Here is a 57,671-nt window from a genome sequence, read left to right on the forward strand (position 1 = left end):
GCTCCAGGCTTCGGAACAGCGTGAAGGTCGGCAGCACCAGCGCCACGGGCGGCAACATCTGCGTCGCCAGAACGGCAAAACGCGCCCAACGACCGCCCGTGCGGAAGCGGGCGAAGGCATAGCCGGTGGTGGCGGCAAAAGGCAATGCGAGCAGAACCGAGCCGAGCGCGACGATCAGGCTGTTGAGGTAGGATTGACCGAAGCGGCTCGACAGCAGCGCCGAATAATTGTCCGTCGTAAAGGCCGGCATCAGCTCGTTGCTGTAGGACAACTGCTCGGGGACGAAGCTTGTCCGCAGCACCCAGAGCGGCGGCAGCAGCACGATGGCGCAGACGACAATCAGCCCGAAATGCAAGCCGAAGCGGCGACGAAAGGCCGGCCGTTCGTTTCTGTCCATGCTGGTCATCGCGTGGCCCCCATGAGGCTCGGCCGCGCGATGACCAGTTCGGTTTCGGGATCAAAGAGGTGCATCGGCAGCGGGTCGATGTAGAGTTCGACCATCGAGCCGACGGGCGCCGTGAAATAACGGCTGAGGCGGGCGGCGATCTCCAACGGCTTGTCGCCCCCCGCGGGGTGAGCATCATCCCTGCCGGTGGCCTGACCGGCAATCTGGCCGATCAGGACGTTCTCGGCGCCGAGAGCCTCGACGGCCACAACCCGTACGGCAATCTTCTGCCAGTCCGGCTTGTCGGGGCTTTCGTGGAAATCCTCGGCCCGCACGCCCAGAATGACGCGGCGCCCGGCACGCTCGCCATAAGCGTTGCGGTGGCGGGCGGGGACGGCAAGCACGGCACCACTGTCGGTCAGGACGGAGAGCCCTTCGCCAGGTGCGGCCTGAAGCGTGGCCGGAATGAGGTTCATCGGCGGCGTCGCCAGGAAGCGTGCGACGAAGGTGTTGACCGGGTCGGCATAGACTTCAAGCGGCCGGCCGGCCTGGATCAGGCGACCATCGCGCATGATGCATATGCGATCGCCCATGGTCATCGCCTCGACCTGGTCGTGGGTGACATGGACGATGGTGCGGCCGAGGCGCCGGTGCAGCTTCACGAGTTCGAGCCGCATCTCGGCACGCAGTTGCGCATCGAGATTGGACAGCGGTTCGTCAAGCAGGAAGGCCGCCGGTTCGCGAACGATCGCCCGGCCGAGCGCGACACGCTGCCGCTGGCCACCCGAAAGCGCTGCCGGCTTGCGGCCGAGAAGATTCTGCAGACCGAGCAGGTTAGCGGCGTCTGCAATCTTGGCATCGATAACCGCCGCGTCGGTGCCGCGCATCTTCAACCCGAAGGCCATATTCTGCCGCACCGACATATGCGGATAGAGCGCGTAGCTCTGGAACACCACGGCGACGTTTCGGTCGCGCGGCGCGACATTGGCGACGCTCTTGCCACCGATGCGAAGATCGCCGGAGGAGATACTCTCCAGGCCGGCAATCATCCGCAGCGTCGTCGACTTGCCGCATCCCGACGGACCGAGAAAGATCACGAATTCACCATCGGGAATGGTGAGATCGACCTCATGCACCCCGTAATTGCCATTGCCGTAGAGCTTGGAAACGCGATCGAGCTCGATAGACGCCATAGACTTTCCTCATGAACCCGTCTGACCCGGCTGACGCCGAAGGCCGAAGTCGAGCGAACGGTCATCTTAGAGAACAAAATATAACATTAAAAGCCTAACTTCTGATCATATGTGTTCACTTTTTTGGATAGGCGCGTGCCCGCATCAGGATCCGGCTACAGCCGCCGAAAGCCGTCAGGTCATGTAGACGCCGCCGGTCACGTTGACGCCCTGGCCGGTCATGAAGCGGGCTTGATCCGAGCAGAGGAACACGACGACGTCGGCGACATCCTCCGGCAGCTCGAGCCGGCCGAGCGGCGTCTGCGCAATATAGTCGGCGACCACCCGTTCGGGCGTGACTTGCCGCAGATGCGCCTCCCATTCGACTTCGCGCGACTGCATGCCGGTCTTGACGAACCCCGGACAGACGGCATTGACGCGTATCCCCTTGGGCGCGAGCTCGCGGGCAAAGGCCTGCGTCCAGCCGAGCACGGCGAACTTGGATGCCGAATAATGCGCCAGGAGCGGCGCACCGACCTTCGCGGCAAGCGAGGCGGTGTTGACGATGCAGCCCGTGCCCTGCTTGACAAAGTGCCGTCCAGCGATCTGATTTGCCAGGAATACACCGCGGGAATTGACCGAAAAGTTGAAGTCCCACTCCTCATCGGTCAGATCGAGCGCGTGCTGCATGGTGGACACGCCGGCATTGGCGATCAGGATGTCGCAGCCGCCAAGCGCTTCCAGTACGGTGGCAAAGGCCGCCTCGACGGAATCGCGGCGGCGGACATCGACCGTGACGGCGGCGGCACCGCCACCAATTTCCTCAGCCGCCTGACGTGCCGCCTTGGGATCCAGATCGCCGATCGCCACGGCGACGCCCTGCCGCGTCAGGGCGGTCGCGATCGCCCGGCCGATCCCCGCGCCACCGCCCGTCACGAAGGCTCGCTTGCCCGCGAGTTCGGCAAGCACGGGAGGCGTGACGGAGACAGCCGGCATGGTCGTATTCTCTCTGCTTGATGGCGGAACGCATTTTGTTGATATCGAGATGCATACCAATAAAATCGAACACTGCAAACATATTTTTGTTTGAAAATGTTTGATCATGCGGTAGTGTGAAGATCAGCAGACCGCTTCGTCGGCGGCTTACCCACCGGATACATCGATGGCAGACGACACCACCCTTCCTGAGACATCGCCGCATGGCGCACCGCGCGACGCCGATCGTCAGCGCCTTCTCGCGCACGACCGGCAGGCACGCATCCTGGCTTTGCTGCGCCGGACGGGGTCGCTCACCGTCGCCGCGGCAGCGGCCGAACTTGCCGTTTCCGACATGACGATCCGCCGCGATCTCGTCGAACTGGAACGCGAGGGTAGGCTGGTCCGAATCCATGGCGGCGCGATCGAGGCCGACAACCCGCCGCTGGTCGCCATGGACAGCGAAGAGCCGAGTTTCGATTCGCGCTTGCGCCAGCGCCGCGACCCGAAGGCCGCGATTGCCGCGGCCGCGGCCGCGCTGGTTTCGGGATACCGCACGATCGCTTTGGATGTCGGCACCACCACCTATCTGATGGCCGAGCACCTCAGGGACCTTCCGCACGCCAAGGTGTTCACCAACAGCCTCAGGATCGCGGCGGCGCTGAATGGCGGTGTGCCCGAAGTCTATGTTGCCGGCGGCCGCGTACGGGCCGACGAGATGTCGACCGGCGGGCCTGCGGCCATCGCCCAGTTCGAGGCGCTGTGGTTCGATGTCGCCGTGATCGGCGTCTCCGGTATCACAGCGGACGGCCTCTTCGATTATTCCTTCGATGATACCGATATGAAGCGCGCCTATCTGAGGCGGTCAGGCACCAAGATCGTCCTGTGCGATTCCGCCAAATTCCTGCGCATGTCGCTGGTGCGGATAGCGCCACTGTCGGACTTCGACATCCTCATCACCGATGCCGAGCCGCCGGCCAAGATCGTCGCGGCGCTCGCCGCGGCCAAGGTCGACCTGCGCATCGCGCCGCCACTGACGCGCGACTGAGGCGCGCCATTTCACTTTATCCCCAAGGAGAAGACTCGATGGTATTTGAATTTTTCGGCGACAAGAAGAAGGCTGTCATCTCGATGGCACATATCGGTGCCCTGCCGGGAACGCCCCTCTATGATGCCGATGGCGGCCTCGACAAGCTGATCGATGGCGTACTCTCCGACATCCGCAAGCTGCAGAACGGCGGCGTCGATGCCATCATGTTCGGCAACGAGAACGACCGCCCCTATGTCTTCAAGGCGCCGCCCGAGGGCATTGCCGCCATGACTGCCATCGTCCAGGCGGTGAAGCCCGAGCTGAAAGTGCCGTTTGGCGTCAACTATCTCTGGGATCCGACTGCCAGCGTCGCGATCGGAGCCGCCACCGGAGCCCGTTTCGTGCGCGAGATCTTCACCGGCCTGTTCGCTTCCGATATGGGCTTGTGGGAGCCCGATTGCGCCGCCGCCTCGCGCCTGCGGCACAACCTTGGTCGCGACGACATGAAGCTTCTCTTCAACATCAATGCCGAGTTCGCACACTCGCTCGACCAGCGCCCGATTGAATTGCGTGCCAAGAGCGCGGTGTTCTCGTCGATGGCAGACGCGATCCTCGTCTCCGGTCCGATCACCGGCCAGCCGGCCGACCAGTCCCACCTGCGCAGCGTCTGCGAGACGATCAAGGACGTGCCGGTCTTCGCCAACACCGGCGTGAACATCGACAATGTCCGCGACGTCCTTTCGCTGGCGAGCGGCGTCGTGATCGGGACCCATTTCAAGATCGATGGCAATACCTGGAACGCCGTCGACGGCGATCGGGTCAAGCGCTTCATGGATGTTGTCGCCACTTTGCGCTGAGGACGGCTTCCACGGCGATGCCGGCCATCGCGCCGGCTCGCGGTGATCATATCGATCGTTGCAGGCCGGCGGCCGGAATGATCGACTGGCATCGAGCAGTGCGACACAACGAGGCAGACAGGTTTCGCCCGCCTGCCCTTCCCAGCATTTCAATGGATTCGACATGGCGTTCGTTCTCGGTCTCGATATCGGCACCACCTCGACGATCGGCATCCTGATCCGGCTTCCCGATCAGGTGCTGGGCCTCGCCTCGCGCCCCGTCACGCTGCACTCCGAGCATGCGGGCTGGGCCGAGGAAGATCCCGCGCAATGGTGGACCAATGTCCGCGGCATCGTGCAGGAGTTGCTCAGGACCAGCGGCATCAAGGCCGAGGAAATCGTGGCGGTCGGCACCACCGGCATGCTGCCGGCGGTCGTTCTTCTGAACGAGAAGGGCGAAGTGCTGCGGCCGAGCATCCAGCAGAGCGACGGCCGCTGTGGCGCCGAAGTGGCCGAACTGCGGACCGAATGCGATGAGACGGCTTTCATCACCAAGGCCGGCAACGGCATCAACCAACAGCTCGTCACCGCAAAGCTGCGCTGGATTGAGCGTCACGAGCCGGAGGTGTTCGGCCGCATCGCCACCGTTTTCGGCTCCTACGATTATATCAACTGGCGCCTCACCGGCGAACGTGCGGTCGAGCAGAACTGGGCGCTGGAGGCCGGCTTCGTCGATGTTTCGACGCACCGGATCGACGATGATCTGGTGGCGCTCGCGCACATACCGCGCTCGGCCGTGCCACGAAAGATCGCCTCGCATGAGATCCTCGGTTCCGTCTCGGCGAAGGCCGCCGATGAGACCGGCCTGATGGCGGGGACACCGGTCGTCGGCGGTGCAGCCGACATGATCGCCTCCGCGCTTGGCGCCGGCGTCGCCAAGCCGGGCGATGTCCTCCTGAAATTCGGCGGCTCGGTCGATATCCTGATCGCTACCGATCAGATCAAGCCCGATCCGCGCATGTATCTCGATTATCACCTGGTGCCGGGCCTGTTCATGCCCAATGGCTGCATGTCGACAGGCGGCTCCGCCCTCAACTGGTTCGTACGCAATTTCGCCGGCGGCGAGATGGCCGCGGCACAGGCCGAGGGTATTTCCGTACACCAGCGGCTCGATGCGCTGGCGGCAGAGCGTCCCGCCGGTGCCGACGGCCTCATCATCCTGCCCTATTTCCTTGGCGAGAAGACGCCGATCCATGATCCAGCGGCCCGCGGCGTGATCGACGGCCTGACGCTTTCGCACGATATCGGCCATGTCTGGCGCGCTTTGCTCGAGGCCTATGCCTTTGCCATCGCGCATCATGTCGAGGTGCTCAACGACATGGGCCATCGGACCGAGCGCTATCTCGCCTCCGACGGCGGCTCAAGCAGCAAGGTCTGGATGCAGATTGTCGCGGATGTCTTGCAAAAGCCGGTCCAACGCCTGACCGGGCACCCCGGCTCCTGCATCGGCGCTGCCTGGACGGCGGCGATAGGCACCGGCCTGACCGACGACTGGTCGGGCGTTTCCGGTTTCGTCAGCTTCGCCGACCGGCTCCATCCCGACCCGCGAAAGGCCGACATCTACCGCGACGGTTACCGCCGCTATCGCGATCTCTATACACGCCTATCGGCTCCTGGCGCGACCAAAGCTGGATCGCCATCGTGATGTATCGCGCCGTCGCCTGGGACATCGACGGAACGCTGATCGACAGCGAGCCGTTGCATCATCAATCTCTCCTCGCCGGCTGCCGCAACTGGAACGTCGATCTTGACGACCTGCCCGACCAAGCCTTTCGCGGCATCCATATGGGCGACGTCTGGACAATGCTGCGTCCGCGCCTCCCAGTCGGGCTTGACCAGGCGGAGTGGCTCGCCGCCATCAATGCCCACTACGTCGCCAACCGGGCGGACGCCATCCCGATCCCCGAGGCGGTCGAGACGATCCGGACCCTGGCTGACCGCGGCATCCCGCAGGTCTGCGTGTCAAATTCCGGCCGGCAAGTCGTCAATGCCAATCTCGATGCGCTCGGCGTGCTCGACCATATGAGCCTCACAATCAGCCTCGACGACGTTACGGTCGGCAAACCCGACCCAACGCCCTATCGCGAGGCCTGCCGGCAGCTCGCCATAGCTCCGGGATCCGTCGTCGCTGTGGAAGACAGCCGCACCGGCACCAAGGCCGCACGGGCCGCCGGTCTGTTCGTGGTTGGCTATCTCCCCAGCGGCGGCCCGCTCAGCGACATCGATCTCAGTGCCAACCGTCTGTCGTCGATCCTGGACCTGTTTCCCGGCTGAGGGTTTTCGCGTCGCCGCGTCCGGGTGCGCGCTTGGGCAAGCCGGAGGATCGGGCGTCCGCCGGCTGGTCCCAAGCGAATGCCTTGGCAGGAACTGACGAACGTTGGACCGGGTTCTGCTCGTTCCGCATTCGCCTTGCATCTCGCCGAGCGACGGTCCATGCCGCTCGGTCTGCGCAAGTGATGGGATATTTGTTGTCAAAAGCTGCATATCCCGTTTCTCGCATGGGTCAGAGAAAATTTTCTCGCACCTCCATGATGCCCCTCAACTGTCTGTTTTTCCGCATTTTTTTAATCCAGCATGATTGGCTCGCGCCGACCAATGCCACAACTCCTCTTGCGCTGGAGCTGAATTTTAGGCATTCAGGGATCAAGTTTGTATCTTTAACATGCAAACCTAATTATCGGAGGATCTGAATGCGGCGTCTTGGTATCCATTCATTTGTCTGGACAAACGGCCTGACCCAGGAGGGCCTGGAAATGGCACTCGCCAAGTCGGCGGATCATGGTTACCGGCTGATCGAGTTCGCTTATCTGCGGCCCGAGAAATTCGACCTCGACCGCCTGGCGAAGCAAGCCAAGGAACTGGACATCGAGATCGTGGTCACGATGGGCCTGTCGGCGGATGCGGACGTCTCGAGCGAGGACAAGGCCGTGGTCACCAAGGGAAAGGCGCTCTTGTCCGACGCGGTCAAGGCGGTCCGCGACATCGGCGGCATCCGATTGGGCGGCATTCTCTATTCGATGCACGGCAAGTATGACGGGCTGCCCACACGAACCGGCTGGATGAACAGCGCCGACGCCATCGCCGCGACCGCCGAGGTGGCCAGGGATAGCGGCGTGCAGATCGTTCTGGAAGTGGTGAACCGCTTCGAGTCCAACCTCTTGAACACGACCGCGCAAGGCCTGAAGTTCATCAAGGACACCGGCCGCGACGACGTCTTCCTGCATCTCGACACGTTCCACATGAACATCGAAGAGGCGAGCCAGGCCGAAGCGATCCGTCTGGCTGGGGACAAGCTCGGTTATTTCCACTTCAACGAGAACTACCGCGGCTATCTCGGCACCGGTACGATCGATTTCGCGAGCATCTTTTCCGCGCTGGTGGACATTGGCTTCCACAATCGCGACGTCACCTTCGAGAGCTTCTCCAGCGCCATCGTCGATGAAGCCCTGTCGCGTGTGTGCGGCATCTGGCGCGACACCTGGACCGACAACAATCCGCTCGCCGCGCATGCCAAGGCTTTCATCGAAAGCCGTTGGGAAGAAGCCGTGCGCCGGGCCGAGATCAACAAGGCTGCCTGAAGACGAAAGGGCTGCGGGCCGACAAGCGCCCGCACCATCTCATCCCGAGGAGGACGGGAAGATGACGCAGAACGAAGCTATCACCAACGAGAACGGCGCCACCGCGCCGCTTCTCCTCAGCGCCGAAAATGTCGCGAAGAGCTTTGCAGGCGTTCCCGCCCTGGTCGACGGGCGGATTCGGTTGCGCGCCGGGACGGTCAATGCCTTGTGCGGTGGCAACGGTGCCGGCAAGTCGACTTTCCTCGGCGTGTTGATGGGGATGCTGCGGCGCGACGCCGGATCCGTCACGGTGAAAGGCCGGGAGGTGAATTTCTCCTCCCCCGCCGAGGCGCTCGATGCGGGTATCGCCATCATCACCCAGGAGCTTAGCCCGTTCCTGGACATGACCGTCGCCGAGAACCTCTATCTCGGCCGCGAACAGCGGCGCGGCCGCTTCTTCGTCGACGACAAGTGCATGCTAAGCGACGCGGAGGCGATCCTGGCGCGGTTGAAATTCAACATCCCCGCTGGTGCGCGGCTGCGCGATCTTTCGATCGCGCAGGCCCAACTCGTCGAGATCACCAAGGCAATCAGCCGCCGCAGCGACATCCTGATCATGGACGAGCCTACCTCGGCCATTGGCGAGCGCGAGGCGCAGATGCTGTTCGACGCGATCCGCACTCTGACCGCGGAGGGCGTGGGCATCATTTATGTCTCGCACCGCCTGACCGAGATCTTCGAGATCGCCGACGATTATACGGTCTTCCGCGACGGCCGTTTCGTAGGCGGCGGATCGATTTCCGAAATCGACCGCAAGGGCCTGATCCGGTCGATCGTCGGCCGCGACCTGTTGGACCATCATCGCGAACCGAAGGATACCGGCCCGCAGAAACCCTTGCTCGAAGCCCGCGGCTTTGCATCGAAGGGAAAGTTCGCCGACATCGACATGACCGTTCATGCGGGAGAGATCGTCGGTATATACGGGCTTCTCGGCTCCGGTCGCAGCGAGTTCGTGAATGCGCTCTACGGAAACGAGCCGCGGGATTCCGGCCAGGTGCTGATCGAGGGCAAGCCCATCGATCTCAAGACGCCCGCCGATTCCATCGGCGCCGGCATTTCGCTGGTCACGGAGGACCGCAAGCAGACGGGCCTGTCACTGACCGCGTCGGTCGCCCACAACATCACCGTGGCCAACCTGCCGCATTATGCGCGCAAGGGCTTCATGAACGGATCGGCGGAAGGCAGGAGCGTGGTCGAGCACATCAAGCGCTTCTCCATCAAGACGGCGTCGCCGGACCTGCCCGTCCAATCCCTGAGCGGCGGCAACCAGCAGAAGGTTGTCCTTGCGCGCTGTGTCGACACCAACCCCAGGATCCTGATCTGCGACGAGCCGACACGCGGCGTCGACGAAGGCGCCAAGCGCGAGATCTATGCCTTCCTCGGCAATTTCGTGAAGGCGGGAAACGCCGTGCTGATGATCTCGTCCGAGGTGCCCGAAATCCTCGCCAATGCGGATCGCATCGTCGTTTTTCGCCGGGGCCGCATCGCAGGCGAGGTCGCCGGACCCGAGGCCACCCAGGAAACCCTCGTTCATCTGGCTTCCTAGCCAGACGATCCATTTCGTGGAGAAGAATCCAATGGTATCCGCCAGTCAAAGCATGAGCGGCATGAGCCTGGGAAAGTTCATCGCCCGTTATGGCATCGTCATCTCGTTTATCCTCCTGTTCGTCGTGTTGTCGCTGGCGTCGCCGAACTTCCTGTCCACCAACAATCTGCTGAACGTTCTGCGGCAGGTCTCCATGAACGGTGTGCTGGCTGTCGGCATGACCTTCGTGATCCTGACGGCCGGCATCGATCTCTCCATCGGTTCGCTCCTGGCGCTGGCCGGCGCCGTGGCGGCCAGCCTGGTCACCGGCGCGGATGCGTTCAATCCGCTCCTAGCAGTCGCGGCCGGCGTCGCCGTGGGCGCGCTTTGCGGCGCCGTCAATGGCGGGCTGATCGCCTACTTCAAGGTGCCGGCCTTCGTCGCCACGCTCGGAATGCTGAGCGTGGCGCGCGGCGCGACGCTGCTTTACAGCGGCGGCCGCCCGATTCCCAATCTCAGCCTCGAATTCCGCTGGCTCGGCCAGGGTCTCGTGCTCGGCATACCGGTACCGGTGATCATTTTCGCCGTCGTCTTCGCTGTCGCGGCAATCGTCCTGCGCTACTCCATTTACGGAAGACGGGTCTATGCGGTGGGCGGAAACCCGCGCAGCGCGAAGACGAGCGGCATCAACACCACCGGCATCATCTTTTCGGTTTACGTCATCATGGGCGCGCTGGCCGGTCTCGCGGGTGTCATGCTGACGGCCCGCACCACGTCCGCCCTGCCACAGGCGGGCATCGGCTACGAACTCGATGCCATCGCGGCGGTGGTCATCGGCGGAACAAGCCTCACCGGAGGTATCGGCCGCATCGGCTATACGCTGGTGGGCGTGCTGATCATCGGCATGATCAGCAACGGTCTCGATCTGATGGGGGTGTCCTCATACTACCAGCAGATCATCAAGGGTTCGATCATCGTCCTCGCGGTGCTGATCGACCGCTCCCGAGCCGGGAGAGAGTAACAGGCGCAAGCGGCGCGGCCGCACGCAACATGGAGGAAATGCACATGAAAACGACAAGACGCTTCCTGATGGGAGCAGCGGCCGGCCTTGCCCTTGCAGGCATGGTGTTCGGGGGGAATTCGGCCGACGCCAAGACGCTGAAGATCGCGGCGATCGTCCAGAGCCTCAACACAGAGTACAATGTTCTGTGGGCCGATGCCGCCAAGGCGCACCCCGCGCTTGCGGACGGTACCGCCACGCTGACAGTTCTCGACGGTCGCCAGGACGTGCTGACGCAGTCGAACCTGTTCGACACAGCCATCACCGAAAAATACGACGCGATCATCTTCATCCCGGTCGACATCGACGCCGGCAATGAACCGATCGAGCGCGCGAAGGCAGCCGGCATCCCGGTGTTCGGCTCCAACACGATGGTTTCCAACACCGCACTCTACGACGCCTACATCAATTCCGACGATGTCGAGGCCGGCGAAATGCTGGCCAAGGCTGTGATCGACAAGGCCGGCCCACAGGCCAAGGTCGTGATCCTGGAAGGGATGCTGGGCCAGTCGGCCCAGGTGCAGCGGCTTGAAGGGATCCAGAAGGTGCTGAAGGAAAATCCCGGAGTGACCATCCTGGAGCAGAACACCGCCAACTGGTCACGCGCCGAGGCCATCACGCTGATGGAGAATTTCCTGACCTCGCATGGCGATGCGATCCAGGGCGTCCTGGCCGAAAACGACGAGATGGCCGTCGGCGCCATCGAGGGCATCCGCAACCACGGCCTGGATCCCAAGGCGGTTCCGGTCGCCGGCGTGGACGGCATCAAGGACGCGCTTGAAGCCGTCAAGCGTGGCGAACAGTCGATGTCCATCCTCCAGGATGCCAACGGACAGGCGCAAGGGGCGATCGACCTCGCGCTGCACAAGATCGTCGGCGACAGCTACAAGCCGCGCGCGGCTGTCTGGGACGTAAACGGCGGCAAGCTCGCCTGGAACGACGGCAAGGACCAGCATTACTACGTGCCGTGGCTGGCGGTGACCTCCGAGAATGTCGACAAGGTGCTTGTCGGCAATTGACGCTCCAACAGGAGGATGCCGCTCGCTCGCGGCATTCTCCTTCGCCACCGGCGCAGCGGGAATTGCTTGCTTCCGACATCAGGCGGTTCATTCTTTTGAGGACTTTGCGTTGCCGGAGGAAAAACAAGCTCGGGTGAAGTATAGGCTGGGAACGAACATGCGGAGTCCGCCATGAACCATGTAACCTTCGCCAGCAGCTCGCCTCGCAGGATCCGCCAGAGCAATTCGGTAGCGACGCTGAACGCGCTCCACCGCTTCGGCCCTTTGAGCCGGGCCGATCTCGCCAGGCATATGGGGGTCAACCGCTCGTCCGCCGGCAATATCGTCCTGGAGTTGGTCGAGGCCGGACTCGTTCGCGAAGTCGCGGAGAACGATGTCGCGAATCCGGCGGGCCAGCCCAGGGCCGGAAGACCGGGTATCCTCGTGGAAATCGTGCCTGAAGCCGTTTTCTTCGCCGGCATAGAGATCGGTGTCGAACATATGACATGCGTCGAGATCGATCTCGCGGGCAAGATCGTTCGCAGCGCCATGACGCGCTTCGAAGGACATGACAGCGATCCGGAGGCCGCGGTCCACATGGCGATCGAACAGGTGTTTCTCGAGATGCGGAAGGATAGCCTGGCGCGATGTCAGGGCATCGGCATCGCGGTGCCCGGACAAATGAACCAGGATGGTTTCATCCACGTCGCACCGATCCTGGGGTGGCGCAATGTCGATCTCACAGGCCTTGCCCGCAGCCTTCTTCCGGCCGAGATCCCGGTATCCGCGGAAAATGACGGCAACGCATTCGGCATCGGCATCACATACAGCCAGCCGGAAGCGGCGAGCGGCGTCACCTTCTTCATGGTCATCGAGAACGGTGTCGGTGGCGGAATTGTGATCGACGGCAAGTTGTTCCGCGGCGGCAATGGCCTGGCCGGAGAAGTCGGCCACCTCAAGACACGGAACCCGACATACCGGAATCTGGAGCAGGCCTTCGGGCGCGACCGCATCCTGTCATCCTATCGCCAGTACAGGCCGGACGCCGACTTGGACTTGTTCCTGCGTGACGTCCGCGATCGTGTTCCTCAAGCGGTGCAGCTCGCCGAAGAATGGGCTGTCTTGTTCGCATTTGCAGTCGTGCAGATCTCGCGGCTGATCGACCCGAACCGCATCGTGCTGGGCGGGTCCGTCGCGGAATTGTATCCATTGGTCGCCGCACGGGTCGACGCGCATATCCGCGAGCTCCAGGCCGCGACCTTTCCTGTCCCCGAGATCGTTTTCAACGAGAGCGCCATCTATGGAGCTGCCTTCGGAGCCGCTTGCATGATGCATCAGCGCTTCATGTCGCTCGACAACCAGATGCTCAACAAGGACGCGGTTTCCGGTCCAGACGCCTCGGCGTCGTGAAACCGCAAACGACACCACACCCAGGATTGGACGCTTGATGAACGACCTCCCCCAAACGCTTGCACCGGACTCGCTCGGGCCAACCGTGACGATTGGAGAAATCCTGGTAGAGATCGTCGCGAGGCAGACAGGCACCGGTTTCCGGGAACCGATCGACCTCATTGGCCCCTTTCCGAGCGGCGCGCCCGCCATCTTCATCGATCAATGCGCGCGTATGGGCGGAGCGGCCGCGATGGTGGGCGTGGTGGGCGACGACGATTTCGGCGCGGTCAACATGGAGCGCCTGAAGCGAGACGGCGTAGACACTTCCGCCATCGCTGTTTCCGCGGATTATCCGACGGGCAGCGCCTTTGTCCGCTACCGCACGGACGGAAGCCGCGATTTCGTCTACAACATCGCCAAATCCGCCGCCGCTCGACTGGAATGGACCCCGCAGGTCGAGGCGCTGATCGCGCGTTGCGGGCATATCCACGTCATGGGAACGGTGTTCGCAAGCCCCGCGGCCTGGGCGATCACCGAACGCGCGATCCCGCTGATCAAGGCACGCGGCGGCACCATGTCGCTCGATCCGAACCTGCGCAAGGAATTGCTGGCGCACGGCCAGACCGAGGAGAAATTCGCGAGCCTGGTGGACAAAGCGGACCTGCTGCTGCCGTCGGGCAATGAATTGTTCCTGGCCGCCGGCATGGATGGCGAGGAACGCGCAATCGAGGCGCTGTTCAAACGAGGGGTCAAGGAGATCGCCGTGAAGCGTGGCGAACATGGCGCGTCAGCCCGTCAAAGCACGGGCGCCAGTGCCGATTGTCCCGGCCTCATCGTCGAGGAAACGGACCCCACCGGCGCCGGCGACTGTTTCGGCGGAGCCTATGTCGCATGCCGGCGGTTGGGGATGCCGCTGCGGACTTCGCTCGAATTCGCCAATGCGGCAGGGGCGCGCAACGTCACACGCCTCGGCCCCATGGAGGGAGCCGGCACGCGGGCCGAACTGGAAGATTTCATGGCAAGAACGGCGAGAAGAAGCTGATGCGTGTGGCGATCGAAGATGTGCCGGGCCTGCACAGGGAAGGAAAGAAAATCGGGGTGACCTCGGTGTGCTCGGCGCACCCCCTGGTGCTGAAAGCCGCACTGCGGCACGGCCGGGACACGGGCACCACCGTCCTGATCGAAGCGACGTGCAACCAGGTCAATCATCTGGGCGGCTATACGGGCATGACGCCGTCCGATTTCGCGGCGATGGTGAAAGCGCTCGCGGCAGTCGAGCAGTGCCCGACAGAGCTGATCGTGCTTGGCGGGGATCATCTCGGTCCCAATCCCTGGAAAGACCGGCCCGCCGAGGAGGCGATGGCGCAGGCCGGGACAATGGTCGATGCTTATGTCCGCGCCGGCTTCCGCAAGATCCATCTCGATGCATCGATGGGCTGCGCGGGTGAACCGGCGGCGCTAGACGACCATACGGTGGCCGAGCGCGCAGCCAGAATGGCGGGCGTCGCGGAACAGGCGGCCGCGCAGAGCGGCGGGGCAAGCCCGGTCTACATCATCGGGACGGAGGTGCCGCCTCCCGGTGGCGCCGATCACGCGTTGGATGCGATCACCCCGACCAGTCCGGAGGCGGCTCGCCAGACACATGCCATTCACGCCAAAGCATTCCAGGCCGCCGGGCTTGAAAGCGCGTTTTCCCGCGTCATCGGGCTTGTCGTGCAGCCGGGCGTGGAGTTCGGCAACCAGAATGTGATTTTTTACGATCGGACCAAGGCCAGCGATCTGGCGGCAACTCTGAACACATTGCCGTCGCTCATTTTCGAAGCGCATTCGACGGACTATCAGGGTGAGAGGCCGCTGCGTGAACTCGTCGAGGACGGCTTCGCTATCCTCAAGGTCGGCCCCGAGCTGACCTTCAAACTGCGCGAGGCGCTTTACGCGCTCGACCTGATCGCTTCCGATCTGGTGCCTTTCTATGGCGAGCGGCCGCTTTACCACGCCATGGAAGAGCTGATGCAAGCCGCGCCCAAGAACTGGGCAAGCCACTATCATGGCAGCGATGCCGACAAGCGGACGCTGCGCCACTACTCCTATTCCGATCGCATCCGATATTATTGGGCGACCCCGCAAGCCCGTGCCGCCTGCGACCGGCTCTTCGACGCGTTGAAGGGCCGCAAGGTGCCGGTGACGCTGTTTCTCCAGCACCTGCCTTCGGCGCTCGCTTGGGCCGACCGAGCCTGCGACGTCGAAGAGATCGCGATCGATCACGTCCAGGGAAGCATCGAGATCTACGCCCGGGCATGCGGCACCTGAGCCCTCGTCCGGTTCTTCAAGGCCAGAGCGGATGGGCTGGCGGGCGGCAGAAATACTTACAGCGATGGTCCCAATCGGATCGGGCTGCCGTCGCTGAAACGGGATTGACGGAACCTGTGGAGATTGTGCCCGGTCTCGTTGCCCAGGATCAAATCGGACAGAATGCGGCCCATTCCGGGTCCTATGCCGAAGCCGTGGCCGCTCATCCCGGTCGCGACAACGAGGCCTGGGAATGCAGCGGCGCGATCGACGATGGGCACGACATCAGGCATGGCATCGATCATGCCCGCCCAGCTCGCCTTGAGCGGTACGGTCGTGAACTGAGGGAAAAGCTCCCTGAACCCGCCGTCGATGGCGCGGAGCGCCGACGTCTCGGGAGCCGGATTGAGGACGCGCATCCGTTCGAAAGGGCTTTCTTCATCCGCGTTCCATCTGCGCGGGGTCGACCAGCCGTCCGGGTAGCCTCGCGGCGCGGCCGGCAGGTAGCGTGTGCCGAACGGATTGGCCATCAGGGCGCTGACATATTTGCCTGCATGGCGAAATGCGTCCGGCCCTATGTAGAGTTGGCTGCTGCCTCCCGATGCGAGCGTGTACCCGCCATCCTGCCTGCGCCGGAAAGCGATGCGTTCGTCCGCGGCGGCGCCGGCGTGGATTTCCGCCATCGGCGCTGTCGCAGCGACGGTCGCCCTGACGCTGAGCTGCGGAATCGAGATGCCGTGGGCGCGCAGGAACAGCGACGTCCACGCGCCGCTGGCGACGAGGACGCTCGAGGCCGCGATGAGCCCTTTCTCGGTCCAGACGCCACTGATGCGTCCCGCGGAGATGTCGAGCATACGTGCCGCGCAATTCTCGATGATCGTCGCGCCTTCGCGGGCCGCCAGGCGAGCAAGCGCGGGCACGGCGACCCAAGGTTCTGCCCGCATGTCCGATGGAGTGATCATTGCGCCTTTGAACAGTCGCGACATGGCCGGGATCAGGCTTGCCAGCTCACCCTGGTCGAGGAGACGCGTGTCGACGCCATGAGCCTGGGCGATCTTCAGGAATTTCGCGAAGCCGGCCATCTCCTTGTCTGTTCGCGCAAGATAGGTAACGCCCGTCTGCTTCAGTCCTATGTCCTCGCCACATTCCTGCGCCAGTTGCCGCCAGAGGCGCTGCGCTTCGATGACGATCGGCAGTTCGTCGGCATCGCGGCCCTGCTGCCGGATCCAGCCCCAGTTGCGCGAGGATTGCTCGGCGGCGATGCGTCCCTTTTCCAGCAGCGTCACCGAGACGTTCCGGCGCGCCAGGAACAGTGCCGTGGTCACGCCAATGACCCCGCCGCCGATGATCACGACGTCCGAGGTCCTCGGCAGGGGCTGCTGGAACTGGATCGGGGTGGCTTCGGTGAAGGGGAAGATTGTCAAAGAGCACTATCCTTTGGTATTCCGCAGCGGCGTCCGGTCTACGCACTTGATATCAGGGCAGCGATATCTGGCCGCCGTGAGATGTCGATACCACGCGAGGAGATTGATCGTCAGCTGCTGCTTGCCGGGAACGACGAGGCCAGATCGCGGCGCCGGCAAATCCACGCTTCTGAAATCAATTTCCGGGCTCATGGCGCCGACCGGGGGCACGCTTGCCTTCAACAGCGAGTCGATCGCCGGCCAGGCGCCGGAAAAGCTATGCCGGAAGGCCTGGCACTGGTGCCGGAAGGCCGCAGTATCTTCCGGACACTGACGGTGCGGGAAAACCTGCTGCTCGGCGGCATGATCCGCAAGGACAAGGCCGAAGCGGCCGCCGATCTGGGAACGGGTTCTGGAAATCTTTCCGATCCTCAGGACCCGCTACCGCGGCGTTGCCGGCCACCTTTCCGGCGGCGAGCAGCAGCAGCTTGCCATCGCCCGCGCCATCCTGCAGCACCCGTCGCTGATGATGGTCGATGAACCGTCGCTTGGCCTTGCGCCGCTGGTGATCGACCAGGTCTACGAAAGCCTCCGCCAGCTTAGCGCCAGCGGCTGACCCTGCTCGTCGTCGAACGGTCCACCGCTCGCATTCTCGACCTCGCTTCCCGCGTCTACGTGCCGCGCAACGGCCATAACGCGCTGGAGGGTTCGGCAAGCGAGCTTGCCGACGGACATGCGCTGGAAAAGGCCTATTTCGGCTATGGCGATCGTCAGACGGCGCACGCATAATCGGGCAGGCAAGGGCTACAACAATGATTTTCGACTACTGCGTCATCGGCGGCGGCATCGTCGGCCTGGCGACGGCCATGCGGCTGCTGGAAACATATCCCGGCTGCAGCCTGATCCTGTTGGAAAAAGAGGAGGCTCTCGGCAAGCACCAGACCGGCCACAACAGTGGTGTCATCCATGCCGGCATCTACTATCCGCCAGGCAGCCTGAAGGCCGAGCTCTGCCGCAAGGGCGCGGATGCCACCAAGGCCTTCTGCCAGGAGAACGGCATCCGCTTCGATGTCTGCGGCAAACTGCTCGTCGCCACCTCCGCACTCGAAGTGCAGCGCATGGAGGCGCTCCACGAACGCTCGAAGCAGAACACGATCGAAGTCCGGCGCGTCAGCGAGGGTGAATTGAAGGAGCGGGAACCGAACATCCGCGGTCTCGGCGCGCTTTTCGTGGCCTCGACCGGCATCGTCAGCTATGCCGATGTCTGCCAAGCCATGGGGCGGCGCATCAGGGCGCTTGGCGGCGAGATCCGCCTGTCGACGCGCGTCACCGGCATTCGCGAAGTCATCGATTCCGTCGATATCGCGTCGGCCGGCGAAAACTGGCAGGCGAAAAAACTGGTGGTCTGCGGCGGTCTCCAATCGGACCGGCTGGCCGTGCTCGCCGGGCTTTCGATCGAGCATCGCATCGTTCCCTTCCGCGGCGAATACTATCGCCTTCCCGCATCGAAGAACGACATTGTCCGCCATCTGATCTATCCCGTCCCGGATCCAGCCCTGCCCTTCCTTGGCGTGCACCTGACGCGGATGATCGACGGCAGCGTCACGGTCGGGCCGAATGCCGTTATCGGTTTTGCCCGCGAAGGCTATCCACGGCTTTCGTTCAATGTTTCGGACATGGCCGACTACGCGCTGTTTCCCGGCTTCTGGAAAACCGTGTTCGCCAACCGCGGATCTGCGGTAACGGAACTCCGCAACTCGCTCTGGAAGCCAGGCTATCTGGAGGAGTGCCGGAAATACTGTCCGAGCCTCAAGCTCGCCGACCTGCTCCCGCACGAAGCAGGCATCCGCGCGCAAGCCGTGCGCAAGGACGGTGCCCTCATCCATGATTTCCTGTTCGCACAAACGGACCGCATGCTGCACGTCTGCAACGCGCCTTCCCCCGCCGCCACCTCGGCGATCCCGATTGCAGAGATGATTCGAGATCGCCTCATACAGGGCTGCTGAAAATGAGGCGGTACGCACTGGAGCCCAACTGAACGCTGGAGTATCTGCCTGGGCACCGGCCGCGGCCAACGCAGCTTTTGCGTCGGAACCAGATCGGCGCACCACCAGGCCAGCAATGCCGCTCCCGGCGAGAGGGTAGCAACTTGGCCTGCGGTTTCCGCAAGCAAAGGTTCCGTGTGGACGACGGCTTTTTTGGCTGCGCAAAGATCTCAGGCGAAACGACGGCTGACGTCATTGGCAGGGTTCGCTCCCGGCTGACCGCCATTTTGTCGACCGTCATAGCTGGACGGCCTCCCTATGGCACCAGAATGGTACACGTCCATAAGACGCACCGACACCCAAGCCAGCCTAGCTAACCAGAAGCCTTTAAGTCTTTGAAATTATGTCGCTATTTATGGTACCGTTGGCTGGGATCGAACCAGCGACCTCCGGATCCACAATCCGGCGCTCTAACCATCTGAGCTACAACGGCACGTTGCCTGAGCGGATCGAAACAGAAACTCATCCGCCGCTCTGTCGTTCGGCGATGCGTCCTTACGGGCTTATGGATTCTAATTCAAGGCTTTTGGAAAGCAAAGGTCACTTCCCCACATCGGCGCGGCATTCGCCCAGCAAGAAGGCGCAGGCAAGGACCAGGCGACGGACAAAGAAAAAGGCCGGCGGGAGGAGGTGCCGGCCTTTTCCTGTTACGAGCCAGCGGGAGGAGGTGCTGGCTGGTCACCCCGGGGAGCAGAGGGAGGAGGTTCCACTCACCGGGTATTCCTTGATGGCTGCCATCATACACCTGATCGTTTTTAAGAAAATGCGACCTTTTGTTGCATCTTCAGATCATGCGCAAATGTTAGGCAACCTTGATTTCCTTCATCGCCTTCTCGAAGGCGGTCTTGATCGGCTTGGAGACGTCCTCGGCGGCCTTGGAGGCAACGGCCTGGAAGTCCTTGGCCTGCTCGACGGTCGATTCGACGCGCTTGCGCAGGAAGGCGGTCTGCAGCTCGACGACTTCCGACAGCGACTTGGCGCCGATCAGGGCTTCGAGGTGGGAAAAACCGGCCTCGGCATTGGCACGCAAAGCGGAGATGGTCTTGAGCGACAGGTCGTTGGAAACGGTCTTGGCGGTCTCGTAGGTCGACTCCAGAGCCTTCTGGGTCTCCTCGGCGCCGGTCTTCAGCTTGGCATAAGCCTCTTTCGACTGCTCAACGCCCTTTTCGGCGAAAGCGCGAATCTGGTCAGTGGCCTTGGAAGCGTCGAAGCTCGGGAATTCAACGTTTTCGATCGTCTCGGCGGTCTTGGTCCTGGACATTTTCCATCCTTTTCAGCGGCAGCGGCTTTGACAGAAAGCCGTCTCGTTCATGTATGATGGCAATATAAAGGCAAATTTTGTGCATTGCAATATCTTTGTTGCAGTGCACCATAAATTTCTTTTGGGCCGTTAACCAAGAGCCCAGATTCCAGCCTTTGCACGTTCTGGCTTGTGGACCTTCGCGCCTCCGGCTTTTATTAACAAAGCGTTAACTGCAAAATCGCCGCTCCGTGAGGTCCGCCAAGCGCATGCCGTCCGAATATTCCTTCCTTGATGTCGCCGTGCTCGACGCGGTCCGCCAGCGCTTTGCCGCAGGCGACGCGATCGCGATCCTGTCGGCGGATCTGGAGCAGGTGATCTGGGCCAATGGGCCAGGAGCCGCGATGTTCGGTTATCCCGACATCGAGGCGATCATAGGCGCCTCGGCGCAGTTGCCCGTGATCGCCAGGCGCCAGATCATGGCGACCAGCGGATTTCCCGAGATTGGCAGCGACCGCGCCATCATGGTGCGGCTGGCGACCGGCATGACCAGCCGCGCCGTCGGCTTCCTGGCCAGTGCGGTGACCATGCCGGACGCCGAGAAGGCGATCATGCTGGCAGTGCCGGCGGCTCAGACAGGGTCACGCAGTGCCGGCGAAATCGCCGCGCGCGCCATTAGCGGCTTCACCGAGGATGGTCATTTCATCGCCTTTGTCGATGCCAGGGGCAACGTTGAGGCGGCCTCGGAAGGATTTTCGGCACTGGGCATCCTGCCGGAGACGCTGGCAGCACTGGTTGCCGACGTCGCAGCCGAGAGCGACCGCATCGTCAAGCGCCTTGTCCCGGGCGGCACGGCCTCCTACCCGGCGGGGCTGGCAAGATTGACCGAGGAGCGGCATCTGCTGGTGGTGATCGACGAGGACCAGCTCGACGACACAGCCCCTGCGGGCGAACACCTCACGCAAACCATTGCCGAGGCGGCACCAGCTGGCGATGCGGCTTCGCAGCCGGAACAGGGTGGCGAGACGCCGACCGAGGAACCAGGCGCCGCACTGCCGACCGAGGACGTCGCCGCATCGCAGCCGCATGCGATCACCGACGTGATCGGGCAGGCGCCGACGGCTGCCAACAGCGATCAGGCGGCAGCAGAGCCCACACCGGCGCAACACGACCATTGGTACTTCAACGCCGGCGAGGACGGAGGGGAACAGGCGCCGCGACCAGCTGCGTCCGGACCTGAAGCGCCTCAAGAACCGGCGGCCCTGGAAGTCCAGTCCACCTCCGCGGCCACGCCGACGACCGTCTCGGCGATAGACCGCGCAGCGGCGCCGGTGCGCTTCGTCTGGCGCACCGATGCCGAAGGCAAGTTCAGCGCGCTGTCGCCGGAATTCGCCGACATCGTCGGCAAGCCGGCGGCCGACGTGATTGGCCGACGCTTCAGGGATGTCGCCGCCACATTCGGCCTCGACCCCTCGGGCGAGATATCGGGGCTCCTCGAACGGCGCGATACCTGGTCCGGACGCTCCGTGCTGTGGCCGGTCGTCGGCACCGATCTGAAGATACCCGTCGACCTGGCGGCGCTGCCTGTCTATGGGCGCAGCCGCGCCTTCGAGGGTTTCCGCGGCTTCGGCGTTGCCCGCGCCAGCGACGCGGTCGTCGATCCGGAGGCCATCGGCATGGCGCTGGTGCCCAATGGCCGGGCGCCGGCAACGCCGGAACCGCAAGTCATCCAACCCGCGCCCGAACAGCCGAACGCTGAGGAGCCCAGGGCCGAGGACGCTCAGGCATCGGATCCGTTCAAGGGCGAGGTGCCGGCGCTGACCATCGTGCCGAAACAGGAGCGGCGCTTTGCCGACAAGGTGATCCGGCTCGCCGAACATCGCCAGCCAGCCAACGACAAGGGCCTCTCGACCCTGGAACGCAGCGCCTTCCGCGAAATCGGCGAGCGGCTGAAGAAGGAGAGTGCTCCGGTCGAGCCACCAGAGACTGAGACTGCTGAGGCGTCGGCAGCGGAGACCGAGGCTCCGGTCAAGGCGTCCGACGACCCGATGCGCACCGGCGGCATCCCTGCGTCAGGGCCAGAGAACGAACCGGTCGAGCCATCCGAGACCGATGTCGATGCCGAAGACGAGCAGGATCTGGCACGGCTTGACGGTCACCCGGACGAAGCGGCTCGTGAAGCCCCCCCTGGGATGAATGTGACGGGCTCGTTGCTGGACTATGCCGGCCAAGATGACGAACGTGGCCCCGTGGCGGCGGAACCAGAGAACACCGCTGCGGTTTCGCCCGGCGAAGAGCCTGAAGCCACTGACGCGACACATGATGTCCTCGATGACGACAGCATGACGTCAGCAGATTTTCGCGATGCCGAAGACAGCGAGGATTGGGCGCAGCCCGACGAGGAAGCCGCATCGCCTGACGAGCAGGCGGTTGCCGCGCAGGCCGTCAATGCAGGCGACGCTGCGGAAATACGCGTCGAGCGCCCTCGCCTGCAGGTTCCGCCGCTCAAGGCCGAAGGGTTCGTGCCGTCGGCGTTTTCCGCCGGAGATGAACACAAGGCCCCGGACACGTCGCTGCTCGGTAAGCTGCCCGTGCCGCTGCTCATCCATTCCGGAGACCAGTTGCACTATGCGAACGAGGAATTCCTCAGCCTGACCGGCTACGAGGCGCTCGACGATCTGGCGGATGCCGGCGGCCTCGGCGCGTTGTTTGCCGACCCCTATGCCGACGACGGCGTTTCCGACGGCACCGATCGCGCGCTGCGGTTGAAGACGCGTGATGGACAGGAATTCCCGATCGAGGCCATTTTGCGCTCTGTCCCCTGGCGCGACGGCAAGGCGCTGATGCTGGTCGTGCGACGCTCCGGCGAGGATGATGCGCCGGCGAGCCTGCATGTGGTTGGCGACGAGCAGACGCAGCCGGATATTTCCGAGCTCAAGGCGCGCATCGCCGAGATGCGCACCATTATCGACACCGCCACCGACGGCGTCGTGCTGATCGGCCGTGACGGCACCATCCGATCGATCAGCCGGCCGGCCGAAGCACTGTTCGGCTTCGACAGCGACGATGTGACCGGCAAGCCGTTCGCCTCGCTGTTTGCCATCGAAAGTCAGCGCGCGGCACGCGACTATCTCAACGGACTGTCCGAGCCCGGCGTGGCGAGTGTCATGAACGACGGCCGTGAGGTGATCGGTCGCGAATCGCAAGGCCGCTTCATTCCGCTGTTCATGACCATCGGCCGGCTGCCCAACGACAGCGGCTTCTGCGCCGTCGTTCGCGATATCACGCAGTGGAAGCGGGCCGAAGAGGACTTGACGCAGGCACGTGCGGTGGCCGAGCGCGCGTCCTCGCAGAAGACCGATTTCCTCGCCCGCATCAGCCACGAGATCCGCACCCCGCTCAACGCCATCATCGGCTTTTCCGAACTGATGGTCGACGAGAAGTTCGGACCTGTCGCCAACGACCGCTACCGCGACTATCTGCGCGACATCAACCGCTCGGGCAATCATGTGCTCGACCTGGTCAACGACCTGCTCGACATCTCCAAGATCGAGGCCGGCCAGCAGGAGATGGCCTATGAGGCGGTGTCGCTCAACGACACGCTGGCCGAGACGGTGGCGATGATGCAGCCGCAGGCCAATCGCGAACGGGTCATCATCCGCTCCAGCTTCGCTTCGCGGCTGCCGGAAGTGGTGGCGGACCTGCGCAGCGTGCGCCAGATCGCGCTCAACATCCTGTCGAATGCCATCCGCTACACCCAGGCCGGCGGCCAGGTGATCGTCTCGACCGCCTATGAGACGTCGGGCGACGTCGTCATGCGGGTGCGCGACACCGGCATCGGCATGAGCCATGCCGAGATCGAGCAGGCGCTGAAGCCGTTCAAGCAGATCAACGCGCTGAAGCGCGGACGCGGCGACGGCACCGGGCTTGGACTGCCTTTGACCAAAGCGATGGTGGAAGCCAACCGTGCCCGGTTCACCATCAATTCGACCCCGGGCGAAGGCACCTTGGTCGAGGTCGCTTTTCCATCGACCCGTGTGCTCGCGGAATAGATCAGCCCTCCACGCTTCGATCCCGATAAAAAGAAAAAGGCGCCCAAAGGCGCCTTAAGAGATGGGATTGCTGTCACAACGGGGGCTTGAGCGAATTCGGATCCTCGGGGCTGAGGAACGGGATTTCTCCCTCAAGTTACCTGCGACTATCGACGCCGGACCTTAACAACCCCTTACCGGGGCGCCGGAAAATTTACGAATGTGTACCACTCATGAAATCTAGGTAAATTCTAGCGAGATATTTCGTTAACCATTCCGAAGTCACTTTTTCATACGTGTCGTTGCCTCAAAACCGGGCCACTTTTGAGCGACATGCATTAGCAGCTACTCGGCCAATTGCGGCAGGTTCTTGAACAGCTCAAGCGCCTCTGGATTGGCGAGCGCCTCCTTGTTCTTGATGGCGCGGCCATGCACCACGTCGCGCACCGCAAGCTCGGTGATCTTGCCCGACTTGGTGCGTGGGATGTCGGTGACGGCGACGATCCTTGCCGGCACGTGACGCGGGCTCGCGCCGCTACGGATTTTTGCCCGTATGCGTTTTTCCAGATCCTCGTCGAGCTGCACGCCGGCGGCCAGGCGCACGAACAGGATGACGCGCACGTCGTTGTCGATGTCCTGTCCGATGCACAATGCTTCCAGGATCTCAGGCATCTGCTCGACCTGATTGTAGATCTCCGCCGTGCCGATCCTCACCCCGCCCGGGTTGAGCGTGGCGTCGGAGCGGCCATGGATGATGAGGCCGCCATGCTCGGTCCATTCGGCGAAATCGCCATGACACCAGACATTGTCGAAGCGCTCGAAATAGGCCGCCCGGTACTTCTTGCCATCGGGGTCGTTCCAGAAGCCGATCGGCATCGCCGGAAAGGCTTTTGCGCAGACCAACTCGCCCTTCTCCTGTCGGACCGGCCTGCCGTCGTCGTCCCAGACATCGACGGCCAGGCCGAGGCCGGGTCCCTGGATCTCGCCGGTCCAGACCGGCTGCGTCGGCACGCCGAGCACGAAGCAGGAGACGATGTCGGTGCCGCCGGAGACCGAGGCCAGATGTACGTCCTTCTTGATGCCGTCATAGACAAAGCGGAAATCTTCCGGCGACAGCGGCGAGCCGGTGGAGGAGATTGCCCGCACAGTGGACAGATCATGCGTGCGGATCGGCTTGAGGCCGGCCTTGCGCACGGAATCGATGAACTTGGCCGAGGTGCCGAGGAAAGTCATCTTCTCGGCATCGGCGAAATCGAACAGCACATTGCCGTCGGGGTAGAAGGGCGAACCGTCATAGAGCAGCAGCGTCGCACCCGAAGCGAGCCCCGACACCAGCCAGTTCCACATCATCCAGCCGCAGGTGGTGAAGTAGAAAAAGCGGTCGCCGTCGGTGAGACCGGCATGCAGCCGGTGTTCCTTGACATGCTGGATCAGCGTGCCGCCGGCCGAATGGACGATGCATTTGGGAATGCCGGTCGTTCCCGACGAAAACAGGATGTAAAGCGGATGCGAAAACGGCAGCGGCTCGAAGGCGACGGGCTTGCCGGCGAAGGGCGACAGCGCCTCTTCCAGCGCCACCGCCTTGTCGATGATCCCGGCGACATCGCTCGATGTGCCGAGATAGTCGACGACCAGGATCTTGCGGACAGTGCCGAGCTTGGCCGCGACCGCGGCGATCTTGTCGGCGACTTCGATCGCCTTGCCATTGTACCAATAGCCATCCGGCGCGATGAAGACGACGGGCTCGATCTGGCCGAACCTGTCGAGCACGCCCTGCTCGCCGAAATCGGGAGAGCAGGACGACCAGACGGCGCCGACCGAGGCGGCGGCCAGCATGGCGGCGACGGTCTCCGGCATGTTGGGCATCATGGCGGCAATGCGGTCGCCCTTCTTCACCTTGAGCGACAGGAAAAGCTGCTGCAGCCGCGAGGTCAGCGCGTGCAACTCGTTCCAGGACAGCCGGCGCTCGACCTTGTCTTCGCCGCGAAACACGATTGCGTCGCCTGAGCCGGTCTTCTTCAGCAGATTCCCGGCGAAATTCAGTGTCGCATCGGGAAAGAAAGAAGCGCCGGGCATCTTGTCGCCGTCGACGAGCAGCTTGTCGCCCTTGCCGCCGACGATGCCGCAGAAATCCCAGACCAGGCTCCAGAACCCTTCACGGTCCTCGACCGACCAGGCGTGAAGCTGCGAATACGAGGAAAACGCTACGCCGGCTTTGACTCCGGCGGCCTTGGTGAAGGCGGTCAAGGGTGCTGCGTCAATCTGGTCTTGCGTCGGGGTCCAGAGCGGTTGTTCGGCAGCCATGATCGTTCCTCCACGGTCGCCATCGCTTATGCATATCGCAGCGCAGCAGAGCAAGATTTTGTTCGGCTGATGCGACCAGATGTGCGCAAATGCCATCGCCGGGCCATAAAGACTTGAAATGCCTCAGCCCTAAGTCGTAGTGACAACTTGAAGTCGTAGTGACGGCCGGAAGTCCTGGTCACGACCGGGGTCGTGGTGACGACCGGGGCCGTGGTGACACCTGGGGTTACACCCGTCGCGCGATTTGTCGGAATGGAAGCATACGGGGCCATATGCCATCATCTATGATCCGGCGCGGAATATGGGCGATCGGCGCTGCCGTGATCGTCGTCGCGCTGGTCGTTGCCGCCCTGCCGCTGATTGCCTCCACCCGTATCGTGCGCGACCGCATCGCCTGGGAAATGAGTGCGTGGAGCGGCTTCCGTGTCGCCATCGACGGTTCGCCGCGTATCGAGGTCTGGCCGACATTCCGCGCCATCCTGACCGATGTGACGCTGTCACAATGGACCGACACCGAGGCGCCGCCGGTGGTCGAGGCAGAACGGGTCGAGGTCGACCTTTCCGCCATGGCGGCCTTGCGCGGCGACGTGGTGTTTTCGACGGCGCGGCTGGTGCGGCCGACGATCCGGGTCCAGCGCACGCCTGCCGGCCTTTTCCTGCCCGCTGTCCCGACCGGCGGGCGCATCACGCGCTCCATCGACACGGCGCGCGGCCTGGTCAACGCCGACCCCGCCAAACCGGACCTCGACAAGCTGCCTACCGACACCTTCGGCACGGTCGAGTTTCGCGACGGCCGCATGGTAGCCTCCATCGGCGGCAAGGACGTCGAGATCCTGAGCAGCTTGAACGGTCAGGCAAATTGGGCGGCGATGAACAGCAATGCGACGCTGTCGGCAACCGGCATCTGGCGGGGCGAAAGCGTCGCGCTGGACGTCGCCTCGGCCAAACCGCTTGTGCTGTTTGCCGGCGGCACGGCGCCGCTGACACTGTCCTTCAAGGCGGCGCCCGCCACCTTCTCGTTCGACGGCACGGCCAGCATGTCTGAAAATACCTATTTCGACGGTCAAGCGAAGTTCTCGGCGCCCTCGCTGCGGCGTGTCCTGGAATGGTCGCAGGCCGGCATCGCTCCGGGTGCGGCGATCGGCTCGGTCAGCATTTCGAGCAAGATCACCGCGACCGGCGGGCGCGTCAAGTTCGACAACACGGCGATTGCACTCGACAACAATCCGGGGATGGGTGCGCTGGACCTCTCGCTTGGTGAAGCACAACCGGTGATCTCCGGCACGCTCGCCTTCGACACGCTCGACCTCAGATCGTTTCTGTCGGCCTTCACCCCGCTGGTGCCGACCGGAGGGGCGGGGCCTGGCGAAATCGACACAAGTTTCGCCGACAAGATCAATCTCGATCTCAGGCTGTCGGCGGCGCACGCCACGGCGGGGCCGATCCAGCTCGCCGACGTCGCCGCCACGGCCCAGGTCAAGGATGGTCTGTCCGTCTTCGACATCTCCGATGCCTCGGCCTTCGGCGGCAACATCCAGACCAGCCTTCGCTTCGATCGCAAGCCGGAAGGCTCGCAGGTCGAAATCCGCCTTCTGGCGTCCGACATCGACGGCGGTGCTTTCGGCACGGCGGCAGGGATGACGCGGCTGGTGCCGGTCGGCACGGGCACCGTCTCGGTGATCCTCAAGGGGCCGGGCAGAACCTGGGATTCCATCTTCGACAATGCCGACGGCTCGGTCTCGGCGACCTTCGGGCCGGGTGCGTTGAGCAAGCTCAACCTGCCGGCCTTCCTCAAACATACCGAACAGGGCGGCTTCTTCGCGCTCGACGATGTCTCCGACGCAACATTGCCGATCGACGGTGCCGAGATCAAGGCCACCATTTCGAAGGGCGTGGCGCGAATCGACAAGGCCGAGGCCAATTCAGCGAAGTACAAGATCTGGCTGTCCGGCATCGCGTCCTACGCCGGGCGCGGACTGGCCTTGTCCGGCGGCGTCATTCAGCCTGACCAGGCGGCAACGCAGGCCAACGGCCAGCAAGGCCCCAACCAGTCGTCGTTCTTCGTCGGCGGAACCTGGAGCACGCCGTTCATTTCCCCGATCAGCCGCGGCGTTTCCGGGGAATAAGGGGTCGCGTTTTCATCTTCAACCGCGCTGCGCGGCCTGCTCGTCGAGCTGGCGCTGCACCTCACGCCGCTTGTTGGCAAGCGAGGCGATGATGACGCCGATCGCCACGACGGCGATCAGGATGGTGCAGGCGGCGTTGATTTCCGGCGTCACGCCGAGGCGAACCTGGCTGTAGATCTTCATCGGCAGCGTCGTCGCGCCCGGCCCGGAGGTGAAGCTGGCAATGACCAGATCGTCGAGCGAAAGGGTGAAAGCCAGCATCCAGCCGGAGACGATCGCCGGCATGATGACCGGCAATGTGATCTGGAAGAAGGTCTCCACCGGCGTTGCGCCAAGATCCATCGCGGCTTCTTCCAGCGAGCGGTCGAAAGTCATGAGCCGCGACTGCACGACCACGGCGACGAAGCACATGGTCAGCGTGATGTGGGCGAGCGTCACGGTGAGGAAGCCGCGGTCGAGCCCGACGGCGACGAAGAGCAGCAGCAGCGACAGGCCGGTGATGACTTCCGGCATGACCAGCGGCGCAAAGACCATGCCGGAAAACAGCACCCTGCCCTTGAAGCGCGTGTAGCGGGTCAAGGTGAGTGCCGCCAGGGTGCCCAGCACCGTCGCAACCGTGGCCGAGATCAGGCCAACACGCGCCGTCACCCAGGTCGCGTCCATGAGACCCTGGTTGTGGAATAGCGAGACGTACCATTTGGTCGAGAAACCGCCCCAGACCGTGACCAGTTTCGATTCGTTGAACGAGAAGACGATGAGCAGCACGATCGGCAGGTAGAGAAAGGCAAAGCCAAGCACGATCGAGGTGATGTTGAAGCGGCTCCAGGTGGCGTTCATGAGGTCACCTGTCCATTTCCTGAGCGCGCGCCTGAGCCCGCTGGAAGAGCATGATCGGCACGATCAGCAGCAACAGCAGGATGACGGCCACGGCCGACGATACCGGCCAGTCGCGATTGGCGAAGAACTCGTTCCACAACGTCTTGCCGATCATCAGCGTCTGCGATCCGCCGAGCAGATCGGGAATGACGAATTCGCCGACGGCCGGAATGAACACCAGCAGACAACCGGCGATGACGCCGGGCAGCGACAGCGGGAAGGTGATTTTCCAGAACGCACTGGTCGGCGGGCAACCGAGATCCTTGGCCGCCTCGATCAGCGAATAGTCCATCTTCTCGAGCGCGGAATAGAGCGGCAGCACCATGAACGGCAGGTAGGAATAGACGATGCCGATGAAAATCGCCGTATAGGTGTTGAGGATGATCAGCGGCTGGTGGATGATGCCGGTGGCGAGCAGCAGCTGATTGAGCAGCCCTTCGGGCTTGAGAATGCCGATCCAGGCGTAGACGCGGATCAGGAACGAGGTCCAGAACGGCAGGATGACCAGCATCAGCAAGGTCGGGCGGATCGTCGCCGGCGCGCGCGCCATGCCGTAGGCGATGGGGTAGCCGACGAGCAATGTCAGGACCGTCGAGACCGCGGCGATGATGACGCTGGTCACATAGGCGTTGAAGTAGAGCGCGTCCTGCGTCAGCCAGGTGTAGTTGTCGAGGCTGAGCTGTTTCAGCTGAGCCAGGAACCCTGAGATACCGCCGCTGAAATCGAGCGCCGGCGTATAGGGCGGAATGGCGATCGCCGTCTGCGACAGCGAGATCTTGAAGACGATGACGAACGGAATGAGGAAGAAGAACAGCAGCCAGACATACGGGATGATGATGACCAGTCGGCCAACGAAGGCAGCACCCAGCCTGGCAAGGATGGATCTGCCGGCATTGGATGCCGGAGAGGCTGATGCTGTGGTGACGGCGGCGCTCGACATGGTCGCCCCCTACCGCGTCAGCACGACGCCGGCGTCGGGCCGGAAGGAAACCCAGGCGCGGTCGTTCCAGCTCAACGGATCCTCGGTGATGCGGGCCGCGTTCATGGTGCTGGCGCGCACCACCTGGCCGTCGTCCAGCCTGACATGATAGACGGTCATGTCGCCGAGATAGGCGATGTCGTAGACCTCGCCCTCGATGGCGTTGACGGCCTCGGCCGGCTTCTTCGACGACACCTTGATCTTTTCGGGCCTGATGGCGAAGGTGACGGCCGTCCCAGCCCCGGCGGTGCCGGCATTGTCGGTGCGGATGGTGATGCCGTTGCCGGCGTCTATGCTGGCGCTGCCCGCCTCGCCACGCGCGATCTTGCCCTCGAACATATTCACGTTGCCGACGAAGCCAGCGACGAAACGCGATCCCGGCGCCTCGTAAACTTCGGCCGGCGTTGCCACCTGCATCACCTCGCCCTTGTCGATGATGGCGATGCGATCGGCCATGGTCATCGCCTCTTCCTGGTCGTGGGTGACGACGACGAAGGTCAGGCCGAGATTCTGCTGCAGGTCCATCAGTTCGAACTGCGTCTCTTCGCGCAGCTTCTTGTCCAACGCGCCGAGCGGCTCGTCGAGCAGCAGCACCTTCGGCCGCTTGGCGACCGAGCGGGCGAGCGCGACGCGCTGGCGCTGGCCGCCGGACAGTTGATGCGGCTTGCGCTTGGCGAACTGCTCGAGCTTGACCAGCTTCAGCATCTCGGCAACGCGCGATGCGATTTCGGGCTTCGGCATGCCGTCCTGCTTGAGGCCGAAGGCGATGTTATTCTCGACCGTCATATGCGGGAACAGCGCATAGGACTGGAACATCATGTTGACAGGCCGCCGGTAGGGCGGGATGCCGCGCAGATCCTGGCCATCGAGCAGAATGCGGCCGGCTGTCGGCTCCTCGAAGCCGGCGAGCATTCTGAGCAGCGTCGACTTTCCGCAACCGGAAGCACCGAGCAGCGCGAAGAACTCGCGCTCGAAGATGGTCAGAGACAGATTGTTGACGGCGGTGAAGTCACCGAACTTCTTGGTGACGTTGTCGAACTGGATGTACGGCTTGGCGTTCGGGTCGTTCCACGGTGCAAAATCCCTGCGGATGCTGCCAAGCGATTTCATGTCCCACTCCGTCCTGATTTTCTTGCTTCTTGCCCCAGGTAAAAACGGTCCCGGCAGGTGGCTGCCGGGACCGTGTCGGATTGCTTACTGGCCGGTGACGATCTTGGTCCAGGTGCGCGTGATGACGCGCTGGGTCTTGGGATCGTATGGCGAGACGGTGTAGAGCTTTTTTATGGTCTCGGCATCGGGATAAACCGAGGGATCCTCCAACAGTGCCTTGTCGACGAATTGCTGCGAAGCCTTGTTGCCGTTTGCGTAGAGCACGTAGTTCGACGACTTGGCGATAACTTCCGGCTTCATCATGTAGTTGATGAACTCGAGCGCCTCTGCGACATGCGGCGCGTCGGCAGGGATCGCCATCTGGTCGAACCACATCTGCGCACCCTCCTTCGGCACGGAATAGCCGATCTCGACGCCCTGCTTGGCCTCGACCGCGCGGTTGCGGGCCTGGAACACGTCACCCGACCAGCCGACGGCCAGGCAGATATCGCCGTTGGCGAGCGCGTTGATGTATTCGGAGGAATGGAACTTCCTGATATAAGGTCGGACCTTGAGCAAGGTCTCCTCGGCCTTGGCGATATCGTCGGGCGATGTGCTGTTCGGGTCGAGGCCGAGATATTTCAGTGCAGCCGGAATGATGTCGGCCGGCGAGTCCAGCACGTAGACGCCGCAGTCCTTCAGTTTGGCCAGGCTGTCGGGATTGAAGAAGACATCCCAGCTGTCGATCTTGTCGGTGCCGAGCGCCGCCTGCACCTTCTTGATGTTGTAGCCGATGCCAACCGTGCCCCACATGTAGTTGACCGAGTATTCGTTGCCGGGGTCGTACTTGGCAGTGCGTTCCGAAACCGTATCCCACATGTTGGAGATGTTGGGCAGCTTCGACTTGTCGAGCTTCTGGAACACGCCGGCCTGGATCTGGCGCGCAAGGAAATTGCCGCTGGGCACGACGACGTCATAGCCGCTGCCGCCGGCAAGCAGCTTGGTCTCAAGGATTTCGTTGGAATCGAAGGTATCATAGACGACCTTGATGCCGGTTTCCTTGGTGAAATCGTCGATGATCGAACTGTCGATGTAGTCCGACCAGTTGAAGACGTTGACGACACGATCTTCGGCGTGACCGCCGACGGTGAAAAATGTCAGGAATGCCGACGTTGCCGAAAGCCAGAGCGCTTTGCGGATCATGCTATTCTCCTTTGATGAGTGTTCCTTCACCGGCTCGTCGCGACATCAGCGCGACCGGCATTTTCTTCAGACTATTGAGCTTTCCAAGGGGCGACAAGCGCGAACTGCCGAGACCATGCAGGCGGTTGGATGCGATGGTTGGATGCCCCTGAGGCGGCCTGGGAGGCGTGCCAATACCGTCAGAGGCTTTCGCCATGGCGCGGGCAGAGATACGACGATATGGTCCGGTCCCGATCGGACCGGCTGGGAGACTTGGCAAGATACGCCTGTCTTGTTGTTGCCGTATTCCCAGCCTGCCCGTGCCGCAGCGACGTTGTCAATGGCAAAGCTGCAGGCCGCTTCAATTAGGTGACGGCACCCCGGTGACCCCTGCGCGTTCGGGCCTTGCCTGGCGCTTGAATTCGAGCCCGATATGGACGAGCAGCGCCGTGACCACAACCGCGCCGCCGATGATGGTGCGCCCCGACGGCACCTCGGAATGAATGAGCCAGACCCATATCGGGCCGAGGATCGGCTCGAACGTGCCGAGCAGCGCCGCGATGGCCGCCGGGATCAGTCGCGCGCCGGTGGCGAAGAAGGCCAGGCCGAGGCCGAGATTGACCACGCCGAAGGCAAACAGAAAGCCCATGTCACTGCCAGATACGGCGAGGGTCGATGCCTGCGAGACGGCAAAGCCGGCCGCGAGCATGGTGCCGAGGCACGTCGCCGGCGTCATGCGCACGCCGGAGAACCGCCGGGTGATGACGGTGGCGACCGAAAACATGACCGCGATCAACAGCGCCAGCCCATCGCCCATGGGCGAGACGGCGCCATCGAGCGATTCCGACACCATGATGGCGACGCCGGTGATGACGGCGGCGATTGCCACCCAGGTCGCGACACCAACCCTTTCGCGAAACAATGCCCAAGCAAACAGCGCCGCCAGCAACGGCACGCCTGCCTGCATCAAAAGGATGTTAGCGACGGTGGTGTAGGCGAGCGCCACGACGAAGGCGGTCGATGCCGTGGCAAAGCAGATCCCGACGGCAAGGCCGGGCAACCCCATGTCGCGGAACAGCTTCAGCATGCCACGCCAGCCGTCACGCCAAACCATGAAGCAGACCAGGAAGGCGGCTGCCCACACGGATCGCCAGAAAATGACCGTCCAGCTGTCACCGACAGTGATGAAGCGGGCGATGGCGCCGCCGAAACTCCACATCAGCGCCGACAGGAAGACCAAAAGCATGCCGACGCGCTCCTCGCGCGGCGAGACGGCTGGCGATGCGACGATCGGCGATGCGGTATCGATCATGGCTGCCACTGTCGGGCTCTTGTGGACGGGACGATGCGCAAGGGACGACAAAAAGATGCTCTGTTGGCGTAACGCAAAGGCGCAGGCCGGAACTGAGCCAGCGGCCGCCGACAATTGTGGCACCTTCCTCCATTTCAGAAGAACACGGCGTCACTGAAAATCGAAAGCACTCAGGCCCGTCACCATCTCGTCGAGGCCGAGCGGGCGCGTCACCGGCGGTTCTGCCCGCGCCAGGCAGCCGACGCGTTCGCAAAGCCGGCAAGCAGGCCCGACCGGTGTCGCCGCGACGGTGCCGGCCTTTGCGGTGATTGCCGCACCGGGCAATGCCGCGCCATAGACGATATCGTCACGAAAGCCGATGTCGCAACCGAGCAGCAGCGCGGTGCGGCGCGGGCGTTCCGAGAATGCGCCTTGCGGCCCTTCCAGCGTGCGGGCGATGCACAGGAACTCGGCGCCGTCGGGCATTTCCACTGCCTCGACGAAGACCTGGCCGGGCTGGGTGAAGGCGACATGCACGGGCAGCTTGGGACAGCCGCCGCCAAAGCGGCTTTGAGGAAAGCCCTGGCTGCCGGCCTTGCGGAAGCGGTTGCCGGCATTGTCGACCTCCAGCATGAAAAACGGCACGCCCGAGGCACCCTGCCGCTGCAGCATGGTCAGCCGGTTGGCCGCCTGTTCGAAGGAGACCCCGAAGCGCGAACGCAGGACATCGATGTCATAGCGGGCGCGCACGGCAGCCGCGTGAAAGGCCTGATAGGGCATCATCAGCGCATGCGCCGCATAACGGCCAAGTTCGAAGCGGGCCAGGCGGCGCGCCTCGTCGGTGCTCAGCTTGAGCGCCTGGATCTCGCCGGCGACCGCGACCGTCATGCGGATCAGGCAGGCCTCCATCGCGACTTCGCGCAACTGGTCGAACGGCGACAGGCGTTCGGACAGGAACAGGCGCTGCGAATGACGATCATAACGGCGGCGCCAGTTCGGCATGGTCGCGACCGGCAGCACCTTGACCACGATGCCATATTCGCGCTTCAGCCAGGCCTTCAGCGCGCCGAACAGATCGTCGCCGGGATCGAGCACCGAGGTGAACGCCGCGGCCTCCTCCTCGAGGGCAGCGAAATGGTTCGGCCGGCGCTCGAAAATCTCGTGCACCTCGTCGATCGGCAGGCGGGCGCCGGAAAGCGCCGTCGCCCGACCCTCGCGTGCCAGCAATTCGTTGAGGTCGGACAGGCGCTCGGCCTGCTCGCGATAGGCGCGGAACAGCTTTATCACGGCCGCGGACGCATTGGGCGCCGCCTCGGCAAGCTCGATCAGTTCCTGATCACCCGGCAACTCGCCGACCAGCAGGGGGTCGGTGAACACTTCCTTCAAGGCAGCGACAGATCCCCTCGCCTCGCCCTGCAGCTCGTGTGGATCGACCTTGTAGACGGAGGCCAGCCTGAGGATCAGCTGCACCGTCAGCGGCCGCTGGTTGCGCTCGATCAGATTGAGGTAGGACGGCGAAATGCCGAGACCCTCGGCCATCGCCGTCTGGGTCAGGCCCTTGGCGTTGCGAATGCGGCGGATGCGCGGCCCGGCGAAGATCTTCTGGTCAGCCATGGACTGTCCTTTACAGCAATTTACACGAATTCCTGGGCACGGGCCTTTTACAATAATGACAAATTTACAACGCACTTCTGTCAAACGCAACACAGGTTTTCTCTTATATCCTCTCAGTTTACCTGATTTTTGTGGCTGATTTCGCGCAGAAATGTAAATCCAGTCATACCCAACTACCCTCAAATGATTGACGCCTTGACACAGATCAGCAATTCCTCGGAGTGACCAATGACTGATTTTTACAACCTCGTCCCATCGGCGCCGGAAGGTCGCTTCGACGGTATCGAACGACCCTACTCGGCGGCGGATGTGAAGCGTCTGCGCGGTTCGGTGCAGATCCGCCAGAGCCTTGCCGAAATGGGCGCCAATCGGCTGTGGAAGCTCATCCACGAGGAGGACTTCGTCAACGCGCTCGGCGCCATGTCCGGCAATCAGGCGATGCAGCAGGTGCGCGCCGGGCTGAAGGCGATCTACCTGTCGGGCTGGCAGGTTGCCGCCGACGCCAACACGGCTGGCGCGATGTATCCGGATCAGTCGCTCTACCCGGCCAATGCGGCGCCTGAACTGGTCAAGCGCATCAACCGGACGCTGCAGCGCGCCGACCAGATCGAGACCTCCGAAGGCAATGGGCTTTCGGTCGAAACCTGGTTCGCGCCGATCGTTGCCGACGCCGAAGCTGGCTTCGGCGGGCCGCTCAACGCCTTCGAAATCATGAAGGCCTTCATCGAGGCGGGCGCCGCCGGCGTCCACTATGAGGACCAGTTGGCGTCGGAAAAGAAATGCGGCCATCTCGGCGGCAAGGTGCTGATCCCGACTGCGGCGCACATTCGCAACCTCAACGCCGCGCGCCTGGCGGCGGACGTGATGGGCACGCCGACCCTGGTCGTCGCGCGCACCGATGCGGAAGCCGCCAAGCTGCTCACCTCCGACATCGACGAGCGCGACCAGCCTTTCGTCGACTACGACGCCGGGCGCACGGTTGAAGGTTTCTATCATGTCAGGAACGGCATCGAGCCCTGCATTGCCCGCGCCATCGCCTATGCGCCTTACGCGGATCTGATCTGGTGCGAGACCTCGAAACCCGACCTGGCGCAGGCCAGGAAATTCGCCGACGGCGTGCGCAAGCACCATCCCGACAAGCTGCTCGCCTACAATTGCTCGCCGTCGTTCAACTGGAAGAAGAACCTCGACGACGCGACGATTGCCAAGTTCCAGAAGGAGCTCGGCGCCATGGGCTACAAGTTCCAGTTCATCACGCTCGCCGGCTTTCACCAGCTCAACTACGGCATGTTCGAATTGGCGCGCGGCTACAAGGCGCGGCAGATGGCGGCCTATTCCGAGTTGCAGGAAGCGGAGTTCGCGGCCGAGGCCGATGGCTACACCGCGACCAAGCATCAGCGCGAGGTCGGCACCGGCTATTTCGACGCCGTGTCGATGGCGATCACCGGCGGCCAGTCGTCGACCACCGCCATGCATGAATCGACGGAGCACGCGCAGTTCAAACCGGCCGCCGAATAGCGAACAGAAAAACTCAGAGGAAACGCCCGACAGGGCTTGGGACACAAGGAGAAAACCAATGGCATCGATAAGCCGCGTCAAGGAACGCGCCGAGGAACAGTCGACAACGATGAGCGTCGACCAGCAGGCGACGATCCGCATGCTGGCCAACGACCTGCACCGCCTCAACCAGTCGGTTATGAAGGCGGTCGAGGCGGGCGTCTCGGTGGAACTCGTGCGCTCGGCACGACATCACGGCGGCGACGGCAACTGGGGCGATCTGCTGATCCCGGTGATCGTCACGCAGCAGAGCCACGGCTGACTGAAATTCATGCAACCGACCCTTCACCTGCGCAGCCCCTGCGCAGGTGAATTTTCTTTTTATGAAATGCACGTGTGGACAGTCGAGTACAGTAGCGTTGCTTGAAATTCACTGTCCCGGCGATGATTTCGGGCACTTTTATTTCAACTTGACATAGGCTGCGATCTCACGCCAATTGCGCTCCGGATTCAACTCTGCATTGAAATAGGGGCGAGCTTCTTGGCTGACTTGTGTGCCCGGTGAATCGCGAAGGCGAGACTCCAAGACATCCGAATCTGGTGACCCGCGGCTCAACCGCCGAGGCGATCCGTGATCCGTCGCAGGTGCTTGTCGTCGGCAGGTCGCCAATCAATCGCGTGGTGATTTCAAAGATCGTCGAGCGATCCGGGCTCAAGCCGATTTCGGAATCTCCCGACACGGCGGCAAGGATCTTGCGGTCGCTCATTCCCGGCGCGGTTGTCCTTGACGGCGGCGCCGACAACAAGGACTGCGACAATCTGATGTCCAGCATCGACGCGTTGCGCCGCGCCTCGGGCAAATCGCTGCCACCGGTAATCCTGCTGTCAACCAAGAATGGCACCACGGAAAGCCTGGGCCTGTCTGGTGTCATCGACGTGGTGATCGCCAAGCCGATCACGCCCGAACGGTTGCAACCGGTGATCGATCGCCTGATCGGCCGCTGAGGCAATTGCGGGAAAGTGTATAGCGGTTTTTCCGTCCGGAATCGAAACCAGGTAAGGCCGGGCGACCACGGATCGCCCGGCGATCAGGGATCGATGATGCTTTCGATCAGTCCGGGCAGTTGTCCGAGATCGGATATCTGGCGGAACCTCGATTCGGTTACCGGCGCTTCGACATGCTCCAGCACCCAGGTCAGTTCATGCGGCACATGAACACCCCACCCGCCGGCCTCGATGGCCGGCACCACATCCGACTTCAGCGAGTTGCCGACCATCATGCTTTTCGCCGGACCATCGCCGTGGCGGTTGAAGAGCCTGCTATAGGTGGCGGCATTCTTGTCGCTGACGATCTCGACCGCGTCGAACAGATCGCCAAGGCCTGAGCCAGCCAGCTTGCGCTCCTGGTCGAAGAGGTCGCCCTTGGTGATCAGCACGAGGCGGAATGCGCCGGCAAGCTTTTCGACCGTCTCGCGGGCGTGCGGCAAGGCCTCGATCGGATGGCTCAGCATCTCGCGGCCGGCATCGAGAATCTCCGCTATGACCGAGCCCGGCACGCGGCCTTGCGTGACCTCGATCGCCGTCTCGATCATCGACAGGGTAAATCCCTTGATGCCGAAGCCATAGACAGCGAGGTTGCGCCTTTCGGCCTCCAGCAATCGTGCCGAGATGTGCTCCGCTTCGCCATGGTCGACGAGCATGGCGGCAAAGCGCTTTTCCGTCAGCCGGAAGAACTGCTCGTTCTGCCACAACGTGTCGTCGGCGTCGAAGCCGATCGTCGTCAGTTTGTCATTGCGCCGCATTGAACGCCTCGATTGGAATTGGGACGGCCGAAACTAAGCCGATTGGCGTGATTTTCAACCGCACCGGGCAATGCCCGACGCGGCTCCCCTTCCCTTCCATAGGAGGGCACGGCTATACTCCACAATCCGCAACCCAATCTGGTGAATGATGCCGCCTGCAAAAAAGGAAGTCCGTCCGTCGAGCCGCGGAGGACGCGCCCGCACGCCTGCCTTCGTGAAAAACCAACGAGGCGTCAAGAACTGGAAGGAAGTCAGCGCCTGGCTGGAATGGCGCGGCATCGAGGACATCGAGTGCATCACGCCCGATCAGGCAGGCGTCGCGCGTGGCAAGATGATGCCATCGAAGAAATTCACCTCCAACACCTCGCTGGCGCTGCCGTCGGCAGTCTTCATGACGACGATATCCGGCGGCTACCCCGAGGATGGCAACGGCTTCCACTACCCCGAAGACGACGGCGACCTCAAACTGATGCCCGACCTGTCGACGCTGACGGTGGTGCCCTGGGAAGAAGACCCGACGGCCGCGGTCATCTGCGACCTCGTCCACCAAGACGGACGCTCGGTCGAGTTCACGCCGCGCAACGTGTTGAAGCGTGTGGTGGCCGCCTATGACAAGCTCGGCCTGAAGCCAGTGGTGGCGCCCGAGATCGAGTTCTACCTGGTGCGCAAGAATCCCGACCCGGACTATCCGCTGACCCCGCCGGTTGGCCGGTCGGGACGCGCGATCGGCGGCGGCGCCGGCTATTCGATCGCCGGCGTCAACGAATTCGACGAACTGATCGACGACATCTATCATTTCTCCGAAAGCCAGGGCCTGGAGATCGATACGCTGATCCACGAGGAAGGTGCCGGCCAGTTGGAGATCAATCTACGCCATGGCGACCCGATCGAACTGGCCGACCAGGTGTTCATGTTCAAGCGCACCATTCGCGAGGCGGCGCTGAAGCACGAGATCTACGCCACCTTCATGGCCAAGCCGATCCAGGGGCAACCCGGCTCCGCCATGCACATCCATCAGTCGATCATCGACAAGAAGACCGGACAGAACATCTTTTCGGCCGCTGACGGCTCGGAAACCGACGATTTTTTCCACTTTATCGGCGGCATGCAGAAGCATGTGCCGAACGCGCTGGTGATGTTCGCGCCCTATGTCAATTCCTACCGCCGGCTGACACAGGCGGCGTCGGCGCCGGTCAACAACAAATGGGGCTATGACAACCGCACCACGGCGTTTCGCGTGCCACGTTCGGATCCGGCGGCACGGCGCGTCGAAAACCGCATCCCGTCCTCCGATGCCAACCCCTATCTGGCGCTGGCGGCATCGCTTGCCTGCGGGCTGATCGGCATCACCAACAAGATCAAGGCCGAGCCCCCGGTCCTGACAACGGCCAATGCCGACGAGATCGACCTGCCGCGCGGCCTGCTCGAAGCCGTCGACCTGTTCGAGGGCGACGAGGAACTCTGCGCTCATCTGGGCAAGTCGTTCGCCGCGACCTATGCGGCGATCAAGCGCGCGGAATTCGAGACCTTCATGGAAGTGATCAGTCCGTGGGAGCGGGAGTATTTGTTACTGAATGTGTAGGGGAGCAGGGGAGTAGGGCAGTAGGGCAGTAGGGCAGTAGGGCAAGGATGACGGCCAAGATTGAATCGTACAGGGATTTAATTGTCTGGCAGCAAGCTATGGATCTGGCGGTATCGATCTACGAAACAACCAGAGCTTGGCCAAGGGATGAGCTCTACGGCCTGACGACTCAGGTACGCCGTGCAGCCACCTCCGTTCCCGCCAACATTGCCGAAGGTTACGGGCGAGAAAGCCGAGCTTCCTATCAGCAATTTCTCAGGATCGCCCAGGGATCACTCAAGGAACTGGAGACCCATCTGCTGATCGCGCAACGCGTCGGAATCGCCTCGCACGAGACGATCGAATCATTGATGGCCCGCAGTGAGAGCGTCGGAACGCTCTTGCGGCTTCTGATCCGTAAATTGTCCCCAGAATAGTCCCCACCTACTGCCCTACTGCCCTACTGCCCTACTGCCCTACTGCCCTACTGCCTGCGAGCATCATGCCCTACCAATCCCCGATCTCCCCCGGCCGTTCCTGGTATGAGGACACGGCCGGCCCGCGGCCTGAATACCCGGCGCTGGATGGCGACCGGACATGCGACGTCGTTGTCATCGGCGGCGGTTTTACCGGCCTGTCGGCGGCAGCGCATCTGGCCAAGGCGGGCGCCAATGTCGTTTTGATCGAGGCGTATCGCTTCGGTGATGGCGCCTCCGGGCGCAATGGTGGCCAACTTGGCACCGGCCAGCGCGTCTGGGCCGAGGACCTGGAAGCCGAGTACGGCTTGTCCCGCGCCAAGGCGCTGTTTGATCTTGCCGAAGAGGCGAAGGCGCATCTCCTCGAATTCACTGCCGCCAACCAGATCGATATCGACTATATGCCGGGCCAGCTCTCGGTGGCGCACAAGCCGCGCTATGTCGATGACTACAAGGCGCATGCCGAGATCATGGCGAGCCGTTTTTCCTACCCGCATATCTCGTTCATGGATGCCAGGGAGACGGCGGAGCGGCTGGGCTCGACCGCCTATTTCGGCGGCACGCGCGACACCGGCACAGGGCACATCCATCCGATGAAGCTGGTGATCGGCACGGCGCGGGTGGCAGCGCTTGCAGGCGCGCAGCTGTTCGAGGGGACTCAATCAACCGGCATCATTTCCAGTGGCGGCAAGGTCAAGGTTTCGACACCGAGAGGCACGGTGACGGCGCAGAAATGCCTGATCGCGGTCAACGCCTATGGGGGCACGCTCGAGCCGGTGAGTGCCGCGCACGTCATGCCGATCGGTTCGTTCATCGGCGCGACGGTGCCTCTGGATACGCACTCGGACGTGCTGCCGGGCGGCGAGGCGGTCGACGATTCCCGCTTCGTCGTGCGTTATTTCCGCAAATCGAAGGACGGACGGCTGCTGTTTGGCGGACGCGAGGTCTATGGCGTCAACGATCCCCGGGATATCCACATCCACATCCGCCGCCAGATCGCGGAACTCTATCCGGCGCTCGGGGATGTCGAGATCACGCATGGCTGGGGCGGCTATGTCGGCATCACGGTGCCAAGAAAGCCGTTCGTGCGCGAAGTGATGCCCAATGTGATCTCGGCCGGCGGCTATTCCGGCCACGGCGTCATGCTGTCGAACTACTTCGGTAAACTCTATGCCGAAACCGTTGCCGGCAACCGCGACCGGCTGAAGCTGATCGAGGATCTGAAAATCCCGCCTTTCCCTGGCGGCCGGCGTTTCCGCACGCCGCTGCTGTTCCTGGCGCTCAACTGGTTTGCGCTGCGCGACAGGATCTAGCCGGCCGGCCTGATGTAATATTGTAATATTTGTTGTAACATTTGTTGCCCGTGCGACGCATTGCGCAATTTCCCGCAAAGGCGCAGAATCCTCTATGTTGGCGTACTGATGCCACAATCGCAGGCGAAAGCTGCCGGTTCTGGGCGATTGTTCGGGGATTGTTGCGGGCCTGCCCGCGTTGTTTTTGGGACCGATGCGGATCAGACGCCGGACTTCCGGCACCGATTGAAAGAACGTCGGCCCGCTTATGGAGGTGGCAAGAGTGAGAGAGCCCTTCAGTTTCGGTACGCCGGAACGTCGGCGCTTTGCCATGCAGTTCGGATACGACATGCGGCCGTCCTTCTGGCAGGAAGTCCGTTCGAACTCGCATCTGGTGATTGCCGCGATCGGCACCGCCGCACTGCTTGGCGTCGCCGCCGTGGCGCTGTGGCTGGCGCTGCCGGCCAGCGACAGGCAAGCGGCAGCGAGCCCCGAACAGACCATTCCAACGGTTCCGGTGAAGACGACGAAAATAACCCCGGTTGGGGCCGCGGTCGCTGCGGCAGCCGTACCGCAGGCGCGCAAGTCCGACGCAATTCCAACAACTGTGGCGGCCGCGCAAGACAACATTCCCGCACTCGCCGCCAATGACCCACGCTGGACCGGTTCCCAGCTGAAGGCCGCATCCGCGTCCGATTCGACTGCTCCCAGCCAGGTGGCGGACAAGGCACCCGACAAGCAAACGGCGGCATTCGCGCAGCCGGCAGCCGATACCGATGCCGCCACCGAACTTGCCAAGGTAGCCGCGCCCGGCGCAACCGCGGGCAACCATCCCGACGGCGCACAAACCGCCGCCATTCCCGAGGTGCAACCGCAAGTGCCGGCTCAAGAGCCAGCGGCAGAAGGTGATGACAGCCAGGCCAAGGCGAAGCCAAGGAAAGCCGCAGCCGCCGGAACAGGACGCATCCTGAGGGCCGTGACCATGCGAAGCGGCCCGAAGAAAAATGCCGCCGCCATCGGTACGGTGCCAGCCAAAACCTCGGTGCAGGTGATGAGCTGCAAGAAATGGTGCCAGATCACCTACAACGGCAAGACCGGCTGGATCTACAAGAGCTACATCAAGACCGGCGCCTGACGTCTACCGCCTTGGGTGAGGCACGCCCCTTGTCTTGGCGCCTATCGTTCCCAAAACCGCTGCAGTGCGGAGCAGGCTTGCTTGATCGCCCGAACGGCTTTCGAAGACATAGCCGGCGGAACCGACGATTGCCGACCCTCGCCGGCTGACGGAAACCTCGATCGTGAAGGCCTGCTCGGGTATCTTTGCACCTGCCGATGTTCCGGCCTTGACGAAGTTGGCCAGCGTGGGGCCGGCTCGACTTACGACCAGATCGCCGCGCCGCGAATTGACCGTGAATGTGCTGTAGAGATCAGGCAAGGAGATCGAGCGCAGCCTGGAAAAGTCCTGCAGCTCAGCGACGGATTCGAACGGTGCATGCTTGAAACCACCCACGACTTCGACCTTTTGCGTGGCCACCGCGGCAAAGATGCTGGCGCCGCTGCGCGAATATTCGACCGCGATCGCAAGCCAGTTGGACATCTCCGGATCGACACCGAGCGAGGCGAAACCCTGGACAAGCAGAGTGTGATCGGCGGCGTTAAGATCGATCAGGCCCGAATGCCCCTGCAGCCGCGTCACGACGGTCAGATTGCCGACCACGCAGGAGACTGGCTCGAAATTGAGCGGCAACCCGATGTCCGGCCCGGCGCTCGACAGGCGCGCGGCCAGCACGTTGGTCAGGCCTTCGGCGAGCAGGCCGAACCGCTGGCTTTCGGTCTCATTCGAAGCGATCTTGAGCCGCGTCCAGGCGGTCAAGGCAAAGGTCGAGGTGATGGCGGAGACGATGAGGAGGAAGACAAGGACAGCGACGAGGGCGAAGCCGGCGGATTGGCACTCGCAAGAGGCCGATGAATCATCGGGGATTTTCTTCGACCACAGTCCACCATCGAGAATAAAAGTGCACTGTCACCGCAATTCCCTACAATCGTTGTTTATCTCTTCTTTAAATCATTCATCCCAAATCAACCTTAAATTTTTGTTTATTGGTATATATTGGTCAAATGTTAATCCATTAAAATCAAAAGTAATCGATTCGTCTTTTGCTATTCCCCTTAATTTTGACCCAAAATAGGATAACGAGCTCATTATAACCTTAAATTCACTCAATCCAGTCAACTTTATTCTTGATGTTACTTTTCCGTTTCTTATGAAGATTGCCTCTGTTTCATATAAATCTCCTTCGCTTTTATTTTTATTGATTTTTGTTATTCCAAACTCAAATAAATCATCTGAGTTCAAAACTTCCAGCCTCTCCCGAAATAGAAATTTCATAGCTACATTTTCCATATTGGAAACGGCGGCAAGGGTTTCCCTGCCCTACAAGCGGCATATCTTTCACTGGCTATTGCCATACAAGCTGCATACCAATTTCTACCAGCTTTGGTTGTGCGCCCGCCACCACGCCCGAGGATAGCAATTGGCACTGTGCCTCATCAGCGGCAAGCTGTTCCTCACAAGGGTCGTCATCCGGCGGCCCAGCTGGCGGCGGAGGCGGAGGCGTCGTACGCCGTTCCGACGACATCGGGCAAGATTGTGGCCCTGGCTGCGGGGGGGACGTAAAACGCAGTCCAAGGGATTGCCACCCCAACACCACCATCGATTCCCTCCTGGACCTGGAACCCAATACAACCCGCTCGGATCCACCTTCATCAGCGGGCTGTTGCCGACATACGCCCACCTTGACGGCCCATTCGGCATACCGAGCGGATCGGGCTGCAGATAGCGCCCGATGGAAGCATCATAATGGCGGTGCCAATTGTAGGCCAGCCCCGTTTCCATCTGGAACCACTGGCCGGGGAAGCGTTGGTTGAGCGTCGCGGTGCCGCTGATGCTACGTACCTCGCCGAAGGGCAGATAGCTCGCCTGCCAGACGACATTGCGACCCTGGTCGGTCATCATGACCGGCCGCTTGAGCTGGTCGGTCAGCACGTAATAGAGTACCGGCGTCGTGCCGGCGTCGGCGACCATCGCCAGCGGCCTGCCTTCGACCCAGACGTATTCGGTGATCAGCGCGCCGGACGCATCGTATTCGGCGATCACATTGCCGTCGAGGTCGTGCACCATATGCAAGGTGGACGAGGCCGCGATGGTGCGAGACACCAGCCGCGACAGATAATCGTAGATGTAGCTGCCTGCCGCCGTACTGTTCACGGTGGCCGCCGAAAGCTGGCCGGCGGCATTGTAGCTGTAGGTCTTGGTGAGCTCCGGCGAGACGGTCGCGTCCTGCGTGACGTTGCCGGCAAGGTCCGACTGGAAGCCGCGGCTCGGTGCGCCGCCGGTGAGGATGCCGGTCAGCCGGCTGGAGCCGCCCTGAAGGCTGTAGGTATCGATAGAGGTGACGCCACCAATGGTTACGGTGCGCTGGGTGATGTTGCCGACACCGTCGATCGTATAGGTGAGGCTGCCCCACGGCCCATCGGCATTCTCGATGAAGCCGTTGGCCGTATAGGTGTAGGTCTCATTGTTGGCGGGGTTGATCCTCGATTGCCGTGAGATTGCGCTTGTCCTGGTATTGCAGCGGATGAGATCCTGGCCTGCTACCCAGGCGTTCAGATGCAGCGGCCGCCGTCGACCTCCAGCGCCACGCCGGTGATGAAGGCGGCTTCGTCCGAGGCCAGCCAGAGTGCGGCGTTGGCGATGTCGAGCGGCGTCGAGAGCCGGCCGAGCGGGATCGATGCGCGGAACTTCTCGCGGATTTCGGGTGTGTCGGCGCCCATGAATTTCTCCAGCATGCCGGTCTCGCCGGCAACCGGGCAGAGGCAGTTGACGCGGATGTTCTTCGGCGCCAGTTCCACCGCCATCGATTTGGTGGCGGTGATCGCCCAGCCTTTCGACGCATTGTACCAGGTGAGGCCGGGGCGCGGCCGCAGACCCGCGGTGGAGGCCGTGGTCAGGATGACGCCGCCGCCCTGCCGCTCCATGATCGGCACCACGGCGAGTGCCGCGTGATAGATCGCCTTCATGTTGACGGCGGTTATCAGGTCGAAGGTCTCCTCGTCGACATTGAGCATGTCGCCGTTGCGATGGGTGTAGCCGGCATTGTTGACCATGATGTCGATGCGGCCGAATGCGCTTTTGGCGGCATAGATCATCTCGTCGAATTCGGAGCGCAGCGAGACATCGGTCTGGGTCCAGATCGCCGCTTCGCCGATCTCGCCGGCGACGCGCTCCGCGTCCTTGGCGTTGAGATCGGCGACAACGACCCTGGCACCCTCCTGCGCAAAGCGCCTGGCGATGCCCTCGCCAAAACCGGACGCAGCACCGGTGATGACGGCAACCTTGTTTTCCAGACGCATGTTTTTCCCGCTCATGATTGATGACGATCAACCGGCGCGCCGATAGCGCACATCCGCGCGAACCCGTGGCTTCTGGCCGGATTGCTCGAAAGATGTGCGGCCATCGCCGATTTCTCCTTTGGCTTTCGCGTCGATCCCGCTCTATGCTGCAACTGCGAAGGCTTCCGGTGCCGCGCCTGTCGACAAGCCTCTGGGTCATCGGACTGTCAAGGGGCAGGCGCATACACCCAGATGTGACACCATGGCACTGGAAAATTTAAATCGATTAGATTATATCAGCCGCGTCACAGCGACCGGCGTCAGAGCGGACAGACCATGACCAGCCAGATCATCCCCGTCGATCCTTTCGACTTCATCATTTTCGGCGGCACCGGCGATCTGTCGGAGCGCAAGCTTCTGCCGTCGCTCTATTATCGCCAGCGCGACCATCAGTTTTCGGAGCCGACACGCATCATCGGCACCTCGCGCTCGAAGATGAGCGACGAAGAATTCCAGGCCTTCGCCAAGCAGGCGATCTCGGACCACGTCAAACCGGCCGACATCGACGCCAAGGAACTGAAGACCTTTCTGGCGCGGCTGTCCTACGTCTCCGCCGATGCGACGAGCGGCGCCGGCTTCGACAAGCTCAAGAAGGCGATCGGCGACAGCGACCGCATCCGCGCCTTCTACCTGGCGGTGGCGCCGGCGCTGTTCGGCGACATCTCGCACAAGCTGAAAGAGCACAATCTGATCACGCCGAACTCGCGCATCGTGCTGGAAAAGCCGATCGGCCGCGATCTCGATTCGGCACGCAAGCTCAACGACCTGGTCGGCGACGACTTCCACGAAAGCCAGATCTTCCGCATCGACCATTATCTCGGCAAGGAGACGGTGCAGAACCTGATGGCGCTGCGCTTTGCCAACGCGCTCTACGAACCGTTGTGGAATTCAGCCCATATCGACCATGTCCAGATCACCGTGGCCGAGACCGTCGGCCTGGAGGACCGCGTCACCTATTACGACAAGGCCGGCGCGCTGCGCGACATGGTGCAGAACCATATGCTGCAGCTCTTGTGCCTCGTCGCCATGGAAGCGCCGTCGTCGATGGATGCCGACGCCGTTCGCGACGAAAAGCTGAAGGTGCTGCGGGCACTGAAGCGCATCAACGGCAACGAAGCGCCGAAGCACACCGTGCGCGGGCAGTATCGCGCCGGGGCTTCGGCCGGCGGACCGGTGAAAGGCTATGTCGAGGAACTCGGCAAGGACAGCAACACCGAGACCTTCGTCGCCATCAAGGCCGAGATCGGCAATTGGCGCTGGTCGGGCGTTCCGTTCTATCTGCGTACCGGCAAACGGCTGGCGACGCGGGTTTCGGAAATCGTCATCGAATTCAAGCCGATCCCGCATTCGATCTTCGGCGACAGCGCCGGACCGATCTTCGCCAACCAGCTTGTCATCCGGCTGCAGCCGGACGAAGGCGTCAAGCAGTTCATCATGATCAAGGATCCGGGCCCGGGCGGCATGCGGCTGCGCCAGATTTCGCTCGACATGAGTTTCGCGCAGTCCTTCGACGGCCGCGCACCGGACGCCTATGAGCGGCTGATCATGGACGTCATCCGTGGCAACCAGACCCTGTTCATGCGCCGTGACGAAGTCGAGGCGGCGTGGAAATGGATCGACCCGATCCAGAATGCCTGGGAAAGTGCCAGGCAGGAGGCGCAGGGCTACACGGCGGGCACCTGGGGTCCATCGGCCTCGATAGCGCTGATCGAACGTGACGGGCGGACATGGCACGAGAGCAATTGAACAGCGCCGCCTACAGCTGGAACGGCTTCAGCGGGCGCCAGGAACTGGCGGCAGCCCTGGCCGGCCATGTTGCAGGCAGACTGACCAAGGCGATCGCCGAGCGCGGCACGGGGTTGCTCGCCGTCTCCGGCGGCACCACGCCGGCAAAATTCTTCGCCGCCCTTTCAGCGATACCCATCGCCTGGGACAAGGTGATCGTGACGCTGGTCGACGAGCGTTTCGTGCCGGCCTCCTCGCCACGCTCCAATGCCGGGCTGGTGGCCGCCAATCTGTTGCAGAACGCGGCCAAGGCGGCTCGTTTCGTGCCGCTCTATCACGAAGCCACCAGCATCGAGGATGCGGCCTCGTCCGACGATGCAGCGCTCCGATCCTTGCCCTGGCCGCTCGATGTCGTTGTGCTCGGCATGGGGCCGGACGGCCACACCGCCTCGTTCTTTCCCGATGCCGTCGACCTGGCAACGCTGCTCGACCCGTCTTCCGACAGGATCGTGCTGCCGGTTCATGCGGCAAGTGCGGGCGAGCCGCGGCTGACCCTGTCGCTGGCCCGCATCGTCGAAGCCGGCTTCATCGCGCTGCACATCGAGGGTGAGGACAAGCGTATCGCCTTCGACGGCGCGGTGGCGCCCGGGCCGCGAAAGCCAATCCGCGCCGTGCTCGACGCAGCGCAAAAGCCCGTAGAGGTTTTCTGGGCACCCTGATTCTCGATTTACACCGGGCCCGGCAAACGGCGGGAGGATGTTTCCGGGACCTCGCCTGAAAGGACCGATACCATGACCGCCAGACGCGACATCGAAGCCATCACCGAACGCATCCGCCAGCGCTCTAAGCCCGGCCGCGAGCGTTATCTCAGCCGCATAGCCGAGGCGTCGAACCGCGCCGCCAACCGGGCCGTTTTGTCGTGCGGCAACCTCGCTCACGGCTTTGCGGTGTGCAGCCCTTCGGAAAAGCTCGCGCTGGGCGCCGACAAGGTGCCGAACCTCGGCATCATCACCTCCTATAACGACATGCTGTCGGCGCATCAGCCGTTCGAGAGCTTCCCCGCGCTGATCAAGGATGCAGCCCGCGAAGCCGGCGGCATCGCCCAGGTGGCAGGCGGCGTGCCGGCGATGTGCGACGGCGTCACCCAGGGCCAGCCCGGCATGGAGCTGTCGCTGTTTTCGCGCGATGTCATAGCCATGGCCGCCGCGATCGGCCTGTCGCACAACATGTTCGACGCCGCCGTCTATCTCGGCGTCTGTGACAAGATCGTGCCGGGGCTGGTGATCGCCGCCCTCACCTTCGGCCATCTGCCGGCGGTGTTCATTCCGGCCGGACCGATGACATCAGGCCTGCCCAATGACGAAAAGGCCAAGGTCCGCCAGCTCTACGCCGAGGGCAAGGCCGGACGCGCCGAACTGCTGGAGGCCGAGTCCAAATCTTACCATGGACCGGGCACCTGCACCTTCTACGGCACGGCGAATTCCAACCAGATGCTGATGGAGATCATGGGCCTGCACACGCCGGGCGCGTCCTTCGTCAATCCAGGCACGCCGCTGCGCGAGGCTTTGACCCGCGAGGCGACCAAGCGGGCGCTGGCGATTACTGCGCTTGGCAACGCCTATACGCCCGTCGGGCGGATGATCGACGAGCGCTCGATCGTCAACGGCGTCGTCGGCCTGCATGCCACCGGCGGCTCGACCAATCACACCATCCACCTGATCGCCATGGCGGCGGCGGCCGGCATCGCCATCACATGGCAGGATATTTCCGACCTGTCGGAAGCGGTGCCGCTGCTGGCGCGGGTCTATCCGAACGGCCTCGCCGACGTGAACCATTTCCACGCCGCCGGCGGGCTCGGCTTCCTGATCCGCGAACTGCTCGACGAAGGCATCCTGCATGAGGATGTGCAGACGGTGTGGGGCGAAGGCCTGCGGCCTTATGCGGTCGAGGCAAAGCTCGGCGCCGACGGAGGCGTGGTGCGCGAAGCCTCGCCGCGGACAAGCGGCGACGAAAAGGTGCTGGCGCCTTTCAACAAGGCGTTCCAGGCGACCGGCGGCCTAAAGGTGCTGTCAGGCAATCTCGGCCACGCCGTCATCAAGACTTCCGCGGTGAAGCCGGAGCGGCGTGTCATCGAGGCGCCGGCCAGGGTCTTCGACAGCCAGCAAGGGCTGAACGATGCGTTCAAGGCAGGCACGCTGACCGGCGATTTCATCGCCGTCATCCGCTTCCAGGGGCCGAAGGCCAATGGCATGCCGGAGCTGCACAAGCTGACCACCGTGCTCGGCATCCTGCAGGACCGCGGCCAGCGCGTGGCGCTGGTCACCGACGGACGCATGTCGGGCGCCTCCGGCAAGGTGCCGGCAGCGATCCATGTCACACCGGAAGCGGTCGAGGAGGGTCCTATCGCCAGGATCCATGAAGGCGACATCATCCGGCTCGACGCCGATGCCGGCACGCTGGAAGTGCTGGTGCCGGCCGGCGATTTCGCGCTGCGCCGGACGGCGGATGCCGATCTCATCGGCAACGAGTTCGGGTTCGGCCGCGAGCTGTTTGCCGGCTTCCGGCAACTGGTCGGCCGCGCCGATCATGGCGCCAGCGCCTTCGGCACGGCCTGACGGCAGTTCTGCGCAACCCATGAAAAGGGGCGGCACTTGGCCGCCCTCTTGCGGTTGTGCATACGATTCTATTGCACGGTTAGCTCAGCTCGCTCGCCGGCTTTGACCGTCACGTTGCCTTCTTTCGAACTGTTGTCGGATTTCTCCGAGACGACGGCATAGTCGCCCGCCGGGATCGCTGCCTGGTACTTCTGGTCGAATGCATAGCCAAGCGACTTGCGGTTGCCGTTGATGTCCTTTTTGGCCTCGAAAATCTCGATCTTCGAGGCTCCCGGCGCGGTGATCGCCAGCACGCCGGCATTCATTGCGATTTTCAGATCCTGAAATTCGCCGACCTTGACGGTGAACGGCTGCTCGACAACGGCGAGATCAACCGTCGCAATCAAGACATAGTCATCGGCCGGCAGATCGAATTTGCTGTCGGGTCCGTAGGCATAGGTCACCTCGTCCCTGGTTCCATCGATCTTCTTTTTTGCCTTGAGCACCTTGAAGCCGATGCCTGAACCGTCCGCCTTGTCGCCGCCGGCAGCATAATAAGCATTGGCAACGACATGGCCGACACCGACAATCATGTCCTTTTCCACGGTCTTGCCGGCAGCCAGCGGAATCGTTTCGGTAGCCACGCCCTGGCCGATCGTGACCGTCACTTTCTCGTCGCCGGCCGGCAACACGGCTTTCGTGGTCCCATAGAAGGTGGCGGGCATGTCAGCACCCGGATAATCGATGACGATGGCCGCGCCATCGACGACATCTGCCCCCTCGCTCGGTCGCGGATGGATGATGAGCGTGCCGGCATTCAAGTTGAAGAGAGGCGCGTAGACTTGGCCCGCCTCGATCTTGACTTTCTGCTCGGTCTTGGCCTGGCCGTCGCTGGCCACGACGATATAGTCGCCCGGTTCCAGATTGGCCTTGTAGGCGCCGTATTCGGTGCTGACGTAGTCGCCGCGCGTACCGTCGGGTTTCGCCTTGTAGATCTCCCAGGCGTTGCCGTCAGTGACGGAATCGCCGCCCTCGGCAAGCACCGCTATCGGCAGGAAATTGAAGTCCGGTTTGGCCGGCTCGGGCGCGGGTGCCGGCGCAGGTGCCGGAGCCGGTTCAGGAGCCGGCGCTGGTGCTGCCACGGTCTCGGCAAGCGCCTCCTGCAGCGCCTTCTCGTCGGAGGCCTGGATGTATTTGCCGCCGGTGTTGTCGGCGAGGCAGGCGATCTGCTTGCCCTCGTCGGCGGTGAGGCCGAAGCCGACGACATCGGCGGTGAAGTCGACGCCGGATGCCTCGAGCTCCTTGCCAAGCGCGCAGGGGTCGCCGCCGCATGTTTCGAGCCCGTCGGTGATAAGCACGACGGTCGCCTTGTCCTCGGTGTATTTCAGCGCCTCGGCCGCCTGTTTGACCGCCGCCGTCAGCGGCGTCTTGCCGAGGAATTTCAGGCTGTCGGCGGCGGCCGAAATGGCGCTGCCCGAACCTGCCTGCGGCGGCACGATCAGCTGGATGTCGTCGCAGCTGCCCTTTTCACGGTGGCCATAGGCCATGAAGCCGATCTCGTCGTCGGTGGGGACCGATTGAAGCACGGTTCGAAGCGACTCGCGGGCGATTTCGAGCTTGGGCTTGCCGTCGATCTGCGCCCACATCGAGCCGGAGGCATCGAGAATGATGATGACCTTGTTTGCGGCGAAGCCGAACGTCGTCATCGACAAAAGGAGGATCGCCGCAGCGACGCCCCGTGCAAGTCCCGCCATCGAAATCTCCTAAATCCGCCCCTGATCCGGGCGGCAAGCTATTTGACGCGGCGCCGGGACACAAGTCCGGGCGCCCGGTGCGCAGGGCTGCGGACCCAGCTTAACAAAAGTCCTGACGGCGGCCAGTTCGGCGGGGTCGGCAGCCTTTTCCCCGGCAATAGGAATTTTTTCTTGACACCATGACCTCAGCTAAGGTACATATTTGGCTATGGTGCTGATTTGCGCCGGTGACCCGCCGCAATAGGCGGGTTTTTCGTTTGATGCACCCGTCAACCTACGCGCGGCGAAGGCTCCGAAAGAACCCATTAACCCGAATTCATAGCCCTGGCCCGATGCGCGGGGCCGAATGCCGAACTCTCAACGAAAACGAAAACCAGCTTAGTAAGTCGTGCGGCGTTCTTCCGAAGGCGGCCTGCCGAATTGCAGCCGATAGCTCTGGGCGAAGTAGGAATGCGAGGTGAAGCCCGTCGCGATCGCCACGTCGAGGATCGGCATGTTGGTCTGGCGCAGCAGTTCGCGCGCCCGCTCCAGCCGCAGCCGCATGTAATAGCGGCCGGGCGTGACGCTGAGATGGCGCAGGAACAGGCGCTCGACCTGGCGCACCGAAAGGCCGGCGGATTTGGCCAGCTGTACCGCCGAAAGCGGCTCGTCGAGGTGGTCGGCCATCAGTTCGACGATGCGCCTGAGCTTCTCCGACTTGCCGGTCAGGTCGCGTTCGGGTCCGACGCGCTGACGGTCGCCGGCCGAGCGGATGCGTTCGTGCTGGAACTGGTTGGCGACGCCATTGGCGAGGTTCGAGCCGAAATCGCCGCGCACGATCTCCAGCATCAGGTCGATCGAAGTGGTGCCGCCGGCACAGGTGTAGCGCTTGCGATCGATCTCGAAGACGTTGCCAGTGCAGTTGATGTCGGGGAATCGCTCGACGAAGCCGGCACGGTTTTCCCAATGGATGGTGCAGCGATAGCCTTCGAGCTGGCCGGCCTCGGCCAGCAGGTAGGACCCGACCGACAGGGCACCCAGCGCATTGCCGCGCCGGCCCCAGCTTCGCAAAGCCGCCAGCACCTTGCTCTTGCCGGGGAATTCGGTCGTCAGCCCGACCGAGACGAAAAGGATATCGACCGGCGGCAGGTCGGCAACGGCGTAGTCGATCTTGAGCGGCAGGCCATTGGAAGCCATCACCGGATCGCCATCGGCCGACACCGTGGTCCAACCGTAGAAGTCGCGGCCAAGCAACCGGTTCGCCGACCGGAACGTATCGATCGCGGCAGCCAGCGAGAACATGGAGAACTTGTCTACCAGCAGGAATGCGAACTGCCGGCCGCCTTGAACGGGGTCAGTCATGACCGGCCGTTCTGAGGGAACACTGGGGTTCGGCAAAGCTGCAGCTTTCTGGCGGGTCAGAAGGACGGCCGTTTCAATCCGGCCGCAAGGTAGGCGGAGGCTAACGTATTGGCCATCAGCATGGCAATGGTCATGGGGCCGACACCGCCGGGCACCGGTGTGATGGCGCTGGCGGCCCTGGCCGCTTCGGCATAGGCGACATCGCCGACGAGGCGGGACTTGCCCTCGCCCTTTTCCGGCGCCGGGATGCGGTTGATGCCGACATCGATGACGGTGGCGCCTGGCTTCACCCAATCACCCCTGATCATCTCCGGCCTGCCGACGGCCGCGACAAGGATATCGGCGGTGCGGGCCAAGGCCGGCAGATCCCTGGTGCGGCTGTGGGCGATGGTGACGGTGCAGTTGGCGGCAAGCAGCAGGTTGGCCATCGGCTTGCGGACGATGTTGGAGCGGCCGACGACGACGGCGTTGAGGCCGGACAGGTCCTTGCCGCGCACCCGCTCGATCAGAAGCATCGAGCCGGCCGGCGTGCAAGGCACGAACGCTGTTTCGAGTTCACCGGTGCCGAGCTTGCCGACATTGATGAAGTGGAAGCCGTCGACATCCTTTTCCGGCGCGATGGTCTGGATGATCTTGCCGGCGTCAATGTGGGCCGGCAGAGGAAGCTGCACGAGGATGCCATTGATGGCCGGATCGGCGTTGAGGTCGCCGATGATCTTCAGCAATGCCTCTTCGGAGGTTTCGGCCGGCAGCGTATGCTGGACGGAATGAAAGCCGCATTCCTTGGCGGTGCGCGACTTGGACGCGACATAGACCTGACTGGCCGGATCCTCGCCGACGATGACCACGGCAAGACCGGGCTTGGCCTTGCCCTTGGCGACAAGTTCAGCCGTCAGGGTCTTGACCGTCCCCACAACGTCCCCGGCAACGCTCTTGCCATCAATCACTTCAGCCATGGACCACCCTCAACACCAGAATGCCCAAGCGCGTCGCTTCCGGAAGCGACGCGCTTTTCGATCTTTCACAGCGTGGCATCTTCACGAAAAATCCAACATGCAATCCCGCCAAAGCGCCGTCCCATGCCGTTTACGCGAAACCGGCATGTTTTTGTACGGCACCGCGCAGATTTTTGTGGCTCAGAAGTAGCGGCGGCGCGTGCGGCTCTCGGTCAGTTCGCGAACCGCTTCGCGGAATTCGCGCAGGCTGGCGCGGATTTCCTCGATTGGCGCTTGCTGCTCGGCATCCTCCACGGCCTGCGACGGCTCCGCCGATCGCTGATGAGGCTGAGGCGCCTGCTGCTGCGCGACGGGCGGCTGTGGATAGGACTCGGAAGCGGGCTGAGCCGGATCGGACTGCTGCCCGGCATTGGCGGCCGGCATCGATTGCGGATAGGGATAGCCCGGCTGCTGCGCGTAGCCTAATGGCTGCGCGTAGGGATAGAGCTGCGGCCCGGAATATGGCCGCTGCGTCATCATGGGAGGCGGCAGTGGCGGCTGCGCCGTCTGCTGCGGATGGCCGCCGGGCTGGAAAGGTGGTGCCGGGTATGCTGTCGCGGCCGCCTGCCGGGGCTCGAAGGCCGGCGCCGGCCGGGGATAGGCGCGGTATTGCGGATCCTGCGTTGGCTCCCCGTTTTCGGCAGAGGCCCATTCGACGGTATCGAACGGCTCCTCCCGGGATGGCCTGCGGGAGACGGACTTGTGCAGCCTCGACAGCAAGGCACCGATCCGGCCGGGACCTTCTGCCGGCGAGGCCTCGGCTTGCTGGACAGGCGGTGGCACGGCCGGCGGTGGTGATGCAGGCGGGGGTGTCGATGGCTGCGGCGCTGGTGGTAATGGCGGCGCCGGCGGCGGCGCTGCCCGATATGCCTTGTCTTCGTAAGGCGTCCGGCGTTCGTCCGCGCCATGGTCGCGACGCGAGCGCGAATTGGCGGTGTCACGCAGGCTCTCATAGGCGCCACGCATGGCTCCGAGGCCAATGCCGGAGGCGAAACCCAGCAACAGGCCGGCGAGCGCGACCACGACCCGCGACGGCCCGTTCGGCTCGAGCGGCGCGAAGGCCTTCGAGATCACATTGATGTTGGCGGTGTTGATGTCCTTCTGCTCGCCGGTCTCCTTGGCGCGCAGCAGGTACTGTTCGTAGACGGAACGCTTGGCGGTCGCCTCGCGCTCCAGTTCGCGCATCGACACGAGGTCGCTGTTGACGTCGCCGCTGCGGACCTTCAGCTGCGCCAGGCGAGAGGCGAGATCCTGTTCGAGCTGGACGGCGCGCTTGAGGTCGACCTGCAGCGACGAGCCGATGCGGCGCAGCTCCGAGGCGATGCGGTCGCGTGCGCCGGCAATCTGGGCATTGATCGCCTGGAGTTCGGGGTGACGCGGGCCGAGCCGGATGGCGGCGCGGTCAGCTTCCTGCTTGAGCGACGCATATTGCGAACGCAGATCGCTCATCGTGTTGGAGTTGATCTCCTCCGGCAAGGTACCGGTGAGAACCGAATTGACGTCGACCGAACGCGCCGAGGCCGCCCGGGCGTTGAGTTCCAGGGTCCGGGCGCGCGCGACCGACAGCTGCTCGTTGAGTTTCAGCATCTCGTCGTCGCTGATGAGATGGCCCTGCGCGTCAACGAGATCGTGCGTGGCCCTGAAATCCTCGACCTTGCGCTCGGCTGCCTCGACGCCCTTGCGCAACTCGTCGAGCCTGGCCGTCAGTTCGTCGGTGGCGCGGCCTGCGGTGTCCGACTGTATCTGGCCGAAAGTCTGCAGGAAGACATCCGTCATCGTGTTGGCGATGAGCGCTGATTTCTCGCCATTCTGCGTGGTGGCGCTGACGGTGATGACGAAGGTCTTGCCGCCGCGCTCGACCGAAAGGCTCTCAGCCAGATTGCCGACAGCAAGCGCGCGGCGACGGCTGTCGTCGACACCCCCCGGCCCATCATTGCGGGACAGGACGGAGCGAATGAGCGACATGACACTGAGGCCGCCGCTGCCTTGCCCATTGAATTCCGGATCATTGACCAGATTGAGCTTGTCGACGACCTTGTTGAGAACAGTGCCTGATGTCAGCACCCGGACCTGGTTCTCGACGATGGCCAGCGTGGCGTCGGAAGCGACGACCGACTGGGTGAGGTCCCGATCGGTGAGCTTCAGGTCGCGCGGGTCGACGATCAGTTCGGTGGTGGCCTCATATTTCTTCGGCGTCGACAGCGCGATGGTGACGCCGAGCGCGGCGCCCAGCAGTGTCGTCGTCACGATCAGCAGCTTCGACTTGCCGACACCGCGCACCACCTGCATCGGATCGATCAGCGGCTTCCACTGCTGGCTGTCCGTGCCGTCGTTTCGGGATAACGATGCGTCGCCTGCAGCGTAAGGTTCCGATGTATGATCGGCGCGACGAGCGCCAGCGGTTTCGGCGGCACTAGGCTGTGTCCGCGGCGAGGTTTGCGCGCGGTACGCTTGCTCACGATCCCCGTCGGCCGCGACCGGATCCGACAGTTTCGGGTTGCGCGCCTCGCGCTGCGAGCGGGCGAGGCGATGACGCGTGGCGGCGTCCTCGCGCCATGACGGGTCTGCCCGGTCGCCGATCGAGACCAGCGACGCGTCGGGTTCGTCGCCACGCACAGCCTGGCCCAGCGCCAGCAACGAGCGCTCGCGCTTCCAGTCTTCGC

At 63.0% G+C, this 57,671-nt stretch carries 45 protein-coding genes, 1 tRNA gene and 1 pseudogene (1 of these 47 running past the window's edge); 25 read left to right on the forward strand and 22 right to left on the reverse strand.

Annotated features, from left to right (window positions below; all coding sequences use genetic code 11):
• From EN990_RS01995 to EN990_RS02005, 3 genes and pseudogenes are all read right to left on the reverse strand, one after another.
• Nucleotides 1–397 (reverse strand): annotated as a pseudogene (locus EN990_RS01995) (carbohydrate ABC transporter permease); the annotation flags it as partial.
• A gap of 5 nt (nucleotides 398–402) precedes the next feature.
• Nucleotides 403–1,578 carry an ATP-binding cassette domain-containing protein gene (locus EN990_RS02000; protein WP_024502264.1) on the reverse strand — a complete coding sequence of 392 codons (1,176 nt, stop codon included), beginning with the start codon at nucleotides 1,576–1,578 and terminating at the stop codon, nucleotides 403–405.
• A 174-nt stretch (nucleotides 1,579–1,752) separates the two neighbouring features.
• Nucleotides 1,753–2,553, reverse strand: coding sequence for an SDR family NAD(P)-dependent oxidoreductase (locus EN990_RS02005; protein ID WP_127384755.1), 801 nt, complete (start codon nucleotides 2,551–2,553; stop codon nucleotides 1,753–1,755).
• A gap of 166 nt (nucleotides 2,554–2,719) precedes the next feature.
• Between EN990_RS02005 and EN990_RS02010 the strand changes: the two genes are divergently transcribed.
• From EN990_RS02010 to EN990_RS02060, 11 genes are all read left to right on the forward strand, one after another.
• Nucleotides 2,720–3,580 carry a DeoR/GlpR family DNA-binding transcription regulator gene (locus EN990_RS02010; protein ID WP_063170084.1) on the forward strand — a complete coding sequence of 287 codons (861 nt, stop codon included), beginning with the start codon at nucleotides 2,720–2,722 and terminating at the stop codon, nucleotides 3,578–3,580.
• 38 nt (nucleotides 3,581–3,618) lie between these two features.
• Nucleotides 3,619–4,419 carry a BtpA/SgcQ family protein gene (locus tag EN990_RS02015; RefSeq protein WP_064994611.1) on the forward strand — a complete coding sequence of 267 codons (801 nt, stop codon included), beginning with the start codon at nucleotides 3,619–3,621 and terminating at the stop codon, nucleotides 4,417–4,419.
• A 163-nt stretch (nucleotides 4,420–4,582) separates the two neighbouring features.
• Nucleotides 4,583–6,103, forward strand: coding sequence for an FGGY-family carbohydrate kinase (locus tag EN990_RS02020; protein ID WP_127369387.1), 1,521 nt, complete (start codon nucleotides 4,583–4,585; stop codon nucleotides 6,101–6,103).
• Nucleotides 6,103–6,732, forward strand: coding sequence for an HAD family phosphatase (locus tag EN990_RS02025; RefSeq protein ID WP_127369386.1), 630 nt, complete (start codon nucleotides 6,103–6,105; stop codon nucleotides 6,730–6,732). The genes EN990_RS02020 and EN990_RS02025 overlap by 1 nt, the downstream gene beginning before the upstream one ends.
• Before the next feature lie 416 nt (nucleotides 6,733–7,148).
• Complete coding sequence (locus tag EN990_RS02030; protein ID WP_013530264.1) at nucleotides 7,149–8,036, forward strand: sugar phosphate isomerase/epimerase family protein; 888 nt, start codon at nucleotides 7,149–7,151, stop codon at nucleotides 8,034–8,036.
• 61 nt (nucleotides 8,037–8,097) lie between these two features.
• Nucleotides 8,098–9,621, forward strand: a complete 1,524-nt coding sequence (locus EN990_RS02035) for a sugar ABC transporter ATP-binding protein (RefSeq protein ID WP_063170081.1) — start codon at nucleotides 8,098–8,100, stop codon at nucleotides 9,619–9,621.
• Nucleotides 9,622–9,652: 31 nt separating this feature from the next.
• Nucleotides 9,653–10,621: an ABC transporter permease gene (locus tag EN990_RS02040; RefSeq protein ID WP_032898845.1), complete on the forward strand. Its 969-nt coding sequence runs from the start codon at nucleotides 9,653–9,655 to the stop codon at nucleotides 10,619–10,621.
• Nucleotides 10,622–10,665: 44 nt separating this feature from the next.
• A complete protein-coding gene (locus EN990_RS02045) occupies nucleotides 10,666–11,679 on the forward strand; it encodes a substrate-binding domain-containing protein (protein ID WP_127368577.1) in 1,014 nt (337 codons plus the stop codon).
• A 171-nt stretch (nucleotides 11,680–11,850) separates the two neighbouring features.
• Nucleotides 11,851–13,068, forward strand: a complete 1,218-nt coding sequence (locus EN990_RS02050) for an ROK family transcriptional regulator (protein ID WP_013530260.1) — start codon at nucleotides 11,851–11,853, stop codon at nucleotides 13,066–13,068.
• A gap of 37 nt (nucleotides 13,069–13,105) precedes the next feature.
• Nucleotides 13,106–14,092 (forward strand): sugar kinase, encoded by a 987-nt coding sequence (locus EN990_RS02055; RefSeq protein ID WP_063170080.1) that lies wholly within the window; start codon nucleotides 13,106–13,108, stop codon nucleotides 14,090–14,092.
• On the forward strand, nucleotides 14,092–15,360 hold the full coding sequence (locus tag EN990_RS02060; protein ID WP_127368578.1) for a D-tagatose-bisphosphate aldolase, class II, non-catalytic subunit: 1,269 nt from the start codon (nucleotides 14,092–14,094) through the stop codon (nucleotides 15,358–15,360). Before EN990_RS02055 ends, EN990_RS02060 begins: the two co-directional genes overlap by 1 nt.
• A gap of 56 nt (nucleotides 15,361–15,416) precedes the next feature.
• Here the strand turns inward: EN990_RS02060 and EN990_RS02065 are convergent, their stop codons facing one another.
• Entirely contained in the window at nucleotides 15,417–16,763 is a 1,347-nt protein-coding gene (locus EN990_RS02065) for an FAD-binding oxidoreductase (protein ID WP_127384756.1), read from the reverse strand.
• Nucleotides 16,764–17,021: 258 nt separating this feature from the next.
• Here EN990_RS02065 and EN990_RS35925 point away from each other — a divergent pair, with 258 nt between their 5' ends.
• Both EN990_RS35925 and lhgO read left to right on the forward strand, forming a co-directional pair.
• Nucleotides 17,022–17,282 (forward strand): hypothetical protein, encoded by a 261-nt coding sequence (locus EN990_RS35925; protein ID WP_245460923.1) that lies wholly within the window; start codon nucleotides 17,022–17,024, stop codon nucleotides 17,280–17,282.
• A gap of 275 nt (nucleotides 17,283–17,557) precedes the next feature.
• Nucleotides 17,558–18,748, forward strand: a complete 1,191-nt coding sequence (gene lhgO, locus EN990_RS02075; protein WP_206519179.1) for an L-2-hydroxyglutarate oxidase — start codon at nucleotides 17,558–17,560, stop codon at nucleotides 18,746–18,748.
• 395 nt (nucleotides 18,749–19,143) lie between these two features.
• Here the strand turns inward: lhgO and EN990_RS02085 are convergent.
• Nucleotides 19,144–19,220, reverse strand: a tRNA-His gene (locus tag EN990_RS02085).
• Between the two features lie 369 nt (nucleotides 19,221–19,589).
• Entirely contained in the window at nucleotides 19,590–20,048 is a 459-nt protein-coding gene (locus EN990_RS02090; protein WP_013530255.1) for a phasin, read from the reverse strand.
• Nucleotides 20,049–20,296: 248 nt separating this feature from the next.
• Here EN990_RS02090 and EN990_RS02095 point away from each other — a divergent pair, with 248 nt between their 5' ends.
• Nucleotides 20,297–24,079 carry a PAS domain S-box protein gene (locus EN990_RS02095; RefSeq protein WP_127365729.1) on the forward strand — a complete coding sequence of 1,261 codons (3,783 nt, stop codon included), beginning with the start codon at nucleotides 20,297–20,299 and terminating at the stop codon, nucleotides 24,077–24,079.
• Between the two features lie 324 nt (nucleotides 24,080–24,403).
• On the opposite strand, the gene EN990_RS02100 is transcribed toward EN990_RS02095, so the two are convergent.
• Nucleotides 24,404–26,362, reverse strand: coding sequence for an acetoacetate--CoA ligase (locus EN990_RS02100; protein WP_127369412.1), 1,959 nt, complete (start codon nucleotides 26,360–26,362; stop codon nucleotides 24,404–24,406).
• A gap of 272 nt (nucleotides 26,363–26,634) precedes the next feature.
• Here EN990_RS02100 and EN990_RS02105 point away from each other — a divergent pair, with 272 nt between their 5' ends.
• Nucleotides 26,635–28,488: an AsmA family protein gene (locus tag EN990_RS02105; RefSeq protein WP_024505753.1), complete on the forward strand. Its 1,854-nt coding sequence runs from the start codon at nucleotides 26,635–26,637 to the stop codon at nucleotides 28,486–28,488.
• Between the two features lie 18 nt (nucleotides 28,489–28,506).
• On the opposite strand, the gene EN990_RS02110 is transcribed toward EN990_RS02105, so the two are convergent.
• The 6 genes from EN990_RS02110 to EN990_RS02135 all read right to left on the reverse strand — a co-directional run bounded on the left by EN990_RS02110 (nucleotide 28,507) and on the right by EN990_RS02135 (nucleotide 35,519).
• Nucleotides 28,507–29,325: an ABC transporter permease subunit gene (locus tag EN990_RS02110; RefSeq protein WP_127388235.1), complete on the reverse strand. Its 819-nt coding sequence runs from the start codon at nucleotides 29,323–29,325 to the stop codon at nucleotides 28,507–28,509.
• A 4-nt stretch (nucleotides 29,326–29,329) separates the two neighbouring features.
• A complete protein-coding gene (locus EN990_RS02115; protein WP_063170075.1) occupies nucleotides 29,330–30,304 on the reverse strand; it encodes an ABC transporter permease subunit in 975 nt (324 codons plus the stop codon).
• A 9-nt stretch (nucleotides 30,305–30,313) separates the two neighbouring features.
• The gene (locus EN990_RS02120) at nucleotides 30,314–31,453 is read right to left on the reverse strand and encodes an ABC transporter ATP-binding protein (protein WP_013530249.1); all 1,140 of its coding nucleotides are present in this window, start codon (nucleotides 31,451–31,453) and stop codon (nucleotides 30,314–30,316) included.
• An 84-nt stretch (nucleotides 31,454–31,537) separates the two neighbouring features.
• Nucleotides 31,538–32,635 (reverse strand): polyamine ABC transporter substrate-binding protein, encoded by a 1,098-nt coding sequence (locus tag EN990_RS02125; RefSeq protein ID WP_013530248.1) that lies wholly within the window; start codon nucleotides 32,633–32,635, stop codon nucleotides 31,538–31,540.
• Between the two features lie 340 nt (nucleotides 32,636–32,975).
• Nucleotides 32,976–33,926, reverse strand: coding sequence for a DMT family transporter (locus tag EN990_RS02130; RefSeq protein WP_127365728.1), 951 nt, complete (start codon nucleotides 33,924–33,926; stop codon nucleotides 32,976–32,978).
• A 150-nt stretch (nucleotides 33,927–34,076) separates the two neighbouring features.
• Nucleotides 34,077–35,519, reverse strand: a complete 1,443-nt coding sequence (locus EN990_RS02135) for an XRE family transcriptional regulator (protein ID WP_013530246.1) — start codon at nucleotides 35,517–35,519, stop codon at nucleotides 34,077–34,079.
• A 228-nt stretch (nucleotides 35,520–35,747) separates the two neighbouring features.
• Here EN990_RS02135 and aceA point away from each other — a divergent pair, with 228 nt between their 5' ends.
• The 3 genes from aceA (at nucleotide 35,748) to EN990_RS02150 (ending at nucleotide 38,021) form a co-directional block, all read left to right on the forward strand.
• Nucleotides 35,748–37,037, forward strand: coding sequence for an isocitrate lyase (aceA, locus tag EN990_RS02140; protein ID WP_024505756.1), 1,290 nt, complete (start codon nucleotides 35,748–35,750; stop codon nucleotides 37,035–37,037).
• Between the two features lie 58 nt (nucleotides 37,038–37,095).
• Entirely contained in the window at nucleotides 37,096–37,338 is a 243-nt protein-coding gene (locus EN990_RS02145) for a hypothetical protein (RefSeq protein ID WP_006202762.1), read from the forward strand.
• Nucleotides 37,339–37,616: 278 nt separating this feature from the next.
• Entirely contained in the window at nucleotides 37,617–38,021 is a 405-nt protein-coding gene (locus EN990_RS02150) for a response regulator (protein WP_244506851.1), read from the forward strand.
• An 83-nt stretch (nucleotides 38,022–38,104) separates the two neighbouring features.
• On the opposite strand, the gene EN990_RS02155 is transcribed toward EN990_RS02150, so the two are convergent.
• Complete coding sequence (locus tag EN990_RS02155; RefSeq protein ID WP_063170071.1) at nucleotides 38,105–38,818, reverse strand: HAD family hydrolase; 714 nt, start codon at nucleotides 38,816–38,818, stop codon at nucleotides 38,105–38,107.
• 145 nt (nucleotides 38,819–38,963) lie between these two features.
• Here EN990_RS02155 and EN990_RS02160 point away from each other — a divergent pair, with 145 nt between their 5' ends.
• The 4 genes from EN990_RS02160 to EN990_RS02175 all read left to right on the forward strand — a co-directional run bounded on the left by EN990_RS02160 (nucleotide 38,964) and on the right by EN990_RS02175 (nucleotide 43,282).
• Nucleotides 38,964–40,400, forward strand: coding sequence for a glutamine synthetase family protein (locus tag EN990_RS02160; RefSeq protein ID WP_027035719.1), 1,437 nt, complete (start codon nucleotides 38,964–38,966; stop codon nucleotides 40,398–40,400).
• Between the two features lie 47 nt (nucleotides 40,401–40,447).
• Nucleotides 40,448–40,816: a four helix bundle protein gene (locus tag EN990_RS02165; RefSeq protein WP_064994597.1), complete on the forward strand. Its 369-nt coding sequence runs from the start codon at nucleotides 40,448–40,450 to the stop codon at nucleotides 40,814–40,816.
• Nucleotides 40,817–40,881: 65 nt separating this feature from the next.
• The gene (locus EN990_RS02170; protein WP_127369909.1) at nucleotides 40,882–42,168 is read left to right on the forward strand and encodes an FAD-binding oxidoreductase; all 1,287 of its coding nucleotides are present in this window, start codon (nucleotides 40,882–40,884) and stop codon (nucleotides 42,166–42,168) included.
• Between the two features lie 262 nt (nucleotides 42,169–42,430).
• Nucleotides 42,431–43,282 (forward strand): SH3 domain-containing protein, encoded by an 852-nt coding sequence (locus tag EN990_RS02175; protein ID WP_027162286.1) that lies wholly within the window; start codon nucleotides 42,431–42,433, stop codon nucleotides 43,280–43,282.
• A gap of 3 nt (nucleotides 43,283–43,285) precedes the next feature.
• Here EN990_RS02175 and EN990_RS02180 read toward each other — a convergent pair whose 3' ends face one another.
• The 4 genes from EN990_RS02180 to EN990_RS02200 form a co-directional block, all read right to left on the reverse strand.
• Nucleotides 43,286–44,020 carry a general secretion pathway protein GspK gene (locus tag EN990_RS02180; protein WP_127369910.1) on the reverse strand — a complete coding sequence of 245 codons (735 nt, stop codon included), beginning with the start codon at nucleotides 44,018–44,020 and terminating at the stop codon, nucleotides 43,286–43,288.
• A gap of 192 nt (nucleotides 44,021–44,212) precedes the next feature.
• Entirely contained in the window at nucleotides 44,213–44,536 is a 324-nt protein-coding gene (locus EN990_RS02185; RefSeq protein ID WP_127384758.1) for a hypothetical protein, read from the reverse strand.
• A gap of 99 nt (nucleotides 44,537–44,635) precedes the next feature.
• Entirely contained in the window at nucleotides 44,636–45,415 is a 780-nt protein-coding gene (locus EN990_RS35350) for an RHS repeat-associated core domain-containing protein (protein ID WP_164766078.1), read from the reverse strand.
• A 398-nt stretch (nucleotides 45,416–45,813) separates the two neighbouring features.
• Complete coding sequence (locus tag EN990_RS02200; protein WP_127369261.1) at nucleotides 45,814–46,560, reverse strand: SDR family oxidoreductase; 747 nt, start codon at nucleotides 46,558–46,560, stop codon at nucleotides 45,814–45,816.
• 315 nt (nucleotides 46,561–46,875) lie between these two features.
• Between EN990_RS02200 and zwf the strand changes: the two genes are divergently transcribed.
• The 3 genes from zwf to edd all read left to right on the forward strand — a co-directional run bounded on the left by zwf (nucleotide 46,876) and on the right by edd (nucleotide 50,939).
• Entirely contained in the window at nucleotides 46,876–48,345 is a 1,470-nt protein-coding gene (gene zwf / locus EN990_RS02205; protein ID WP_013530236.1) for a glucose-6-phosphate dehydrogenase, read from the forward strand.
• Nucleotides 48,327–49,043, forward strand: a complete 717-nt coding sequence (pgl, locus tag EN990_RS02210; protein ID WP_127369260.1) for a 6-phosphogluconolactonase — start codon at nucleotides 48,327–48,329, stop codon at nucleotides 49,041–49,043. Before zwf ends, pgl begins: the two co-directional genes overlap by 19 nt.
• 72 nt (nucleotides 49,044–49,115) lie before the next feature.
• Entirely contained in the window at nucleotides 49,116–50,939 is a 1,824-nt protein-coding gene (edd, locus tag EN990_RS02215; RefSeq protein ID WP_027162289.1) for a phosphogluconate dehydratase, read from the forward strand.
• A 68-nt stretch (nucleotides 50,940–51,007) separates the two neighbouring features.
• Here edd and EN990_RS02220 read toward each other — a convergent pair whose 3' ends face one another.
• The 4 genes from EN990_RS02220 to EN990_RS02235 all read right to left on the reverse strand — a co-directional run.
• Nucleotides 51,008–52,672 carry a VWA domain-containing protein gene (locus tag EN990_RS02220; RefSeq protein ID WP_127384761.1) on the reverse strand — a complete coding sequence of 555 codons (1,665 nt, stop codon included), beginning with the start codon at nucleotides 52,670–52,672 and terminating at the stop codon, nucleotides 51,008–51,010.
• A 378-nt stretch (nucleotides 52,673–53,050) separates the two neighbouring features.
• Nucleotides 53,051–54,013 carry a GlxA family transcriptional regulator gene (locus EN990_RS02225; RefSeq protein WP_013530232.1) on the reverse strand — a complete coding sequence of 321 codons (963 nt, stop codon included), beginning with the start codon at nucleotides 54,011–54,013 and terminating at the stop codon, nucleotides 53,051–53,053.
• A 56-nt stretch (nucleotides 54,014–54,069) separates the two neighbouring features.
• Complete coding sequence (locus EN990_RS02230; RefSeq protein ID WP_127388236.1) at nucleotides 54,070–54,969, reverse strand: bifunctional methylenetetrahydrofolate dehydrogenase/methenyltetrahydrofolate cyclohydrolase; 900 nt, start codon at nucleotides 54,967–54,969, stop codon at nucleotides 54,070–54,072.
• Nucleotides 54,970–55,149: 180 nt separating this feature from the next.
• A protein-coding gene (locus EN990_RS02235; RefSeq protein ID WP_127384762.1) for a GumC family protein crosses the window boundary here: on the reverse strand, nucleotides 55,150–57,671 show its 3' portion. It continues 19 nt past the right edge of the window; 2,522 of the gene's 2,541 nt are visible here — the last part of the coding sequence; its start codon lies off the right edge, out of view; its stop codon occupies nucleotides 55,150–55,152.

It is taken from the genome of Mesorhizobium sp. M7A.F.Ca.US.005.03.1.1, assembly GCF_003997975.1.
GTDB classification, from domain to species: Bacteria; Pseudomonadota; Alphaproteobacteria; order Rhizobiales; family Rhizobiaceae; genus Mesorhizobium; species Mesorhizobium ciceri.

Bases quoted from the DNA above. Each gene is read 5' to 3' on its own strand.
- EN990_RS02120 (WP_013530249.1), bottom strand. From the start codon at position 31,453: ATGAAATCGCTTGGCAGCATCCGCAGGGATTTTGCACCGTGGAACGAC.
- EN990_RS02095 (WP_127365729.1), top strand. From the start codon at position 20,297: ATGCCGTCCGAATATTCCTTCCTTGATGTCGCCGTGCTCGACGCGGTC.
- EN990_RS02000 (WP_024502264.1), bottom strand. From the start codon at position 1,578: ATGGCGTCTATCGAGCTCGATCGCGTTTCCAAGCTCTACGGCAATGGC.
- EN990_RS02145 (WP_006202762.1), top strand. From the start codon at position 37,096: ATGGCATCGATAAGCCGCGTCAAGGAACGCGCCGAGGAACAGTCGACA.
- EN990_RS02060 (WP_127368578.1), top strand. From the start codon at position 14,092: ATGCGTGTGGCGATCGAAGATGTGCCGGGCCTGCACAGGGAAGGAAAG.
- EN990_RS02110 (WP_127388235.1), bottom strand. From the start codon at position 29,325: ATGAACGCCACCTGGAGCCGCTTCAACATCACCTCGATCGTGCTTGGC.
- aceA (WP_024505756.1), top strand. From the start codon at position 35,748: ATGACTGATTTTTACAACCTCGTCCCATCGGCGCCGGAAGGTCGCTTC.
- EN990_RS02005 (WP_127384755.1), bottom strand. From the start codon at position 2,553: ATGCCGGCTGTCTCCGTCACGCCTCCCGTGCTTGCCGAACTCGCGGGC.
- EN990_RS02160 (WP_027035719.1), top strand. From the start codon at position 38,964: ATGATGCCGCCTGCAAAAAAGGAAGTCCGTCCGTCGAGCCGCGGAGGA.
- EN990_RS02200 (WP_127369261.1), bottom strand. From the start codon at position 46,560: ATGCGTCTGGAAAACAAGGTTGCCGTCATCACCGGTGCTGCGTCCGGT.
- EN990_RS02130 (WP_127365728.1), bottom strand. From the start codon at position 33,926: ATGATCGATACCGCATCGCCGATCGTCGCATCGCCAGCCGTCTCGCCG.
- EN990_RS02170 (WP_127369909.1), top strand. From the start codon at position 40,882: ATGCCCTACCAATCCCCGATCTCCCCCGGCCGTTCCTGGTATGAGGAC.
- EN990_RS02010 (WP_063170084.1), top strand. From the start codon at position 2,720: ATGGCAGACGACACCACCCTTCCTGAGACATCGCCGCATGGCGCACCG.
- EN990_RS02230 (WP_127388236.1), bottom strand. From the start codon at position 54,969: ATGGCTGAAGTGATTGATGGCAAGAGCGTTGCCGGGGACGTTGTGGGG.
- zwf (WP_013530236.1), top strand. From the start codon at position 46,876: ATGACCAGCCAGATCATCCCCGTCGATCCTTTCGACTTCATCATTTTC.
- edd (WP_027162289.1), top strand. From the start codon at position 49,116: ATGACCGCCAGACGCGACATCGAAGCCATCACCGAACGCATCCGCCAG.
- EN990_RS02105 (WP_024505753.1), top strand. From the start codon at position 26,635: ATGCCATCATCTATGATCCGGCGCGGAATATGGGCGATCGGCGCTGCC.
- EN990_RS02125 (WP_013530248.1), bottom strand. From the start codon at position 32,635: ATGATCCGCAAAGCGCTCTGGCTTTCGGCAACGTCGGCATTCCTGACA.
- EN990_RS02220 (WP_127384761.1), bottom strand. From the start codon at position 52,672: ATGGCGGGACTTGCACGGGGCGTCGCTGCGGCGATCCTCCTTTTGTCG.
- EN990_RS02135 (WP_013530246.1), bottom strand. From the start codon at position 35,519: ATGGCTGACCAGAAGATCTTCGCCGGGCCGCGCATCCGCCGCATTCGC.
- EN990_RS02025 (WP_127369386.1), top strand. From the start codon at position 6,103: ATGTATCGCGCCGTCGCCTGGGACATCGACGGAACGCTGATCGACAGC.
- EN990_RS02015 (WP_064994611.1), top strand. From the start codon at position 3,619: ATGGTATTTGAATTTTTCGGCGACAAGAAGAAGGCTGTCATCTCGATG.
- EN990_RS02050 (WP_013530260.1), top strand. From the start codon at position 11,851: ATGAACCATGTAACCTTCGCCAGCAGCTCGCCTCGCAGGATCCGCCAG.
- pgl (WP_127369260.1), top strand. From the start codon at position 48,327: ATGGCACGAGAGCAATTGAACAGCGCCGCCTACAGCTGGAACGGCTTC.
- EN990_RS02035 (WP_063170081.1), top strand. From the start codon at position 8,098: ATGACGCAGAACGAAGCTATCACCAACGAGAACGGCGCCACCGCGCCG.
- EN990_RS02100 (WP_127369412.1), bottom strand. From the start codon at position 26,362: ATGGCTGCCGAACAACCGCTCTGGACCCCGACGCAAGACCAGATTGAC.
- EN990_RS02090 (WP_013530255.1), bottom strand. From the start codon at position 20,048: ATGTCCAGGACCAAGACCGCCGAGACGATCGAAAACGTTGAATTCCCG.
- EN990_RS02020 (WP_127369387.1), top strand. From the start codon at position 4,583: ATGGCGTTCGTTCTCGGTCTCGATATCGGCACCACCTCGACGATCGGC.
- EN990_RS02045 (WP_127368577.1), top strand. From the start codon at position 10,666: ATGAAAACGACAAGACGCTTCCTGATGGGAGCAGCGGCCGGCCTTGCC.
- EN990_RS35925 (WP_245460923.1), top strand. From the start codon at position 17,022: ATGCCGGAAGGCCTGGCACTGGTGCCGGAAGGCCGCAGTATCTTCCGG.
- EN990_RS02225 (WP_013530232.1), bottom strand. From the start codon at position 54,013: ATGACTGACCCCGTTCAAGGCGGCCGGCAGTTCGCATTCCTGCTGGTA.
- EN990_RS02030 (WP_013530264.1), top strand. From the start codon at position 7,149: ATGCGGCGTCTTGGTATCCATTCATTTGTCTGGACAAACGGCCTGACC.
- EN990_RS02185 (WP_127384758.1), bottom strand. From the start codon at position 44,536: ATGAAATTTCTATTTCGGGAGAGGCTGGAAGTTTTGAACTCAGATGAT.
- EN990_RS02155 (WP_063170071.1), bottom strand. From the start codon at position 38,818: ATGCGGCGCAATGACAAACTGACGACGATCGGCTTCGACGCCGACGAC.
- EN990_RS02055 (WP_063170080.1), top strand. From the start codon at position 13,106: ATGAACGACCTCCCCCAAACGCTTGCACCGGACTCGCTCGGGCCAACC.
- EN990_RS02040 (WP_032898845.1), top strand. From the start codon at position 9,653: ATGGTATCCGCCAGTCAAAGCATGAGCGGCATGAGCCTGGGAAAGTTC.
- EN990_RS02165 (WP_064994597.1), top strand. From the start codon at position 40,448: ATGACGGCCAAGATTGAATCGTACAGGGATTTAATTGTCTGGCAGCAA.
- EN990_RS02115 (WP_063170075.1), bottom strand. From the start codon at position 30,304: ATGTCGAGCGCCGCCGTCACCACAGCATCAGCCTCTCCGGCATCCAAT.